Source organism: Microbacterium sp. M28 (assembly GCF_025836995.1).
GTDB lineage: Bacteria > Actinomycetota > Actinomycetes > Actinomycetales > Microbacteriaceae > Microbacterium.
In genome coordinates this window covers 509,922-565,397 of sequence record NZ_CP107546.1, presented here as the reverse complement: position 1 = coordinate 565,397, position 55,476 = coordinate 509,922, and the positions used below count along the sequence as shown (strand labels likewise).

The 55,476-nt window shown below is 68.2% G+C and carries 53 protein-coding genes, 1 tRNA gene and 5 pseudogenes (1 of these 59 cut by a window edge); 16 read left to right on the top strand and 43 right to left on the bottom strand.

What is annotated here, in order from left to right; translation table 11 throughout:
- From OED01_RS02675 to ilvD, 4 genes and pseudogenes are all read right to left on the bottom strand, one after another.
- Positions 1-1,424: pseudogene (locus OED01_RS02675) on the bottom strand (sodium-dependent transporter) (it extends 204 nt beyond the left edge of the window).
- A 146-nt stretch (positions 1,425-1,570) separates the two neighbouring features.
- Positions 1,571-2,516 (bottom strand): annotated as a pseudogene (locus OED01_RS02670) (pyridoxal-phosphate dependent enzyme); the annotation flags it as partial.
- 148 nt (positions 2,517-2,664) lie between these two features.
- Positions 2,665-3,642, bottom strand: a complete 978-nt coding sequence (locus OED01_RS02665) for an aldo/keto reductase (protein WP_264156865.1) — start codon at positions 3,640-3,642, stop codon at positions 2,665-2,667.
- A gap of 34 nt (positions 3,643-3,676) precedes the next feature.
- Positions 3,677-5,587, bottom strand: a pseudogene (gene ilvD / locus OED01_RS02660) (dihydroxy-acid dehydratase).
- Positions 5,588-5,766: 179 nt separating this feature from the next.
- On the opposite strand from ilvD, the gene OED01_RS02655 reads away from it, so the two are divergent.
- The 3 genes and pseudogenes from OED01_RS02655 (at position 5,767) to OED01_RS02645 (ending at position 7,417) form a co-directional block, all read left to right on the top strand.
- Positions 5,767-6,465, top strand: coding sequence for a helix-turn-helix transcriptional regulator (locus OED01_RS02655; RefSeq protein WP_264156864.1), 699 nt, complete (start codon positions 5,767-5,769; stop codon positions 6,463-6,465).
- Positions 6,466-6,536: 71 nt separating this feature from the next.
- Positions 6,537-7,205 (top strand): annotated as a pseudogene (locus tag OED01_RS02650) (NADPH-dependent FMN reductase).
- Positions 7,148-7,417: a hypothetical protein gene (locus OED01_RS02645; protein ID WP_264156863.1), complete on the top strand. Its 270-nt coding sequence runs from the start codon at positions 7,148-7,150 to the stop codon at positions 7,415-7,417. The pseudogene OED01_RS02650 and the gene OED01_RS02645 overlap by 58 nt, the downstream one beginning before the upstream one ends.
- Positions 7,418-7,731: 314 nt before the next feature.
- Here the strand turns inward: OED01_RS02645 and OED01_RS02640 are convergent, their stop codons facing one another.
- From OED01_RS02640 to OED01_RS02605, 9 genes are all read right to left on the bottom strand, one after another.
- Positions 7,732-8,187: a MarR family winged helix-turn-helix transcriptional regulator gene (locus OED01_RS02640; protein ID WP_264156862.1), complete on the bottom strand. Its 456-nt coding sequence runs from the start codon at positions 8,185-8,187 to the stop codon at positions 7,732-7,734.
- 1 nt (position 8,188) lies between these two features.
- The gene (locus OED01_RS02635; protein WP_264156860.1) at positions 8,189-8,506 is read right to left on the bottom strand and encodes a hypothetical protein; all 318 of its coding nucleotides are present in this window, start codon (positions 8,504-8,506) and stop codon (positions 8,189-8,191) included.
- Complete coding sequence (locus OED01_RS02630; protein ID WP_264156859.1) at positions 8,503-9,891, bottom strand: MDR family MFS transporter; 1,389 nt, start codon at positions 9,889-9,891, stop codon at positions 8,503-8,505. The genes OED01_RS02635 and OED01_RS02630 overlap by 4 nt, the downstream gene beginning before the upstream one ends.
- 78 nt (positions 9,892-9,969) lie before the next feature.
- Positions 9,970-10,467 carry a hypothetical protein gene (locus tag OED01_RS02625; RefSeq protein WP_264156858.1) on the bottom strand — a complete coding sequence of 166 codons (498 nt, stop codon included), beginning with the start codon at positions 10,465-10,467 and terminating at the stop codon, positions 9,970-9,972.
- A 463-nt stretch (positions 10,468-10,930) separates the two neighbouring features.
- Complete coding sequence (locus OED01_RS02620) at positions 10,931-12,307, bottom strand: sulfatase-like hydrolase/transferase (RefSeq protein ID WP_264156857.1); 1,377 nt, start codon at positions 12,305-12,307, stop codon at positions 10,931-10,933.
- Between the two features lie 36 nt (positions 12,308-12,343).
- Entirely contained in the window at positions 12,344-12,679 is a 336-nt protein-coding gene (locus OED01_RS02615) for an SHOCT domain-containing protein (RefSeq protein WP_264156856.1), read from the bottom strand.
- A gap of 46 nt (positions 12,680-12,725) precedes the next feature.
- A complete protein-coding gene (locus OED01_RS16455; RefSeq protein ID WP_413231621.1) occupies positions 12,726-12,914 on the bottom strand; it encodes a DUF6325 family protein in 189 nt (62 codons plus the stop codon).
- Complete coding sequence (locus tag OED01_RS02610) at positions 12,880-13,119, bottom strand: DUF6325 family protein (protein ID WP_264156855.1); 240 nt, start codon at positions 13,117-13,119, stop codon at positions 12,880-12,882. The genes OED01_RS16455 and OED01_RS02610 overlap by 35 nt, the downstream gene beginning before the upstream one ends.
- A gap of 19 nt (positions 13,120-13,138) precedes the next feature.
- Positions 13,139-13,522, bottom strand: coding sequence for a PLD nuclease N-terminal domain-containing protein (locus OED01_RS02605; RefSeq protein WP_264156854.1), 384 nt, complete (start codon positions 13,520-13,522; stop codon positions 13,139-13,141).
- Positions 13,523-13,739: 217 nt separating this feature from the next.
- On the opposite strand from OED01_RS02605, the gene OED01_RS02600 reads away from it, so the two are divergent.
- Positions 13,740-14,066 (top strand): carboxymuconolactone decarboxylase family protein, encoded by a 327-nt coding sequence (locus tag OED01_RS02600; RefSeq protein ID WP_264156853.1) that lies wholly within the window; start codon positions 13,740-13,742, stop codon positions 14,064-14,066.
- Between the two features lie 4 nt (positions 14,067-14,070).
- On the opposite strand, the gene OED01_RS02595 is transcribed toward OED01_RS02600, so the two are convergent.
- The 3 genes from OED01_RS02595 to OED01_RS02585 all read right to left on the bottom strand — a co-directional run bounded on the left by OED01_RS02595 (position 14,071) and on the right by OED01_RS02585 (position 17,506).
- A complete protein-coding gene (locus tag OED01_RS02595) occupies positions 14,071-14,268 on the bottom strand; it encodes a response regulator transcription factor (RefSeq protein ID WP_264156852.1) in 198 nt (65 codons plus the stop codon).
- 357 nt (positions 14,269-14,625) lie between these two features.
- Positions 14,626-16,110 carry a MalT transcriptional regulator family protein gene (locus OED01_RS02590; RefSeq protein ID WP_264156851.1) on the bottom strand — a complete coding sequence of 495 codons (1,485 nt, stop codon included), beginning with the start codon at positions 16,108-16,110 and terminating at the stop codon, positions 14,626-14,628.
- Between the two features lie 193 nt (positions 16,111-16,303).
- Entirely contained in the window at positions 16,304-17,506 is a 1,203-nt protein-coding gene (locus OED01_RS02585; protein WP_413231602.1) for a calcium:cation antiporter, read from the bottom strand.
- On the opposite strand from OED01_RS02585, the pseudogene OED01_RS16375 reads away from it, so the two are divergent.
- Positions 17,466-18,080 (top strand): annotated as a pseudogene (locus tag OED01_RS16375) (DNA/RNA non-specific endonuclease); the annotation flags it as partial. The gene OED01_RS02585 and the pseudogene OED01_RS16375 sit on opposite strands and share 41 nt — an antisense overlap.
- The gene (locus OED01_RS16370; protein ID WP_318841140.1) at positions 18,073-18,384 is read left to right on the top strand and encodes a hypothetical protein; all 312 of its coding nucleotides are present in this window, start codon (positions 18,073-18,075) and stop codon (positions 18,382-18,384) included. The pseudogene OED01_RS16375 and the gene OED01_RS16370, both read left to right, overlap by 8 nt.
- Before the next feature lie 31 nt (positions 18,385-18,415).
- Here OED01_RS16370 and OED01_RS02575 read toward each other — a convergent pair whose 3' ends face one another.
- The 6 genes from OED01_RS02575 to OED01_RS02550 all read right to left on the bottom strand — a co-directional run bounded on the left by OED01_RS02575 (position 18,416) and on the right by OED01_RS02550 (position 21,512).
- Positions 18,416-18,673, bottom strand: coding sequence for a hypothetical protein (locus tag OED01_RS02575; RefSeq protein WP_264156850.1), 258 nt, complete (start codon positions 18,671-18,673; stop codon positions 18,416-18,418).
- Complete coding sequence (locus OED01_RS02570; RefSeq protein ID WP_264156849.1) at positions 18,670-18,798, bottom strand: hypothetical protein; 129 nt, start codon at positions 18,796-18,798, stop codon at positions 18,670-18,672. The genes OED01_RS02575 and OED01_RS02570 overlap by 4 nt, the downstream gene beginning before the upstream one ends.
- A 116-nt stretch (positions 18,799-18,914) precedes the next feature.
- Positions 18,915-19,271 carry a hypothetical protein gene (locus OED01_RS02565; protein WP_264156848.1) on the bottom strand — a complete coding sequence of 119 codons (357 nt, stop codon included), beginning with the start codon at positions 19,269-19,271 and terminating at the stop codon, positions 18,915-18,917.
- Positions 19,272-19,283: 12 nt separating this feature from the next.
- Positions 19,284-20,141: an SDR family NAD(P)-dependent oxidoreductase gene (locus tag OED01_RS02560; protein ID WP_264156847.1), complete on the bottom strand. Its 858-nt coding sequence runs from the start codon at positions 20,139-20,141 to the stop codon at positions 19,284-19,286.
- Between the two features lie 156 nt (positions 20,142-20,297).
- Positions 20,298-20,765, bottom strand: a complete 468-nt coding sequence (locus OED01_RS02555) for a P-loop nucleotide/nucleoside kinase family protein (RefSeq protein ID WP_264156846.1) — start codon at positions 20,763-20,765, stop codon at positions 20,298-20,300.
- A gap of 42 nt (positions 20,766-20,807) precedes the next feature.
- Positions 20,808-21,512: a Type 1 glutamine amidotransferase-like domain-containing protein gene (locus tag OED01_RS02550; RefSeq protein ID WP_264156845.1), complete on the bottom strand. Its 705-nt coding sequence runs from the start codon at positions 21,510-21,512 to the stop codon at positions 20,808-20,810.
- A gap of 70 nt (positions 21,513-21,582) precedes the next feature.
- Between OED01_RS02550 and OED01_RS02545 the strand changes: the two genes are divergently transcribed.
- Positions 21,583-22,488, top strand: a complete 906-nt coding sequence (locus OED01_RS02545) for a phosphotransferase (RefSeq protein WP_264156844.1) — start codon at positions 21,583-21,585, stop codon at positions 22,486-22,488.
- 107 nt (positions 22,489-22,595) lie between these two features.
- On the opposite strand, the gene OED01_RS02540 is transcribed toward OED01_RS02545, so the two are convergent.
- From OED01_RS02540 to OED01_RS02530, 3 genes are all read right to left on the bottom strand, one after another.
- A tRNA-Ser gene (locus OED01_RS02540) sits at positions 22,596-22,686 on the bottom strand.
- A gap of 56 nt (positions 22,687-22,742) precedes the next feature.
- Entirely contained in the window at positions 22,743-24,857 is a 2,115-nt protein-coding gene (locus OED01_RS02535; protein ID WP_264156843.1) for an alpha-galactosidase, read from the bottom strand.
- An 85-nt stretch (positions 24,858-24,942) separates the two neighbouring features.
- Positions 24,943-26,058, bottom strand: coding sequence for an ROK family transcriptional regulator (locus OED01_RS02530; protein WP_264156842.1), 1,116 nt, complete (start codon positions 26,056-26,058; stop codon positions 24,943-24,945).
- A 92-nt stretch (positions 26,059-26,150) separates the two neighbouring features.
- On the opposite strand from OED01_RS02530, the gene OED01_RS02525 reads away from it, so the two are divergent.
- Positions 26,151-28,277, top strand: a complete 2,127-nt coding sequence (locus OED01_RS02525; RefSeq protein WP_264156841.1) for a glycoside hydrolase family 36 protein — start codon at positions 26,151-26,153, stop codon at positions 28,275-28,277.
- A 51-nt stretch (positions 28,278-28,328) separates the two neighbouring features.
- On the opposite strand, the gene OED01_RS02520 is transcribed toward OED01_RS02525, so the two are convergent.
- The 7 genes from OED01_RS02520 to OED01_RS02490 all read right to left on the bottom strand — a co-directional run bounded on the left by OED01_RS02520 (position 28,329) and on the right by OED01_RS02490 (position 37,692).
- Positions 28,329-29,219: an ABC transporter ATP-binding protein gene (locus OED01_RS02520; RefSeq protein WP_264156840.1), complete on the bottom strand. Its 891-nt coding sequence runs from the start codon at positions 29,217-29,219 to the stop codon at positions 28,329-28,331.
- Positions 29,216-30,103: an ABC transporter ATP-binding protein gene (locus OED01_RS02515; RefSeq protein WP_264156839.1), complete on the bottom strand. Its 888-nt coding sequence runs from the start codon at positions 30,101-30,103 to the stop codon at positions 29,216-29,218. The genes OED01_RS02520 and OED01_RS02515 overlap by 4 nt, the downstream gene beginning before the upstream one ends.
- Positions 30,103-31,104 (bottom strand): ABC transporter permease, encoded by a 1,002-nt coding sequence (locus tag OED01_RS02510; protein ID WP_264156838.1) that lies wholly within the window; start codon positions 31,102-31,104, stop codon positions 30,103-30,105. Before OED01_RS02510 ends, OED01_RS02515 begins: the two co-directional genes overlap by 1 nt.
- Positions 31,105-31,109: 5 nt before the next feature.
- Positions 31,110-32,099 (bottom strand): ABC transporter permease, encoded by a 990-nt coding sequence (locus OED01_RS02505; RefSeq protein WP_264156837.1) that lies wholly within the window; start codon positions 32,097-32,099, stop codon positions 31,110-31,112.
- Between the two features lie 43 nt (positions 32,100-32,142).
- Positions 32,143-33,846: an ABC transporter substrate-binding protein gene (locus OED01_RS02500; RefSeq protein WP_264156836.1), complete on the bottom strand. Its 1,704-nt coding sequence runs from the start codon at positions 33,844-33,846 to the stop codon at positions 32,143-32,145.
- A 227-nt stretch (positions 33,847-34,073) separates the two neighbouring features.
- Complete coding sequence (locus OED01_RS02495) at positions 34,074-36,527, bottom strand: glycoside hydrolase family 2 protein (RefSeq protein WP_264156835.1); 2,454 nt, start codon at positions 36,525-36,527, stop codon at positions 34,074-34,076.
- Between the two features lie 118 nt (positions 36,528-36,645).
- A complete protein-coding gene (locus OED01_RS02490; RefSeq protein WP_264156834.1) occupies positions 36,646-37,692 on the bottom strand; it encodes a hypothetical protein in 1,047 nt (348 codons plus the stop codon).
- Between the two features lie 105 nt (positions 37,693-37,797).
- Here OED01_RS02490 and OED01_RS02485 point away from each other — a divergent pair, with 105 nt between their 5' ends.
- Positions 37,798-38,574, top strand: coding sequence for a hypothetical protein (locus OED01_RS02485; RefSeq protein WP_264156833.1), 777 nt, complete (start codon positions 37,798-37,800; stop codon positions 38,572-38,574).
- Positions 38,575-38,595: 21 nt separating this feature from the next.
- On the opposite strand, the gene OED01_RS02480 is transcribed toward OED01_RS02485, so the two are convergent.
- Entirely contained in the window at positions 38,596-39,228 is a 633-nt protein-coding gene (locus OED01_RS02480) for a helix-turn-helix transcriptional regulator (protein WP_264156832.1), read from the bottom strand.
- A gap of 58 nt (positions 39,229-39,286) precedes the next feature.
- On the bottom strand, positions 39,287-39,808 hold the full coding sequence (locus tag OED01_RS02475) for a hypothetical protein (RefSeq protein WP_264156831.1): 522 nt from the start codon (positions 39,806-39,808) through the stop codon (positions 39,287-39,289).
- A gap of 72 nt (positions 39,809-39,880) precedes the next feature.
- On the opposite strand from OED01_RS02475, the gene radA reads away from it, so the two are divergent.
- Positions 39,881-41,251, top strand: a complete 1,371-nt coding sequence (gene radA / locus OED01_RS02470) for a DNA repair protein RadA (protein WP_264156830.1) — start codon at positions 39,881-39,883, stop codon at positions 41,249-41,251.
- A gap of 361 nt (positions 41,252-41,612) precedes the next feature.
- Here the strand turns inward: radA and OED01_RS02465 are convergent, their stop codons facing one another.
- From OED01_RS02465 to OED01_RS02450, 4 genes are all read right to left on the bottom strand, one after another.
- The gene (locus OED01_RS02465; RefSeq protein WP_264156829.1) at positions 41,613-42,020 is read right to left on the bottom strand and encodes a dehydrogenase; all 408 of its coding nucleotides are present in this window, start codon (positions 42,018-42,020) and stop codon (positions 41,613-41,615) included.
- A 227-nt stretch (positions 42,021-42,247) separates the two neighbouring features.
- Positions 42,248-42,883: a hypothetical protein gene (locus OED01_RS02460; RefSeq protein ID WP_264156828.1), complete on the bottom strand. Its 636-nt coding sequence runs from the start codon at positions 42,881-42,883 to the stop codon at positions 42,248-42,250.
- Positions 42,883-43,380: an amino-acid N-acetyltransferase gene (locus OED01_RS02455; RefSeq protein ID WP_264156827.1), complete on the bottom strand. Its 498-nt coding sequence runs from the start codon at positions 43,378-43,380 to the stop codon at positions 42,883-42,885. The genes OED01_RS02460 and OED01_RS02455 overlap by 1 nt, the downstream gene beginning before the upstream one ends.
- Positions 43,381-43,467: 87 nt before the next feature.
- The gene (locus OED01_RS02450) at positions 43,468-45,999 is read right to left on the bottom strand and encodes an ATP-dependent Clp protease ATP-binding subunit (RefSeq protein WP_264156826.1); all 2,532 of its coding nucleotides are present in this window, start codon (positions 45,997-45,999) and stop codon (positions 43,468-43,470) included.
- A 160-nt stretch (positions 46,000-46,159) separates the two neighbouring features.
- On the opposite strand from OED01_RS02450, the gene OED01_RS02445 reads away from it, so the two are divergent.
- The 4 genes from OED01_RS02445 to OED01_RS02430 are packed head-to-tail and all read left to right on the top strand — an operon-like array spanning position 46,160 to position 48,430.
- The gene (locus OED01_RS02445) at positions 46,160-46,834 is read left to right on the top strand and encodes a hypothetical protein (protein ID WP_264156825.1); all 675 of its coding nucleotides are present in this window, start codon (positions 46,160-46,162) and stop codon (positions 46,832-46,834) included.
- On the top strand, positions 46,834-47,439 hold the full coding sequence (locus OED01_RS02440; protein WP_264156824.1) for a hypothetical protein: 606 nt from the start codon (positions 46,834-46,836) through the stop codon (positions 47,437-47,439). Before OED01_RS02445 ends, OED01_RS02440 begins: the two co-directional genes overlap by 1 nt.
- The gene (locus OED01_RS02435) at positions 47,439-48,203 is read left to right on the top strand and encodes a hypothetical protein (RefSeq protein ID WP_264156823.1); all 765 of its coding nucleotides are present in this window, start codon (positions 47,439-47,441) and stop codon (positions 48,201-48,203) included. Before OED01_RS02440 ends, OED01_RS02435 begins: the two co-directional genes overlap by 1 nt.
- On the top strand, positions 48,200-48,430 hold the full coding sequence (locus OED01_RS02430; protein ID WP_264156822.1) for a helix-turn-helix domain-containing protein: 231 nt from the start codon (positions 48,200-48,202) through the stop codon (positions 48,428-48,430). The genes OED01_RS02435 and OED01_RS02430 overlap by 4 nt, the downstream gene beginning before the upstream one ends.
- 173 nt (positions 48,431-48,603) lie before the next feature.
- On the opposite strand, the gene OED01_RS02425 is transcribed toward OED01_RS02430, so the two are convergent.
- Both OED01_RS02425 and OED01_RS02420 read right to left on the bottom strand, forming a co-directional pair.
- Positions 48,604-50,082, bottom strand: coding sequence for an HNH endonuclease signature motif containing protein (locus OED01_RS02425; protein WP_264156821.1), 1,479 nt, complete (start codon positions 50,080-50,082; stop codon positions 48,604-48,606).
- A gap of 165 nt (positions 50,083-50,247) precedes the next feature.
- Complete coding sequence (locus OED01_RS02420) at positions 50,248-50,625, bottom strand: DUF3052 domain-containing protein (RefSeq protein WP_264156820.1); 378 nt, start codon at positions 50,623-50,625, stop codon at positions 50,248-50,250.
- Positions 50,626-50,814: 189 nt separating this feature from the next.
- On the opposite strand from OED01_RS02420, the gene OED01_RS02415 reads away from it, so the two are divergent.
- Positions 50,815-51,159, top strand: coding sequence for a hypothetical protein (locus OED01_RS02415; protein WP_264156819.1), 345 nt, complete (start codon positions 50,815-50,817; stop codon positions 51,157-51,159).
- A gap of 162 nt (positions 51,160-51,321) precedes the next feature.
- Positions 51,322-52,734, top strand: coding sequence for a dicarboxylate/amino acid:cation symporter (locus OED01_RS02410; RefSeq protein ID WP_264156818.1), 1,413 nt, complete (start codon positions 51,322-51,324; stop codon positions 52,732-52,734).
- A 121-nt stretch (positions 52,735-52,855) separates the two neighbouring features.
- Here the strand turns inward: OED01_RS02410 and OED01_RS02405 are convergent, their stop codons facing one another.
- The 3 genes from OED01_RS02405 to OED01_RS02395 form a co-directional block, all read right to left on the bottom strand.
- Positions 52,856-54,622 carry a cation:proton antiporter gene (locus tag OED01_RS02405; RefSeq protein ID WP_264156817.1) on the bottom strand — a complete coding sequence of 589 codons (1,767 nt, stop codon included), beginning with the start codon at positions 54,620-54,622 and terminating at the stop codon, positions 52,856-52,858.
- A 122-nt stretch (positions 54,623-54,744) separates the two neighbouring features.
- Positions 54,745-54,972 (bottom strand): DUF2795 domain-containing protein, encoded by a 228-nt coding sequence (locus OED01_RS02400; protein WP_264156816.1) that lies wholly within the window; start codon positions 54,970-54,972, stop codon positions 54,745-54,747.
- A 66-nt stretch (positions 54,973-55,038) separates the two neighbouring features.
- Positions 55,039-55,461 (bottom strand): Hsp20/alpha crystallin family protein, encoded by a 423-nt coding sequence (locus tag OED01_RS02395; RefSeq protein ID WP_264156815.1) that lies wholly within the window; start codon positions 55,459-55,461, stop codon positions 55,039-55,041.
- Positions 55,462-55,476 lie beyond the last annotated feature (15 nt).

The following is a 55,476-nucleotide window of genomic DNA, read 5'->3' as shown; positions in this document are numbered from 1 at the left end:
CCACACCGGGTATCCGCTGTAGGGCTCGGTGATCTTCTCGATGAGCCCCGTGATGAACAGGTAGCCGAGCACGAGCGGCGCTGCGGCCGCGACGAGGATCCGCCACAGGATGCCGACGCGGAAGCTTGAACGGCGGTTGAGGTGCTCCTGCAGCTGGGGCAGCTTGCGCAGCAGCCACGTGACCACCACGACGGCGACGAGCGCGACGGCCATGATCCCGAACGCGTTGACGAAGGCATCCGTCGTGTCGAGCACCGTGAGGGCGGTCGTCGTCGAGAACAGCGCCATCGAGATCAACGCCAGAGGGATCGCCACCGTCAGCGTCGTGCGCACGCGCCCCCAGCCGAGCTTGTCCTGCAGGGCCGCGACGATCACCTCGAGGATCGAGATCAGCGAGGTGATCCCGGCGAACACGAGGGCCCCGAAGAACAGCACGCCGATGATGGATCCGCCTGCGGCCTGCGACACGATCGTCGGGAAGGCGACGAAGGCCAGGCCGATCCCGGAGGCGGCCACGCCCGAGACCTCGGTGCCCTGCGCCTGGGCCATGAAACCGAGCGCTGCGAACACGCCGATGCGGCCAGGATCTCGAAGCCCGAGTTCGCGAACGCGACGACGAGCCCCGATCCGGTGAGGTCGGTCTTGCGCTTGAGGTACGACGAGTAGGTCACCATGATGCCGAACGCGACCGACAGGGAGAAGAAGATGTGCCCGTAGGCGGACGCCCACACGGCCGGGTCGGCGAGCGCCTCCCAGTTCGGCGTGAAGAACGCGTTGAGGCCGTCCATCGCGCCCGGCAGGAACAGCGACTGCACGACGAGTGCCGCGAACATCAGCGTCAGCAGCGGCATGAGCACGGTGTTCGCACGTCCGATCCCGCGCTTGACCCCGAGGGCCATGATCACGATCACGACGACCCACACGATGGCGAGCGGGATGCCGACCTGCGACACGAACGTCGTCGACAGGCCGACGTCGGCGACGTTCTCCGACTGGAGGAACTCGATGCCGAAGAACGCCTCCTCGTTGCCGGGGCCCCAGCTCAACTGCGCGGAGAACCACGTGTACATGGCCGCCCACGCGATGATCACGGCGTAGTAGACCGCGATCACGACGCAGATCAGCACCTGCCACCAGCCGAGCGGCTCGGCCGCGCGGTGCATCCGCCGGAAGGCCAGCGGCGCAGAGCCGCGGAAGCGGTGTCCGATCGCGTAGTCGAAGAAGAGCAGCGGGATGCCCGCGGTCAGCAGAGCGCACAGGTACGGGATCAGGAACGCTCCGCCGCCGCCCTCGTACGCGACGTACGGGAACCGCCAGATGTTGCCGAGCCCGACGGCCGACCCGATGGCCGAGAGGATGAACACGTTGCGCGAGCCGAAGGCTTCACGCTTCGGGCTCTGCGAGAGCGAGGTCGCGGCTGACATGCTCCCGACGATATCTCACCCGTTCCGGCTGCACATGGTCGGTTCGAATCGCTCGATTTGCTCGAATCCGGCCGACTTCGAGCAAATCGCGCGATTCGAACGGTCAGGGGACTCGACGGTCGGTGGGGTCAGTGGGGGATGTCGAGCCCGTGCGCCGACAGCCACGCGTCGTCGTACAGCTTGTCGAGATAGCCGCGGCCGTGGTCAGGGAGCAGCACCACGACGACGTCGTCCTCGCCGAGGATGCCGCGACCCGCAGCGCGGCGACGACCGCCATGCCACTGGATCCGCCGACGAGGAGGCCCTCCTCCGCGGCCAACCGTCTGGTCATCGTGAACGACTCGGCATCCGACACCCGCTCGTACGCGTCGACGACCGAGCCGTCGAACGTGGCGGGCAGGAAGTCCTCCCCGACTCCTTCCACCAGGTAACCGTGGATCGGTCCTCCCGAGTAGATCGACCCCTCGGGATCGGCGCCGATGATCCGCACCCGCCCGTCGCTGACCTGCTTGAGGTAGCGGCCGGTGCCGCTGATGGTTCCGCCGGTGCCGATGCTGCGGCGACGAAGTGCGTCACCCGCCCGTCGGTGTCTGCCCAGATCTCCGGGCCCGTCGTCTCGAAATGCCCCTGCGGTCCGTTCTGATTCGCGAACTGATTCGGGTTGAACGCGCCGGGGATCTCGGCGGCGAGCCGCGCTGCCACGCTGTAATAGGAACGCGGATCGCTCGGCTCGACGTTCGTCGGCGTCACGACCACCTCGGCGCCGTAGGCGCGCAGCGTCGCGACTTTGGGGCCGTCGAACTTGTCCGGCACGACGAACACCATCCGGTAGCCCCGCTGCAGTGCGATCAACGCGAGTCCGACACCGGTGTTGCCGCTGGTCGCCTCGACGACTGTCCCTCCGGGCTTCAGCTGCCCGTCGCGTTCGGCCGCGTCGATGATGGATGCCGCGATGCGATCCTTCGCGGATCCACCGGGGTTGAAGTACTCGACCTTCGCGAGGACGGTGGCGCTGATGCCCGCCGTCACGGCGTTGAGGCGGACGAGCGGGGTGTGTCCGACGAGGTCGGCGATGTGGTCGGCGTAGCGCACGGGTGGTTTCCTGACGGGATGCGCGCGCGATGGCGCGGGGTGATCTGGGGTCGTCCGAGGCGAGCGAGAACGCTCAGCGACGACAACGACAGGTCAGGGACACACCGTGAGAGTAACCCCGCGGACGCCCGCGCCACAACTCGGTGTGTCAGAACCCCTCGGGCAGACGGGGCGTGTACGGCGCCTCGAGCCGGGCGATCTCGTCCTCTGTGAGCTCGAGGTCGAGCGCGGCGATCGCGTCGGTGAGGTGGTGCGGCTTCGTCGCGCCGATGATCGGCGCTGTCACCACGGGCTGCTGCCGCACCCAGGCGAGTGCGACCTGCGCACGGCTGACGCCGCGCTCTTCCGCGACCGCACGGACCGCGTCCGCGATGGCCCGGTTCGAGGTCTCCTCGGCGTGGTACATGCCCTGGGTCACGAGGTCGGTGCCTGAGCGGTTCGTCTCGGCATCCCAGTCGCGCGTCAGCCGACCCCTGGCCAGCGGCGACCACGGCAGGACGCCGATGCCCTCGTCCGCACAGAGCGGATGCATCTCGCGCTCCTCCTCGCGCTGGAGGAGGTTGTACTGGTCCTGCATGGACACGAATCGCGTGAGGCCGTTCACCTCGGCTGCGCGCTGCGCCTTGGCGAACTGCCAGGCGTACATCGACGACGCGCCGATGTAGCGCGCCTTGCCCGCGCGCACCACGTCGTCGAGGGCCTGCATCGTCTCCTCGATCGGGGTCTCCGGGTCCCAGCGGTGGATCTGGTACAGATCCACATAGTCGGTGCCGAGGCGACGGAGACTGTCGTCGATCGCGGACAGGATGTGCGCGCGAGACAGGCCACGGCGGTTCGGGCTCTCGCCCATCTTCCCGTGCACCTTCGTCGCGATCACGACGTCGTCGCGACGGGCGAAGTCGTTGAGCGCACGGCCGACGATCTCCTCGCTGGTGCCGTCCGAGTACATGTCGGCGGTGTCGAACGTGGTGATGCCCGCCTCGATCGCCTGCCGGATGAACGGGCGGCTGGTCTGCTCATCGAGCGTCCACGCGTGCGGCCCTCGGTCCCAGACGCCGTAGCTCATGCATCCGAGGATGATCTCCGAGACCTTGATGCCTGTTCGACCGAGGTTGACGTACTTCATCGCCGTGTTCCTGTCCTTCGCTGTCGTCCGCGGGTCACAGTGCCAGGACCGCGTCGGCCTCGCGCGCCTCCTGCTCGCGCAGCGCCCGCTCGACGCGGTCGACGTCGCGGACGGCGCCCTTGTCGGCCGACAGCGCCATCGCAGCGTACGCGCGCAGCGCGGGCGACACGACGCGCTCACGGTCGCGCGGACGGTAGCCGCCGCCGTCGATGAGCCGCTGACGCCGCTCGGCGAGCACCTCGTCGGACACCTCCAGGGTCAGACCGCGGGTGGGGATGTCGATCGTGATGATGTCGCCGTCCTCGACGAGAGCGATGATCCCGCCGGACGCCGCCTCCGGCGAGACGTGCCCGATCGACAGCCCTGAGGTGCCACCAGAGAAGCGGCCGTCCGTGATCAGCGCACAGGTCTTGCCGAGGCCTCGCCCCTTCAGGAACGACGTCGGGTACAGCATCTCCTGCATGCCGGGGCCGCCCTTGGGACCTTCGTAGCGGATCACGACGACGTCGCCCTCCGTGACCTCCTTCGCGAGGATCTTGGCGACCGCCTCGTCCTGCGACTCGCACACCACGGCGGGGCCGGAGAAGGTCCAGATCGACGGGTCGACGCCCCGTCTTCACGACGGCGCCGTCGACGGCGATGTTGCCGCGGAGCACGGCGAGCCCGCCGTCCTGCGAATACGCGTGCTCGACCGAGCGGATGCAGCCGCGCGGCATCCAGATCCAGCGCCTCCCAGCGGGAGGACTGCGAGAACGCCTTCGACGAGCGGATGCCGGCCGGAGCCGCGTGCCACAGGTTGAACGCCTCCTCCGTGGCCGACCCGCCGCGCACGTCCCAGGCGTCCAGCCACTCGCCCATGGTCGCCGAGTGCACCGTGTGCACGTTCTCGTCCAGCAGACCGCCGCGACGCAGCTCGCCCAGGATCGCGGGGACACCGCCGGCGCGGTGGACGTCCTCCATGTAGTACGTCTTGCCGCCTCCTGCGACGTTCGGGGCGACCTTCGCGAGGCACGGCACCCGCCGCGAGACCGCGTCGATCTCATCGAGCCCGAACTGCCCGGCCTCGTGCGCGGCCGCCAGCAGGTGCAGGATCGTGTTGGTCGATCCGCCCATCGCGATGTCCAGCGCCATCGCGTTGCCGAAGGCCTCGGGAGTCGCGATGCTGCGCGGCAGGACGGACGCGTCGTCGGAGTCGTAGTACTTGCGGGTGATCTCGACGACCAGCGAACCGGCGTTCTCGTACAGCGCCTTGCGCGCGGTGTGCGTGGCGAGCACCGATCCGTTACCGGGCAGCGACAGCCCGATCGCCTCGGTGAGGCAGTTCATCGAGTTGGCGGTGAACATGCCGGAGCACGATCCGCACGTCGGGCAGGCCTCCTCCTCGATGCGCTGGATGTCGGCATCCGAGATGTTCTCGTTGACGGCGTCGGAGATCGCGTCGACCAGGTCGAGCGTGCGGATGGAGCCGTCCACCAGGGTCGCGCGGCCGGACTCCATCGGCCCACCGGAGACGAACACCGTCGGGATGTTCAGGCGCAGGGCCGCCATGAGCATGCCGGGAGTGATCTTGTCGCAGTTCGAGATGCAGACCAGGGCGTCGGCGCAGTGCGCGTTGACCATGTACTCGACCGAGTCGGCGATCAGGTCGCGCGAGGGCAGCGAGTACAGCATGCCGCCGTGGCCCATCGCGATGCCGTCGTCGACCGCGATCGTGTTGAACTCCCGTGGGATCCCGCCCGCCGCCGAGATCGCATCCGAGACGATCCGGCCAACGGGCTGGAGGTGCGTATGTCCTGGGACGAACTCGGTGAAGCTGTTGGCCACGGCGATGATCGGCTTGCGGCCGAGATCGGCGCCGTTCACGCTTGCGGCGGCGCGCAGCAGTGCGCGGGCGCCTAGCCATGTTGCGGCCGTGGGTGATGGTGCGAGAGCGGAGTGCGGGCATGACACCATTCGGCCAGAGAATCGCGTTTCTCACCAGACGGCGCTGATACTAGTAGTGGTACTACCACCCGACGCCGAAGGAGCACACGATGGATGCCGACCGTCGACGCCGCGAGGAGCTCGCCGCCTTCCTGCGCGACCGTCGGGCGCGCACCGACCGTACCGCCCTGGGGCTGCCCGATGCCCCACGGGGAAGGGTGCAGGGACTGCGCCGCGAGGAGGTCGCGACACTCTCGCCTGAGCGTCACCTGGTACACGTGGCTCGAGCAGGCCAGGGACATCCATCCGTCCCGGCAGGTGCTCGAAGCGCTCGGCCGACTGTTCGGGCTGCGACCCGTGGAGCGCACGTACCTGTTGACCCTCGGAGGGCACGGTGAGATCGCCACCCCCTCCGCTGCGACCGAGCACGCACCCGAGCGCCTGCGCCGCCTTCTGGAATCCTTTCCGTTCCCGGCGTTCCTGCTCGCCGCCGACTGGACGATCATCGGCTGGAACGTCGCGTATGCGCACCTGTATCCGCGCATCGAGAGTCTGGACGCCGAGGATCGCAACCTGCTGTGGCTGCTCTTCACGGATCAGGAGCTCCGGCGGCTCCTGCCCGACTGGGCGCAGCAGAGCCGCCGCTTCGTGGGCGAGTTCCGTGCGGACGCACGGCGCTGGCTGAGCGCCCCCCGCGAGGACGGGATCGTCGCACGGGTGAGCGCCGCGTCCGAGGAGTTCGCGCGGATCTGGCAGGAGAGGGATGTCGAGGGCTTCGTGTCGCGCGAACGGTCGTTCCGGCATCCGCTCGCCGGGCTCACCACCTACGAGCAGCACGGGGTGGTGCCCAGTGAGTTCCCCAACCTGGAACTCATCCTCTACGTCCCTGCGACCGGCTGACCCTTCCGTCCGCGCGCGATGGGGAGCAAGCTGGAACGGATCCGTTTCATCACATCGCAGGAGGGCGCGTCATGACTGGGTACAAGGTCGGCTACTTCGTCGGAAGCCTGTCGAAGGATTCCATCAACCGCACGCTGTCGAAGGCGCTCATCCGGCTGGCGCCCGACGACCTCGAGTTCTCCGAGATCCCGATCGGTGACCTTCCGCTGTACACACCGCGATCTCGACCAGGACTACCCGGGGTCGGCACTCGCGCTGAAGGATGCGATCGCCGCATCGGATGCCGTGCTCTTCGTCACGCCGGAGTACAACCGCTCGATCCCGGGGGCGCTCAAGAACGCGATCGACTGGGCGTCCCGGCCCTGGGGCCAGAACTCGTTCGACCACATCCCGGGTAAGCGTCATCGGCGCCTCGATCGGCACGATCGGAACGGCCCTGGCGCAGCAGAGCCTTCGGGCGGTGCTGAGCTTCTGCAACGCCCGACAGATGACCTCCCCGGAGGCCTACATCCACTTCGACGCCGACGTGTTCGCGCTACGACGGCGAGGTCCGTGTGGACAGCACCAGGGAGTTCCTGACGAACTACATGCAGGAGTTCCGCGACCACATCGAGCGCGTGCTGACGGTCCTCCCCGAGCGTGATCGCGCTCAGCCGCCGAGGGCGTTGAGCAGATCGGCGAAGTGGTCGAGGTCGGCGGCCGTCCAGGCGCGGAGGCGCTCGCCGATACGTCCTTCGTAGCGTGCCCGCGCGATCGCGATGCGCTCCTGCGCGAGATCCGTTGCGACGAGGACTCGGGCTCGCCGGTCGGTGGGAGACGGCACGCTCTCCACGAGACCGAGCTCCTCGAGCTGGCGCACCTGCTTACCACGGCCGACTTGTCGGTCTGCAACCGCTCGATGATCTCGCCGGCCGACGTGGCCTTGCCGCTCGCGATCGAGGTGAGCACCTGATAGCCGAGCGGCTGAAGGTCCGGGTGCACTGTCACCGCCGCCTCGCGCCAGCTGACGCGGATGCGAGCGAACAGCCGTCCCAGCTCATGCTCGACGCGGGCGACGGCCTCATCGAGTTCGGGCCCGGCGATCATGGAGGCCGCGGGCGACGACGCGGCGTCCGCTGGCGTCTCGGCGGGCTGGTCACTCATGCTGGCCAGTCTACGAGCGCAGCGCAGCGCCGCCGATCACACGAAAGGGCAGTGCGGCACAGTCGCGCGCGTGCGCACCGTGCCGTACTGCCCTTTCCAGCGATGCAGGGGTCGGCCACCCGGTCATGCCTCCGCGAGGAGGCGGAAGACCTTCGAAGCCGTCCGGAGCTCGGCCGGTGTGAGCCCGGTGATGCTCGCCCGCAGGCGCTGGGCGTGATCTCCGCGGACGTCCGCGAGTGCCGCGCAGGCCGCAGGGGTCGCGGTCAGCACTCGCAGACGTCCGTCGTTCTCGTCGGGGCGGGACTCGATGAGATCCAGCTCCTCCAGCATCCGCACCTGGCGGCTGACGACCGACTTGTCCATCTCGAAGAGCTCGGCGAGCTGATGCCCGTTCGTGCTTCCGGCCCGCGCGATGGACGCCAGCAGCTTGTACCCCGCTGGCTGCAGGTCGGGATGGATCCGCGCAGCGGACTCCTTCCAGAGCGAGCGCGCCTTCGTGAAGATCAGGTTCAGGTGCCCCTGGAACTCCGCGAGCGCGTCGTCGACATCTGCCGATGCCACGGTGCCGGCGGCGGCCATGTCAGCGTCCCCGCTCCTGATCCTCGCGCTCGATCACGGACACCGAACCGGTGGAGGGCTGCGTCCCGTCGATCCGGATGGCGCCGGTCGTGTTGAGGGATGCGGCCACCTCGGCCTCGGCGATCTCGATCACCGATTCCTCGGCCTGCTCACGGAGCTCCTCGGCCGCGGTTTTGGTGGACAGCGGCTTGTTCTTGATGAACGCGATCGCGATGACGCCGAGGATGGCGAGCGGGACGGCGATCATGAAGGCATCCGCGATCCCCAGGCCGTAGGCGGATTCGACGATCGTGCGGATGGTGTCCGGGAGCTCGTTCATCTTCGGGACGTCGCCCGAAGCGAGGTGCGTGAGCGCGTCGATCTCCTCCTGCGAGGTGGGGTGAAGCCCTTGAGGTCATCGGCGATGTAGTCGGCGACACTGGTCGAGAGGATCGAGCCCATGATCGTGACACCGATGGTGCCGGCGATCGTGCGGAAGAAGTTGACGTTGGAGGACGCGGCACCCAGCTGGGTGGGCGGGGTGTCGTTCTGGACGATCAGGGTGAGGTTCTGCATGACCATGCCGAGACCGGCACCCAGGACGAACATGTAGATCGCGACGAGCGTGAACGGGGTGTCGTAGCGCAGCGTCGCCATGAGGCTGACGCCGATGACGGCGAGGATGGAGCCTGCGACCATCCAGGCCTTCCACTTGCCGAAGCGGCTGACGAGCTGACCGATGATGATCGATGCACCCATCTGGCCGATGATCATCGGGATCGTCATGAGGCCGGATTCGGTCGGCGTCGCGCCACGCGCGAGCTGGAAGTACTGCGCCAGGAACACCGAGGTGGCGAACATCGAGACGCCGATCGCGATCGAGGCGATCACCGAGAGCGTGAACGTGCGGTTCCGGAACAGCGACATCGGCACGATCGGTTCCTTGACGAAGAACTCCACAGCGATGAAGGCGGCGAGCGCGACGGCACCGACGATCAGGACGATGCTCGTGACCGAGTCCCACTCGAACTGGCTGCCGCCCATCGAGACCCAGATCAGCAGGGTCGAGACGCCAACGGCCAGCAGGACGATGCCGAAGTAGTCGATCGAGACCTTGGCCTTCGCCGGCTTCGGCAGGTGCAGGGTGAACTGCAGCAGGATGAGCGCGATGATCGCGAACGGGACGCCGACGAAGAAGTTGGAACGCCATCCCCACGCGTCAGTGAGGAATCCGCCGAGCAGCGGGCCGCCGATCGTGCCGAGCGCCATGATGCCGCCGACGACGCCCATGTACTTGCCGCGTTCGCGCGGCGAGATGATGAGCGCGACGGCGATCATGACGAGCGACATCAGGCCGCCGACGCCGATGCCCTGGATGACGCGCACGGCGATGAGCATGTTCGTGTCGGTCGAGAATCCGGCGATGACGGTTCCGACCGTGAACAGGATGAGCGAGATCTGGACGAGGATCTTGCGGTCCATGAGGTCGGCGAGCTTACCCCAGATCGGGGTGGAGACCGCAGTGGCCAGCAGGCTCGCGGTGATGACCCAGGTGTACTGGGCCTGAGTGCCGCCGAGGTCGGCGATGATGACGGGCATCGAGGTCGACACGACCGTGCCCGAGAGCACGGCGACGAACATTCCGACGACGAGGCCGGAGATCGCGGTGAAGACCTCGCGGGCCGAGCGCACGGGCTCGGCAGCGGAGGAAGGTGTGGAGGTCAAGGTGTCTGCTCCTGCATAGAAAGTTGATCTGGATCAACCATACACCTTTAGTTGCCAAAGGGCAACCATTGCTCTCGGTCAACCGATATAGGCGATGTGCACCTTCCCGATCGCACCGTCGAACGCGAACGGCATCCGCTCCGCATAGGTCCGCGAGACCGCGCCGCCGTATGCGCGCCCGATGTCGAGGCAGTCGTTCGCCGAGAACAGCAGGGGCGCGCTGACCGGGACGACGCCAGAGCCCACCTCGACGCCTTCGACGCGCAATGTGACCGACAGCGGCCCGCCGGGTCGCGGCTCGACGTACGTCGTCTCAACCTCGATCGTCGTCGTCGCCGTCGGCAACGGCTCGGACGACACGATCGTCGTGCGCTGCACGAGGAACAGGTTGTACTCGTAGGTGAGCACGCCATCGACGAGGAAGCAGGTGAGCCCGCCGCCCGCGCCGCCGAGCTTGTACAGCACGCCGTTGGCCCTCTCGGGAAGCGTCGCCTGCAACGCGACCGAATTCGGCTTGTTGCCGAGCGCGCGGCGCGCAGAACTCGGGAACGCGCACGGTCCCCTGTCATGTCCCACTCGGTATACGGCACGGCGATGCGGTATTCGGGGTGGTACACCGGCACCCACAGACCGGCGCCGACCGGGAGGACCTCGTTCCTGGCGGCCTCGATCGCGAAGAGCTCCTTCAGCTCGGCGAGCTTCTCGGGCTTCTCGTCCGCGAGATCGTGAGCCTGACTCCAGTCCGCGTCGAGGTGGTACAGCTCCCAGGAGTCACGATCCGGCGTCCACGTGGCGATGCCGGGAGGAGCTCCGGGCAACCACGGCAGCCGCGGTCCCGTGGACGACGCCATCCAGCCGTCCGAGTAGATCGCGCGACTGGCCATGATCTCGAAGTACTGAGTCCGGTGCCTCCCCGGCGCCGAGCCGTCGTCGACCGCGTAGACGAAGCTGGTCCCGTCGATGGGATCCTGATGGATGCCGTTCACGGACTCCGGCGCGGAGATGCCGAGGATCTCGTAGACGGTCGGCACGAGATCGATCACGTGGTGGAATTGCGTGCGCGGCTCCGGGTCGTGGGCGATCCGGTCCGGCCAGCGCAGGAACAGGGGTTGCGGGTTCCGCCGAGGTGGGACGCCATGAGCTTCATGCCCTGATACGGCGTCGACCCCGCCCACGCCCATCCCGCGTGGTACTGGTTGTCGGTCGCAGGTGTGCCCAGCGCACCGAGACCGCCGAGCTCCTCGAGAGCAGCGATGTGCTGGTCGATCGTCGTGGGGATCATGTTCTGCGCGAGCAGTTCGCTGATGGTGCCGTTCTGGCCTTCACCCGACGAGCCGTTGTCGCCCCAGATGTAGACGACGAGCGTGTTGTCGGCATAGCCGAGCTCGTCGAGCGCGTCCACGAGTCGCCCGGCCTGGACATCGGCGTGTTCCGCGAACCCGGCGCACACCTCCATGAGGCGGGCCTGGAACGGCTTCTGCTCCTCCGGGATCTCGTCCCAACCCTGCAGGTTGTCCGGACGCGGTGTGAGCACGGCATCCCGCGGCACCCATCCGGCCGCCTTCGCGCCTTCCAGCGCCTGCTCGCGGTACACGTCCCAGCCGTCGTCGAAGGCGCCCTTGTACTTGTCCGCCCACTCCTTCATGATGTGGTGCGGTCCGTGGATGGCCCCGGTCGCCCAATACATGAAGAACGGCTTGTCCGGAGCTGTGGCCTTGTGGTCTCGCAGCCAGCCGATCGCGTCATCCGCGATGTCCTCGCTGAGGTGATACCCCTCCTCCGGCGTCTTTGGGGGAAGGACCGTCGAAGTGTTGCGCACCAGGTTGGGCTCGTACTGCGATGCTTCCCCAGCGAGGAAGCCGTAGAAGTACTCGAACCCGTATCCGGTCGGCCAGCGGTCGAACGGCCCGGTCGCAGTGGTCTCCTCGGCAGGTGTGTTGTGCCATTTTCCCCACGCGCCTGTCGAGTATCCGTAGTTGCGCAGCACCTCTGCCATGGTCGCGCTGGATTTCGGGATGTGCCCCGAGTAGCCGTCCCAGTCGTTGGCGAGTTCCGCGATCTGGCCGGAGCCGACGCGGTGATGGTTGCGGCCGGTCAGCAGGGACGCCCTGGTCGGCGAGCACATCGCGGTGGTGTGGAACCTGTTGAATCCGAGGCCTTCGCCTCGGATGCGCTCCAGCGTCGGCGTGTTGATCGCGCCGCCCAGCGGAGCGGGCAGCGCGGGCCCCGCATCGTCGATCAGGATGACGACGATGTTCGGGGCGTCGTCGCCGAGGTGACGCTGCGGCGGAAGCGGCGCATAGTCCGAATCGGCGAGGGTGCGGCCTACGAAGCTGCCCGATGCCTTCGGCGGGAACGGCAGCGTCCTACTGGGCGGCAGCGGGGTCCCCGCGATGGTGCTGGGGTCGTTCGTCATGTCGTCTCCTTGCCTTGCGTCGTCGAGCTGCGGCAGTCAGCCGAGCAGCTTGCCCTTGGCGGACTCGAACTCGGCGTCGCTGAGCACGCCCTGTGCCTTCAGTGTCGCCAGCTGCTGGAGCTGAGCGACGACGTCGGTGCTGCCGGTTTCCGGCGCAGCCGGTGCCGGTGCGGTGTACGGCGGCGCGGGTGGAGCCATCGCCGCCGCCTCCTGCTGCAGCTCGTACTGGTGCTGCTCGTACTTCTCCTCGGCACGGTGCTGCTGTCGTCTGGCGACGTTCCCGCTGACGGCAGTCGCCGTCCCGGCGACCACGGCGGTGCGCGCCGCCATTCCGATCAGACCCGGTCGACCCATTCGTCCCATGAGAGGCATGTGCTCGTCCTTTCTCAGACGCCGACGGCTTCGGCGACGACAGCGTTCACAATCGGTGCAGGGATGCGGACCGAGTCGATGACCCGTCCGCCCCCCCCGCCGCCAGGGCCGAGGCCAGATGCTTCGCCCACAGCAGCTCGACAGCCAGCAGCAGTGCCGAGCTTCCGGGCGTCAGACCGTCGGCCAGCGCCTCGACGTCTTCATGCGCGACGAGGCCCGACGCGACGAGCTCGATGCTGCCGAGTTCGATCTGCGGCGTCGTCCACTTCGACCCAGCGGACGACTCCGTCCAGGTCTCGTGAGACGTGGAGCAGATCGATGAGGCGCACCGTGCCTGCGTCGACGAGTTGAGCGATCGCTTCGATCACGACGGGGTCGGGCTCTTCCCCGATGAAGCCCGCGAGTACGAACTCGACGGGCCCGAATTCCAGATCAGCCATGATGTGTCCCGCTTTCCGATCAGGCGGCGAGCGCCTTGGCCTTCAATGCTTCGTACTCGGCCTGCGAGATCGCTCCCGAGGACAGCAGACCCTGTGCGCGTTCGATCTCGGCGGCAGGCGACGCCGAGGCGCCTGCCACGCTGCGGATGTAGTCCGCATTGGCCTGCGCCGCGGCATTCATCTCGGCTGACTGACGGTGCGCCATCGACCCGCCGCGGGCGATCAGATAGATGAGCGCACCCAGGAACGGCAGCACGATGAGCAGGATCACCCATCCGGCCTTGCCCCATCCGCTCAGCGTGCTGTCGCGGAAAATGTCCATGAAGATCCAGATGAAGGTCCAAACGCAGAGGATGACGAGATAGATCCACAGCATCCACAGCAGGAAGTCGAAGAAACCCATGACAGTGCCCTTTCCGAGCGAGCGATCAGCGGGACGCCGAGCAGCGACCCCTGCGCCAAGGTAGCCACGCGGTCCGAGCGGTCGCATCATGCGAATCGCGTGAACAGCCCGCACTCGAGCCGGATCACGCGATTCGCATGGTGCGCCCGACGTCCGGCCGCGGTGCACTGGATGCGGACGGTTCGCCTCACAGCACGCGAACCCGGAGGAGGAACCCGTGGATGCTGTCGACCGGCTGAGGCGCCTCTGCGTCGACAACCCCGCCGCCGCGGACGACGCGGAGGACGGATGGTCTGATGCGCTCGACGCGCACACGATCTCGCTGGTGCGCATCTCGGCGCTGATCGCGGCGGATGCACCTGCCGCATCGATGCGCTCGGCGATCGACGGAGCCGTCACCGCCGGTGTGACGGTGTCCGAGATCGTCGCGGTACTGGAGGGTCTGATCAGCGATGTCGGGCCGCCGCGGGCCGTGGCGGCGGCCCCGAGGATAGCCGCCGCTCTCGGCTATGACGACGACCTCGTCGCCGACTCCGAGATCTGATCGGTCAGCCGCCGAGCAATCCGATCTCGTGGGCACGATCCACCGCGGCTCCGCGAGTCGTGACTCCGAGCTTGCGGTAGATCGACCCCACTTCGGAGCTCACCGTGTTGCGCGAGATGAATAGCCGTCGGCCGATGTCGGCGATCGTCAGGTGCGTCTGCAAGTAGGGAAGCAGGCGCAGCTCGGCCGGGGTCAAAGGCACTCCCGCCTGCCGTGGGTTCGGCCGCGAGCGAAAGACGCAGCTGCTCCACCTGTGTCGACACCACGCCGATATCAGGACGCCGACGGAGCAGGTCGTCGATCTCGCGCATGAGATGCCGCGCTCCCGCTCGATCGCCGAGCGCGACGTGCGCTCGGATCAGCTGCATTCTGGCCCTGACGGAAAGGTACGGCAGCAGATGCGTGCACCCGATCCGAGCGCGCATCGCACGAGCGAGCAACCGCGCGCCCGCTTCGCGGTCACCGTCGCGCACGGCGACCCTGGCGGCGACGGCGAGCGCGAGCGCGGTGGTGGGGTAGCCGTCCATGTGACTCGCGTCGATGGCCTCGACCGCGCGCCTCACGTGGTCGCGGGCACTATCCCACCGTCCGTCGTCGATCGCGAGGAGCGCGAGCTCCGGGGCGCTGAGGATGACGGTGTCAGTGTTCCCGCAGCCACCGCGACATCCACAGCCTCCTCGAACGCCGCCTTCGCCCCCGCCGAGTCGTCGATGAGCAGGCGGGCCGAACCCCACAGATGCAGTGCCTGATCGCGCCACGGACTCGAGGTCGGTTCGTGCGCCATCGCGAACGCGGCCTCCTGGAGGACGCGCTCGTGTCCGCGTTCGCACAGCGCCGCGCGGATCATGGCGCGTGCCGAGGCGAACAGAACCCGATCCTCGTCGGACAGAACCGCGTCGTCGAACGCCTCCAGAATGATCGACCAGCGCTCTCCGGCTGCGACGTCGCCGAGCAGGATGCCCGTCCAGGCCATCGACACGATCAGCGGCGGATGATTGCGGACCACATCGTCGCCGAGTTCCGCCAGCCAGCGCTTGACGGTGGACACCTCACCGCGTTGGTACATCGGCAGGCTGAGTTCCGCGATGCGCTCGGCCGCGCGTTCGGCGTCCCCTGCCTGGAGGAGGTGCTCGACCGCCTCGGCGGCCGCGCCGTCGCGCTCGTGCCAGTCGGCGGCGCGTGCATGCAACTCGACCACTTTCGCCGCGCCTTCCGCGCGTTCGAGTTCGGTGATCAGGAACTCGCGGAACAACGGGTGGAAGCGGAACCGTCCGCGGTGCCGATCGAGGCCGATCAGGAAGAGATTGGCCCCCTCGAGGTCCCGGAGTCGAGCGCTGGAGTCCTCGATCTCCAGCACGGCGTTGCAGGATGCCGCCGATAGGCGCTCGAGCACCGAGCTGCGGCGCAGGAACGCCTGCGTGTCCTCGGGCAGACGCGCGATGCATTCGCGGTAGAGGTAGTCCGCGACGAACCGGTCCTCGCCCGTGACAGCAGCTGGGTCGCCGCCGCCCTTCGCGACCAGGGCGCAGAGGAAGAGCCCTGTCGGCCACCCCTCGCAGTGCTCGACGATGACGTCCAGGCGTTCGTCGGCGATGGGCCCGGCCCCGGCGCCCTCGAAGATCGCTCGCGCTCCGTCCTGGCCGAGCGCCAGGTCGTCGACCCCGATCTCCCACGCGTCCCCGATCGCACGCAGGCGCGAGACGAGAGCGGACTCGCGTCGACCGGCGATGACCACCTGAGAACCGACCGGCACACGCGCGATGAGGATCTCCAGGGCATCCTGGCATTCGTCGGACTCGGCCCAGTGCGTGTCGTCGACGAACAGGACGAACTCCTCGGGCGCCGCGGCGAGCGCGCCGGCGAGCAGCGGGGCGGACCGTCCGAGCGCGGCCGTCCCGATGCCGCGCAGATCGTCGACGACCCCCGCGACGGCGGGCGAGATCCCGACGGATGCCGCGGCGATCACCGAGAGCAATGCGGCCGGGTCGACATCGGTGCGGTCGAGGAAGCCCAGGCCACGCGGCGGCGCTCCTCGGCCGCCCACTCCGCGAGCAGCGTGGACTTGCCGTACCCCGCCGGAGCGGCGACCGAAACGACGCGGGCTCCGCTCTGCCTCGCCCGTTCTATGAGGAGCCTGCGGCTCACCGCCCCCTCACGAGCGTTCGGCACCTGGATCTTGCTGTCGAGCAGCGTCGTCAACACGTCAGCGTCTCCCCGCACTGGATCGCGATATTCCCCTAGGCGAATAGTACGGGGCGCGAATGTCGCGTCGCCATATGCGCGGATTCGTGCATATACGGCGGCGGGCCGCCTCTCAGCTGAACAAGACGACCGCGTACGCCGCGAACATCACCAGGTGCGCCGCGCCGTGCATCGCGGTCGTCCTCTTCGACGCGAACGTCGCGACCGACAGTACGAGGGTCGCACCGAGCAGCAGCATGTCCCGCCGGCGTCTCAGCCAGGACGACGGCCTGCCCGGTGAACAGGCCGATCACGAGCACGGCTGGGATCGTGAGTCCCACCGTGGACACCAGGGCGCCGTGGCACAGATTGCTGACGCGCTGCGCCTCTCCACCCAGGGCCGCGCGCACCGAAGTGATGGATTCGGGCAGGAACACGATGGCGGCGATGAGCACTCCGGCGAGCGCTGGCGGCGCTCCCAGGCGCCCGAGGCCGTCGTCGAGGAGCGCGGCCATGTCATGCGAGAGCAGCACGATGGGCACGACGGTGAGCACCAGCAGCACCAGTCGTGTGAGGATCTCGCGTCGATGTTCGCGCAGGACCTCGCCGATCGGCGTGTACGCACCTGCCTCGGTGCGGGATGCCGCGGCATCCGGCTCGGTGAAGTCGACCGCGCGAGGTCCCATCTGCTGAACGAGGAAGAAGGCGTAGACGCCGAGCGTCAGGACGATGATCGGGATCTCCTGACCCGCGGTGTACGCACCGTTCGTTCCGATCGCGGCCGGGAGGCCGAAGGCGAGCACGCTCAGGACGATCAGCATCGTCAGGTAGGCCGAGGTTCCGACGCGGTTGTGCCGGAGGCCGCCGTGACGGAGGCCGCCGACCAGCAGGCACAGGCCGATCACGAGGTTCAGGATGATCATGGACACGGCCATCACCGAGTCGCGCGCGATGGTCGTGTGCTCGCCCGGCCCCAGCATGACCGCGGCGATGAGGACCACTTCGATGAGGACGATCGAGAGCGTGAGCACGAGCGATCCGTACGGATCGCCGAGGCGGTGCGCGAGAGCTTCGGCCTGCTTGACCACGCCGAACGCGCAGAGCAGGATGACCGCGACGATCCCGGTCAGTGCCAGGATCAGGGTGATCGCGGGAGCGGGCGCCTCCAGGATCGGGTGGATCAGAAGCAGGACGACGAAGGCGCCCCATCCGAGTGCGATGCGGGTGATCTCCGCGGGGCCGACGAGTCGCGTGAGCATGGCTGTCTCCTTCGGGCGGGGCCGTCCCCGGAAGAATGCCACGAACCGGGTCGTCCCGGTCGCGATGTCGTACTCGGATTCTACGCTGGGTGGCATGACAGACGGCTACTCCCCCGCTTTCCTGGATGCCGAGGTGCCGCTGCCCCGGCCGGACAGCACCGTGATCGACCTCTGCTACCCGCGGTTCTCCGTGCTGCTGGATCCCGAGCGGCGGCTCGCGTCCGTCACCGGGGTCAACATCGACGGCGCGCGGCTGCGCGAGGTGCCCCGCTCCGGCGACTGGCGGCTCGATCCGAGGGTGGATGCCGACCAGCAGGCCGGTCCGGAGGTGTACTCGCGCAATGATCTCGATCGCGGCCACCTCGTCCGCCGGCGCGACCCCGGCTGGGGCGATGTCGACGAGGCCCACAACGCGACCGAGGCGACGTTCTTCTACCCCAACGCCGCGCCGCAGGCGTCGGGATTCAACCAGTCCAAGGAGCTCTGGCTCGGACTCGAGGACCACGTGCTGTCGTACGCCGAGGCGACGGATCAGCGCGTGTCGGTGTTCACCGCGCCGGTCCTGGATGCCGAGGATCCGTCGTATCGCGGCATCCGGATTCCGCTGCGGTTCTGGAAGGTGGCCGCGGAGCACGTCGACCGGCCTGTCCTCAGCCGGTTTCCTGCTCGATCAGTCCGAGCTCGTCGACGTGCGCGAAGGCGTCCTGGCGGCACCGCCTCTGGGCTCGTTCCGGACCTTCCAGGTGCCGGTCGGCGACATCGCGCGGACGGCGGCCGTGGATCTCGGCCCACTGGTGGACGCGGACGTGCTGCCGGAGCAGACGGTGCAGGCGGGCGTGTGGCGGGAACTCGAGACGTACGAGGACGTCGTTCTGTAGCCGACGACGGCCGCTCGGTAGACAGGAGAGCTCAGCGCGTCCGCGCTCGGTCACTTGCGTGGCGACGACGGCGCCACGCGAGGAACAGGAGGCCGAGCCCGAGGACACCGAGGCCCGCGTTGACGACCAGATACGGCGCGCCGTCAGGACCGCCCGCGTGCACGACGGACCACGAGGTCACCGAACCGACGGCGGACAGACAGATCGAGAGGATCCCGCCGACGACGAGCGTGCCACGCTCGCCGCTCGACTCTTCGTCTGCGGAATCCGGCGTCCCGCGCCGGATCATCGGGACGATCGGTTGTCGTGATCGGCGCGCAGCTTCGCGCGCACGGCCTGCACGGTGGCGAGGACGGCTCCGACGACCCCGCACCCCAGCAGGACGTATCCGATCATCAAGCTCTCGCCGACCATTGTCGCTCCGTTCGTGGATGTCCTTCCAGCCTCCCCGACGGATGCCGAGTTGTCTGTAGGCCGAAAGGGGGACGAATGCCAGGCCGCGCGACCGTCGAAGGATCAGTGCCCGTCCGTCACCGCACCCACTTGATGCACAGATCGTCGGTCGTCTCCACTCTCAGATTCGACTCGATGTCCGGGTAGTCCGAGTAGATCTCCGTCACGATGACGTTGAATTCGCCGTCGCCCACGGCCTCGACCTCGATGGTCCGGGCTTCGACATCGGGGCCGTCACCGTTCACGCCTCCGAGCATGGCCCCGGAACACGCGAGGCCCTGAGCGGAGTCATCATCGCCTCGTTCGCTGGCCGCCGCCCATTTCTCGATCTCTCGCGCTGAAGCCTCCGGCGTCCGGGGCACGCAGGCGGTCAGGCTCATCGCGAGCAATCCCGCCGCGATGAGAGCGATGACAGCGGCGGCAACCTTGGGCATCGTTCTCCTGACCTAACCCTGCTGGGACTGGCCGATCAGCTCGGCCGATCGATCCCAGAGCTCGCGCGCGAGATCGCGGTCGAGCGCCTGCGGATTGTTCCGGCGTGCCGGCCTCCGCTTCTCGTAGTAGACGCCGGATTGCCATTCGAAGCCTGGTGTCGTCGTCGCCAGCCACACCAGCTGGTCCGCACCCTTCTCGGGGGTCGACATCACCGCTCTGCCGAGGCGGCTGCCGTAGAAGCGCTTCATGAAGCTGTCGCTATCGGCGGCGAACCCGGTCGCGACGAGGCCGGGATGGAATGCGGCAGCGGACAGTCCCTGCACGTGATACCTGCGATGGAGCTCGGTCGTGAAGAGGATGTTCTCCAGCTTCGCGCTGCCGTAGGCGAGCTGGGGCGAGAAGTCCCGGTCATGGTCGAGATCGTCCATGTTCACCCGGCCGAAGAGGCGCGCACCCACGCTGGCGGTCTGGATGACGCTGGCGCCGCTCGCGATCAGCGTGTCCATCAGCAGCGTGGTGAGCAGGAACGGGGCGAGGTGGTTGACCTGGAAGGTCTTCTCGAACCCGTCGACGGTCTTGACGCGGTCGCCGAAGATGCCGCCCGCGTTGTTGGCGAGGACGTCGATGCGCGGATATCTCTCTGCGAGTTCGGCCGCGAGCGTCCGCACCTCCGCCAGGCGTGCGAAGTCCGCGACCAAGTGATCCGCGCCCAGCTCGGCGGCGACCGCCTCGGTCTTCTGCGCCGACCTGCCCACGATGACGATCCGATGCCCGTCCCGATGAAGCCGACGAGCAGCAGCGGCGCCGATGCCGTCGCTCGCTCCGGTGATGACGATCGTCTTCGACTGGGCCGTTCCGGACACGCTCATCGGAGCACCGAGATCATCGGCGCGAGGGCTGCGGCTGTGAGGAGTGATGCCCCCACGATAGCGACCGCGGCGATCTCCGTCGTCACGCACTACTGCTCATACTCTCGGAGCGCGCACCCGGGGGTACGCAGACGACCGGTTGCCCGACGGAGCCGATCATGATCGGTCGATGACCGTCAGCGGGCCTTCGTCCTCGGTGGGCGGTTCGAAATGGTCGAAGTATGCCGCGGCGACATCCGGATCGAGTGCGAAATCGTCGCCGTGGGATGTCGCTCGATCGCGCACGCGCTGGAGTGCAATGCCACGGGGCGTCGCCAGATAGATCGTCTCCGGTTCGAGCCCGAAGGGTCTGAGCAGTTCGCGATAGGCATCCCGCTGTAGGCGCGACCAGAACGAGAAGTCGAGGACGACGTCGATGCCGGCCTGCACCAGCGCGATCAGCCTGTCGCGGAGCTCGGCCTCGATAGCCCGATGCATTTCGGCCGGCAAGGGCATCGTCCGGATGCCGCGACGCCACGCTTCCTGATCGAAGGACAATCGCGTCATGCCGTCGGCCTCGAGCCGACGCGCGAAGGTGGATTTGCCGGCCCCGGCAGGGCCGCACATGAAGATGACCCTGCTCACGCGGCCCAGCCTACGGCCCTGCACGCCACGCGCTCGTACCTGTCAGGCGATCAGTCGCCTGACCCCGAGCTCTGATTCCAGCGCGCCGTCGCCGTCGCGGCTGACATGGAATGCGCGGCCCTCCGGACGCTCCGACACGGCCTCGGCCAATTCGCCGTCGCGGAAGACAAGAGCAACGTGGTCGTCGACCGCGTACCCCTCCTGCAGCACGCCTTCGGCCACCCACCCCAGGTACTTGTCGCGCCGCCCCGGCTCTCCCCGGTAGTGCGGACACGCACTGCCGGGGAGAAAGCTGAGTCCGTCCGACAACGGCGCGAGAGGTCCGAAGGAATCGGTGGAGGACTCCTCGAACCAGCAGTTCATCCCGGCGCTGATCCCCGCGAGGATGGTTCCGCCCGCTGCCGCCGAGCGCAGGGAGCTGTGCAGACCGTGCAGCCGCCAGAGCGCGAGCAGGTTCGCCGTGGACCCTCCACCGACGTAGATGAGGTCCTGTTCGCCCACGGACATGGGATCGCCGTAGTCCCGAAGGCCTCCGAACAACGAAAGCACGGATGTGACTGCCCGCCCGTCGAAGGCCGCCTCGAACCTCGACGCGTAGGACTCCGAGTCGCCACTGGCCGTCGGAATGAAGCAGACGCGGGGCAGATCCTTACCGCACAGCTCGAGCAGGAAGTCGTCTATCGCGGAGGAGCCGTCCTCGGACATCGAGAAACCGCCTCCCCCGAGAGTCACGATCGTTCCTCGCATGACAGCGATGCTATCGGTCGAGCCCACCTGGATCAGGTGGTCCCCAGCCGACCTCAATAGGTTGCTCTCCATGGCCGAGCTGCACGACGACACCGAAATCACCGCGAACCTCATCCGCGATCTGCTGCGAGACCAGCATGCGGACCTGGCAGATCTACCGCTTCGTGAGGTGGAGGGCGGCTGGGGCAACCAGATGTGGCGTCTCGGAGACGAGCTGGCCGTGCGGATCCAGCGCATGGATACCGATTTCGAACACCAGCTCAAGGAGCGTCGGTGGCTGCCGCTGCTCGCCCCGCGACTGCCTTTGCCCATCCCGGTCCCCGTGCGCAATGGTGCACCTTCCGAACGATTCCCGAAGATCTGGACGGTCATGACGTGGGTGCCTGGCGTTCCGCTGGACCACGCATCGATCACTCGCGATGATCACGCCGCTGACGCCTTGGCGGCGTTCCTCCGGGCGCTGCATGTGGCCGCGCCGGCGGATGCACCGGCGGACGCTGTTCGTGGTGGGCACCCGAGTGACCTCGCGGACGGCTTCGACGACTTTCTCCGTTCCGTCGATGCGGACGCGATCGGCCTTGACGCTTCCGCGGTTCGAGCGGTCTGGGACGACGCCGTCGCGGCCCCCGCATGGACAGGGCCGGCTGTGTGGGTGCACGGTGACCTGCATCCGGCGAACGTCGTGGTCGCAGACGGGACGCTGGCGGGCGTCGTGGACTTCGGCGACCTGTCCGCCGGTGACCCGGCCGTGGATCTCGCCGCTGCCTGGCTTCTGCTGCCGGCGGGTACGACAACCCGCTTCTTCGCCGGCTACGCCGAGGCTGACGACGCGACGATTCGGCGTGCCCGCGGGCTTGCCGCACTGAAGTGCCTCTTCCTGATGCTGATGGGCCAGAACGGCGATCGCGGACTGCCTGGAGGCAAGGCCGCGTGGGGGCCCCTGGGCCGGGCGGCTCTCGACCGCGTCCTCACGTGACGCGTCCGTCCGGGCGCCGCGAGCAGGCCGATCCTGCGCTGGGCCCGAACGGGGTATGACGAAGGCCCCGCATCCCAGTGTTTCCAAGGGATTCGGGGCCTTCGTGGTGGCGGTGACGGTGGGATTTGAACCCACGGTAGGGGGTTACCCTACACAACTTTTCGAGAGTTGCACCTTCGGCCGCTCGGACACGTCACCGCGGATCAGTTTACGTGAGACACGGCATCTGCGCGAATCGAGCGTTCGGCACTGTGTCAGAGCGCCACGACCTCGAGCACGAGCGCGGATGCCGGTGCCAGCAGCGGCACCCGCACACCGACCGCGCCGAGCAGCGATCCGGGAAGCTCGCAGCTCCCCTCCGCGATCCACGGCACCGGCTTCGCGTCCAGGAACTTCCTCGCCGACAGCGCAGGGACCACCCGCACGCAGTAGTCCACCCGGGGGTCGAGTCCGGGCAGACGCAGTGCCGGCGGCACCGCCCACTCTCCCGTCACCTCGCGCGTCAGCCGGAACAGTCCGTGACGGCGGTCCGACGACACCACGCCCGTCAGCACCTGTCCGTCATCATCCCCGTCGCCGTGCACGAGCTCACCCGAGCGCATGAGACCGCGCAGGCGCTTGTACTCGCCGATCCACGCTTTCACGTCCGCTCGTTCGTCTGCGCTCAGATGGGTGATGTCGGTCTCGATACCCCCGTGCGCGAACAGCGTCGTCGCGATCCGGAACCGGAGCTCGGTCGCCCGCTGCGTCGTGTGGGCCGTCGCCGGACCGATGTGGCTGCCGATCAGCTCGGGTGGCAGCAGCAGCTCGGTCCAGCGCTGGATGCGCGAGCGCTCGAGGGGGTCGTTCGTGTCGGATGCCCAGATCCGATCGGCGTGCTCCAGGATGCCGAGGTCGACACGAGCTCCTCCGGAGGAGCAGGATTCGATCTCGACACCCGGGTGCCGGCGGCGCAGCTCATCCAGCAGCGCGTACACGGCCCGGGTCTGCGCATCGATCCCCGCGCGCCCGGCGTGCACCGCTTCCAGCACGTCCCGGTTCTGATCCCACTTCAGGAACTCGATCGGGTACTCGGTCAGCAGCGCCCCCAGCCGCTCCAGCAGGTAGTCCGCGACCGCGGGCTGGGCGACGTCCAGCACGTACTGGTTGCGCCACGACCGGGTGGTCCGCCCCGGCATCCGGAGCAGCCATTCCGGATGCTCAGCCGCGAGAGCCGAGTCCGGGCTGACCATCTCCGGCTCGACCCACAGGCCGAATCCCATCCCGAGCGCGCGCACGTGCTCGACGATCGGGTGGAGTCCATCCGGCCAGACCGTCCCGTCGACGTGCCAATCGCCGAGCCCCGCAGTGTCGCTGCGGCGTCCGAGGAACCAGCCGTCATCGAGCACGAATCGTTCGACACCGACCTCGGCGGCCACGTCGGCGAGCGCGGTCAGCGGTTCGAGCGTGTGATCGAAGTAGACCGCTTCCCAGGTGTTCAGCACCACCGGACGCGGAGCCGAAGGATGCGCGGACCGCGCCCGCAGCGACCGATGCAGTCGCGCGGAGAGCCCGTCGAGTCCGGCGTCGCTCCACACGAACACCGCCGTCGGCGCCGCGAATGCCTCACCGCGCGCGAGCACGATCTCGTCCGGTCGCAGCAGCTCGCCCGCGCCCAGCACGCTGCGCCCTTCCGGCAGCCGATCGGTGCGGTAGACGGCATCCGCGCTCCACGCGAGATGCACGGCCCAGACCTCACCGGAGCGGTCACCGAAGCCCGGCGTCCCCGCCACAGCGAGCGTCGGGGCGTCGTGCCCCGTCCGGCCGCGCCGCGACTCGCGCAGATGCGTGCCCATCGCGATCGGACGACGCTGCGGCGAGCGCTCCCGCGTCCACCGTCCGGTGAAGTCGAGCAGCTCCCGCGCGCGGGCCGCGACCGGCAGCGTCGCGTCGAGCGCGGCGATGGTCAGTGGCACGTCATCGTCGTTGATCACGCGGTGATCGATGCGCAGCACACCCGCGTCGTCGAACCGCAGCGAGCTGTGCAGCGTCATGCCTTCCGCCGAAGCCATGATCGAGAACCCGTGCTCGTCGGCATCCACGTCCGTGACCGACCAGTCCGGGTGCAGCGGCGCGCCGGAGGCCGCGCCCGACAGTGCCGGACGCCCTTCCCATCCATCCCGCTCCGTCGGCAGGATCGTCAGCGGCCACGCCACGTCGAGCGCGCTGGCCGAGATCTGCCGTGCGTTCGTGGCGTCGAGTGCGCTGAGCGCCTCGGCGGATGCGTCGCCGACGTCCTCTCCCCAGTGCAGCACTTCGGGCAGTCCGTGGTCGCGGAACGCGACGAGCAGGGCAGTGCCGGCGGCGTGGAAGCGGCGAATGGTGGGCATGAAGAAACCTCCGTCGTGACGGTCGAGCCGTCCAGACAAGATTCCCGCGAATCAGCCCACTTTGTCAATATATGAAACAAAGCGGCTAGGTGAGCATCCCTCGAATCGCGATTCCGGCACCCGCCCGAGCCCACTTCGAGAAGTCCCACGCCCGCACGTCGAGATCCACTTCAGCGGCGTCCTTGTCGAGTCGCTCGGCGAGCGCCGCGCGCATCGCATCTCCACCCAGCTCGTGCACCGCGATGCCGTCGCCGGTGAGCACGACCTTCTTCGGGTCGACGAGATTGACGACCATGGCGATGAGCGCGCCGAGCGCCCGCCCGGCATCGGCGAACGCCGCCAGTGCGATCGGATCGCCGCCCCTGGCGTCCTCGACGGACTGCTCGTACTCATCCTCGGCCCGACGCACGGCCTTGCTGATCGCCGCATTCACGAGCAGACTCGACACGCACCCCCGGTGTCCGAGCCCGCAGTAGGGCCCTGCCTCGTCGACGATCATGTGGCTCATCTGACCGGCCCGCGCGTGCGCGCCTTCGACGACCTCGCCGTTGACGACCAGACCGCACCCGATGCCGACGCCCACGGTGATCAGCGCCATGTCGTCGATGCCCGCCCCCGCCCCGAACCAGTGCTCGGTCGCCGTCAGCGCCTGGACGTCGTTCTCGACGGAGCACGGCAGCCCTGTGGCCTCCGCCACGAGGGGCCCCAGGGCGACATCGGTCCAGTCCAGGAACGCCGAGCGCTCCACGACGGCACCGCCCTGCCCCTGACGAGCGCGACCTGCCAGCGCGATGCCGACGGCGGAAAGCTCATGCCCCGCCTCGGCGAACTCGCGTGCGACGGCGGCGATCTGAGCCACCACATCCACGGGCTCCCGGGACTCGATCGACTGTTCCGCGGCCGCGACGATGCGCGCGGACAGATCGGTGACGACGGCGTAGAGCCGGTCACCGGTGAGCTTGATCCCGAGGAAGTGCAGCGCCTCGGCGCGCACCGAGAGCATCTCCGACGGGCGGCCGGTCTGGCCGACCAGCCGGGTCTCCCCCTCGGTCAGGAATCCCCCGTCGACGAGCTGTCTCGTGATGCGGGTCAGGCTCGCCCTGGACAGCAGGAGCCGCCGTGCGATCTCGGCGCGCGGCAGCTCGCCGTGGATGAGAACCTCCAGCAGAGCCGCGCGCATCGGTGCCGACATTTCGGCCATGTTTGTCACCTCAATAAACATAGTATGTTGCACGGATCCCGCCGCTCTTGAAAGGATCTCATCACATCCGCCGCGAAGGAGCGCCGATTTCCATGACAGCCGACCACCGCAGCATCCGCTGGGATACACCCGGCCTCTCCGTGAGCTTCGCCACCCCCGAGGACGGCCCGGTGTCGGTGCTCGCCCTGCGGCCGGCGGGATCGCCGTCGCCCGCACCCGTCCTTCCCGGCGGTCACGGCGAACAGCCCCTCGTGGAGCTCTCCGCCTTCGGCCACGGCCGGTTCCCGGGAAGCTACCGCCACGTGGACACGGTCATCGGGCGCGACCTCCGCTTCGCATCCGAGACGCGCACCGAGCACGACGGCCGTCACGAACTGCGCCTCACCCAGGTCGACGCCGACCGCGGCATCCGCGTGACCAGCGTCTTCGAGGCCTACGGGGCGACCGCAGCCCTGCGCACGTGGACCGAGGTGACGGTCGCCACCGACCTCGTGATCGATGTCGTGTCGAGCTTCGCGACCGGGTCCTTCCTCGCCGACGCGCGCGCCGAATCCGTCGACGCCCTCGTCCTCGCGCACGCCGACAACGACTGGATCGCCGAGAGCCGGTGGCACGTGGAGCCGCTCCGCGCCGCCGGCCTCGTCGACGTCCTCCGACAGGCGCACCACCACCAGCCGCCGCGCACCCGCATCGCGCTCGGGAACCGCGGCTCGTGGTCCAGCGGCGAGAAGGTCCCCGTCGCCGCGGTGGCCGCGGCGGATACCGGATACGCGCTGGCGTGGCAGATCGAGCACAACGGTCCCTGGCTGGCCGAGCTCGGCGAGAACGGCCACGGCGCCTACCTGCTGCTGTCCGGCCCGACCGACCAGGAGCACCAGTGGAGCGTGCGGCTGCGAGACGGTGAGACCTTCGTCTCGGTGGCCGTGTCGATCGCCGTCGCGCTGGGCGATGCGACGGACGCCCTGCGCGCCCTCACCGATCACCGCCGCGCGATCCGGCATCCCCGCGCCGCGGACGATGCGCTCCCGGTCGTGTTCAACGATTACATGAACACCCTCATGGGTGACCCGACCACCGAGCGGCTGCTCCCGCTCGTCGACGCCGCCGCCGAGGCGGGCGCCGACTACTTCTGCATCGACGCCGGCTGGTACGCCGACGGGCATTGGTGGGACGGCGTCGGCGCCTGGGAGCCGTCGACGGCGCGCTTCCCCGGCGGCATCGCCGAGGTCACCGAGCACATCCGCTCGCGCGGCATGACGCCGGGGCTGTGGCTGGAGCCGGAGGTCATCGGTGTGCGCTCCCCGCTGGCCGAGACCCTGCCGGACGACGCGTTCTTCCAGCGCCGCGGGGTGCGCATCGCCGAGCACGGTCGGCACCTCCTCGACCTGCGCCATCCGGCCGCCCGTGCGCATCTGGATGCCGTGGTCGACCGCCTCGTGGACGACTACGGCATCGGCTTCATCAAGATGGACGAGAACACGATGACCGGCCCGGGGAGCGACCTCGGCGGGCTCGCACCTGGCCACGGGCACCTCGAGCACGCCAGGGCGCTGCTGGACTGGATCGACGCCGTCCAGGACCGGCATCCGGACCTCCTCATCGAGAACTGCTCCTCCGGGGCGATGCGCATGGACTACGCCCTGCTGTCGCGTCTGCACATGCAGTCGACCTCGGATCAGCAGGACCCCGTCGCGTACGCGTCGATCGCCGCCGCCGCCCCGGCTGCCATCCTGCCCGAGCAGGCCGGCAACTGGGCCTACCCGCAGACCGGCATGAGCGCGGAGGCGCGCACCTTCGCCCTCGTGAACGGCGTGCTCGGCCGCATGTACCTGTCCGGATACCTCAATCGGATGACGCCCGTCGAGGTCGACGCCGTGCGGGCCGCGGTGGCCGCGCAGAAGACGGTGCTCGCCGACATTCGCGACCGCCATCCCGTCTGGCCCCTCGGCCTGCCCGCCTGGGACGCGGACTGGGTCTCGCTCGGCCTGCACGACGCGACAGCCGCGCAGGCCTACGTCTCCGTGTGGCGTCGTGCGGGCGACGCCACGGCATCCCTGCACCTGCCGTGGGCGCGAGGACGAGAGCTCGAGGCGACCCCGTTCTTCCCGGCGGATGCCGCCGGCTGGACCTGGACCTGGGATGCCGAGGCCGGTGTCCTCGAGACGACAGCGCCGACGGCGGAGCCGAGCGCCCGCACGTTCGACGTGCGGGCGCTGTGACGCAGTGCGCACGGGGAGGGCGGCTCCCCGGGAGCCGCCCTCCCCGTCGCGTCAGCTCACGCCGGCCGGCGTCCGCGCGCCCTCCCACTCACCGGTGAAGTGGTTGTAGCACGTCGAGTTGTCCAGTTTCGAGCGGTCCGGCGCCTTCTCGCCGCTCACGATCTTGCCGATGCGCTCCGGGTCGGGAGCGGCCATCGCGAGCAGCCTGGTGTAGTCGTGGTGCGGGTCGAGGATCACGGCATCGGCCGGTCCCCGCTCGACGACGCGGCCCTTGTAGAGCACGAGGATCTCGTCCGAGAAGTGCCGCGCGGTCGCGAGGTCGTGCGTGATGTACAGCACCGCCAGGTCGTCCTCGCGCTGCAGCCGGCCGAGCAGGTTCAGCACGCCGAGTCGGATCGAGACGTCGAGCATCGACACCGGCTCGTCGGCCAGCACCACCTGCGCACCCGGTGCGAGGGCCCGCGCGATCGCGACGCGCTGGCGCTGGCCTCCGGAGAGCTCATGCGGTCGCCGTTGCGCGAACGACTCGTCCAGGTTCACCCGCTCCAGCATCTCGATGACGCGCTCGTAGGTCTCGTGCGCCCCCCGCGTGCGCTTGTGGATCCGCAACGGCCGCGCGATGTGGTGCTCGATCGAATGGAACGGGTTGAGGGACGCGAAGGGATCCTGGAAGACCATCTGCACGTGGCTGCGGTACTCGCGCCCCGATACGGCACGCCCGTCCGCCTGTGTGACCTCGATGCTGCCTGAGGTGGGCCGTTCGAGCTTGGAGAGGATGCGGGCGATGGTCGATTTGCCCGATCCTGACTCTCCGACCAGCGCGACCGTCCGGCCGGGGACGAGGTCGAACGAGACGCCGTCGACGGCACGGAACCGCTGATGGCGCAGCCCCTTGCGGATGCTGAACTCCTTGACCAGGTCTGTGACCTTCACATCGGTCATGCGGGCGTCTCCTCGGTGTCGGCACCGGCATCGACGTCGATTCCGGTGCGGATGAACGATCCCCTCGAGCCGCTGAGACTCGGGAACGAGCCCAGGAGCTTCCTGGTGTACTCGTGATGCGGATCCCGGTACATCTCGTCGGCGGAACGCAGCTCGACGATCTCGCCCTTGAGCATCACCGCGATGCGGTCGCTGATCTCGAGCAGCAGTGGCAGGTCGTGGGTGATGAAGATCACGGCGAAGCCGAGCTCGTCGCGCAGACGCACGATCTCCCGGAGGATGTCGCGCTGCACGACCACGTCGAGCGCGGTGGTCGGCTCGTCCATGATCATGACCTGCGGTTCGAGGATCATCGCCATCGCGATCATGACGCGCTGCCGCATGCCGCCGGACAGCTCGTGCGGATAGGACGTCAGCCGGGCCGGATCCACGCCGACGCGGGAGAGCACATCCGCCGCACGCGCGCGTCGCTCGGCGCGCGACATCTGCGGGCGATGGGCCTGCAGGACATCCTCCAGCTGCACGCGGATGCTGGTGACGGGGTTGAGCGCGTTCATCGCGCCCTGGAACACCATGGACAGCTCGGACCAGCGGAACGCCCGCAGTTTCTCGTCGCCGAGCTCGAGCAGATCGACGTCACCGCCTCGGCCGTGGAAGACGATGCTGCCGGTCGTGATCCGAGCCGGCGGCTTGTGCAGCCGATTGATCGCGTAGGCGAGCGTCGTCTTGCCGCATCCGGATTCACCGGCGAGGCCGAGGATCTCCCCGGCGGCGAGGTCGAACGACGCGTTGCGCACCGCGGTGACGGGAGTGTCGACCTCGTAGACCACTGTGAGGTCCGAGACGGACAGCACTGGACGGCGTTCTTCGATGACAGCACTCATCAGGCACGCTCCTTCTTGTGCGATGCGCGGCGTTCACGACGCTCGGTGCGCGCGTGCAGGCGCACGTTCTTGAGCTTGGGGTTGATGATCTCGTCGATGGAGAAGTTCACCAGCGACAGGCCCATGCCGAACAGGGCGATGATGAGCCCTGGCGGGATGAACCACCACCAGGCTCCGAGCGGCAGGGCGAAGCCGTTCTGCGCGTAGAACAGCATCGTGCCCAGAGTCGAGGCGTTGGACGCCCCGAGTCCGAGGAACGACAGTCCGGCCTCGCCGAGGATCGCGGCGATGACCGCGAAGACGAACTGCGAGGCCAGCACGGGCAGCAGGTTCGGCAGGATCTCGACGACGATGACGCGCCACGCGCGTTCGCCCGCGACGCGGTTGGCTGCGACGTAGTCACGGCTGCGGATGGACAGCGTCTGCGCTCGCAGCACTCTGGCCGATCCGGCCCAGCTCGTGATCGCGAGGACCACGGCGATCGTCCACAGCCCGCGCGCTTCGGCTGGTACGAAACCCGAGATGACGATGACGAGCGGGAGGCCGGGGATCACGAGGAAGACATTCGACAGCAGCGAGAACGCCTCGTCGGCGAAGCCCCCGATGTAGGCGCCCAGGATGCCGAAGAAGGCCGAGAGCACGGTTGCGAGGATGCCGACGATGATGCCGATCTCGAGCGAGCCGCGCGTGGCGTATGCGAGCTGCGCGAAGACGTCCTGGCCGGTCTGGGTGGTTCCCATCAGGTGCTCGGCCGAGGGCGGGGTCAGACCGATGTTGCTGATGGCCGCCGGATCGCCCACGAACATCGGGCCGATCAGTCCGAACAGGGCGATGGCGCCGATGAGGATGAGTCCGGTGGCGAGCCACGGGGTCATCGTCGGAAGCATCTGCCGTAGGGCCGAACGCGATCGCCGGCGTGCGCCGTCGCGCTGCTGGCGGGTGATGATGAGCTCGGTGCCGTCGGCGACCGAGGTTTCCGTTTCCGGTGCGATGTTGGTCATGGCGATCAGCTCCGTGCCCGCGTGCGGGGATCGATGAGGCCGTAGAAGAGGTCGACGATGAAGTTCGCTCCGAGCACCGCCAGCGTGATGAACAGGAACAGGCCCTGCATAAGCGCGTAATCGTTGTTGGTCACCGCGGAGAGCAGCTTCGAGCCGATGCCCGGGTAGGAGAACACCTGCTCGGTCACGACGGAGCCCGAGACGACGAAGCCGAGCGAGATGGCGAAGCCCGCGATCGAGGGGAGCACGGCGTTGCGTGCCGCGTAGCCGCGCAGGATCGTCCCGTTCGCCAGCCCCTTGGCGTGCGCGGTGAGGATGTAGTCCTCGGACAGGGTCGAGACCATCATGTTGCGCATCCCGAGCAGCCAGCCGCCGAGCGAGGCGATGACGATCGTCAGCGCCGGCAGGAACCCGTAGTAGATGGCGGACTGGATGAACTCCCAGTTCCAACCGGGGTCGAGGATCACGTCGTAGCCGCCCTGCGAGGGGAACCAGCCCAGTTGCGTGGAAAGGAAGTAGACGAGGATCAGCGCCAGCCAGAAGTACGGCACCGCGGCCAGCAGGGTCGTCGCCGGCACCAGCGAATCCAGCCAGGTGCCCGGCTTCCATCCGACGAGCGCGCCGAGTGTGATGCCGATGATGAACGACAGCACCGTCGCGACCCCGATGAGCATGATCGTCCAGGGCAGTGAAGTCGCGATCACCTCCGACACGGGTGCCGGGAAGTACGTCACGGACACCCCGAGATCGCCCTTGAAGACGTTCACGAGGTAGTTCCAGTACTGCGCGATGAGGGGTTGCGACGAGTCGCCCCCGAGGAGGAGTTCGTAGGCCTGCCTGGTCTCGGCAGACACCTGGCCGCCGCGCTGCTGGAGCTTGGCGAGCAGGATGTCGACCGGGTTGCCCGGCAGCAGCCGCGGAATCAGGAAGTTGAGCGTCAGCGCCGCCCAGAGGGCGACGATGTAGAAGCCCACCTTTCTCAGGTAATAGTTCACCGATCCGCGCCTTCCATCTGTACGAACTCCTCCTCGGTCACGGTCACTCGCCCGTGGGCTTCAGCGCCTTGAAGATCTGGGCGTTGTCCGGGGACGCCCAGATCGCCGGGAAGGCGTAGAGGTTGTCCAACGTCGGCCACCCGGTGAACTTCGCCGCGTTGAACTCGCTCGTGGTTCCGCCCGTGAGGATCGGGATGTACGGCATCTCCTCGACGATCGCCGCCTGGATGATGTCGAACTGCGCCTGACGCGCGGCGGTGTCCTCCGGGCTCGTGCGCTTGAGCACCGCGAGCGCCTCATCGACCGCGGGGTCGCTGAATCGCGACACATTGACGGGGGCGGTCTCGCCGACCTTCGCGGTGTTCGCGGTGGAGAAGTTGTTGTTGTACAGGTAGTACGGGTCGCTGGCCGCGCCCTGGCCGAGCGAGTCGATCGCGAGCTGGTAGTTGCCCTTGGTCTTCTTGTCGGTCCATTCGTTCCACGACGACTGCGCCGCGGTGACATCGATGCCGGCGGCCTTCAGCTGCTGCGCCATGGTGTCGATGGCCGTGATGTAGTCGGTCCAGCCGGTGACGACCTCGATGGTGAGCTTGAGCGGCTCGCCGTCCTTGGCGTAAATGCCGTCGGCGCCCTTCGCATAGCCCGCGCCCGTGAGCAGCTCCTCCACCTTGTCGAGGTCCGGCTCGCTCGGCACCGTCGGTTCTTCGATCGCGGCGGAGATGTACTCCTCCTGCGCGGGGAGAAGCGCGAAGGTCGGCGACATGTCGCTCGCGGTGTCCTGGAAGGCGAGCGAGTTCACCTGCGGGCGGTCGATCGCGTAGTAGATGGCCTTGCGCACGGCCGGGTCGGTCTGCGGACCGGTGCAGCCGAGGTCGGCGTTCGAGCAGGTCAGCAGCGCCATCTGGTTCATGCCGATGGTGATCGCCTCGTACCCGGGGTAGTTCTTCGAGACGTTCTCGATGTCGGGCACGGGGCCGGTCTGCCAGTCGATCGTTCCGGCCGCGAGGGCGTCCACACCGGCGGTGTTGCCGGACAGCGACAGGTAGCGGATGTTCTCGACCGCCGGGGCGCCGTCCCAGTAATCCTCGTTTGCCGTGAGGGTGAAGGCCTGCGCCTTGAAGTTGTCCAGCACGTACGGGCCTGTCCCGACGGGCTCGGCCAGCACGTCTGCCACCGGGTCGATGTCCTTCCAGATGTGCTCGGGAACGATGAAGGTCTTGCCGAGGATCTCGGGTCCGGTCACGAACGCCGGCTCCGGGAACGCGATGCTCACATGCGTGTCGTCGATCTTGGTGACTTCACCCTTGAACCCGCCGGTGTTGATCGCCGGGGTGTCCTTGATGAGCTGGAACGTGAAGACGACGTCGTCGGCGGTGAACGGCTCGCCGTCGGACCAGGTGACGCCCTCGCGCAGCGTGATGTCCAGCTGGGTGCCGTCCGCGTTCCACGTGTACTCGGTGCCCAGCAGCGGCGTGAAGTCCTCGGTGTTGACGTTCGTGACGAAGAACAGTGATTCGTAGATCGTGCCCAGGCCGCCGATCTTGGTCGGCGAGTACGGGTTGAAGTTGATCTGGTAGTCGCCGGCCTGGCCGGTGAAGCCGACCAGTGTGTTGGCGTCGCCCGAGGCGCCGCTCGAGCCGCCCGCACTGCCTGCCGGACTGCAACCGGTCAGTGCCAGCCCGAGCGCAAGCGCCCCGGCACCGAGGGCGAGCGTCGCGCGGCGTGCGCGCTGTGAGCCAAGAAGCATCGGTGATCCTTTCCTCACGCCACGGCATCGTGACCGTCGGCGTCGACGAGCCCTGCGCAGTTGCAGGGGCGGAAGGTCGGCCTCCCGCCTGGTCATTGTTACGCAATGAAACGAACCCTGTCAAGGATCTTTGTCACAAATGAAACTAAGTGTCGTGTTGTGACGTCGGAAATGCACGAGTGCGCCCCGCGACCGAGGTCACGGGGCGCACTCGTCGGCGGCAGCCGTCAGGCCCGCAGGTCTCCCGCGTGACGCAGCACCAACGACCCGAGGAACAGATCCGCTTCGGTATCCACCGGCGCACCGGTGACGACGAACTCGTGGCTCTCGCCGGCCAGCAGCGTCACGAGTCCGCTGTCGACGGCGGCGTCCACGTGACCGCGGTCGGCCAGGATGAAGGCATCTCGGACATACGATCGCGCCGTGATCCGCACGCGGATGTCTTCCCCGACGCGGCTCGCCTCGGAGCCGAACGCGTCCTTCTCCAGGCGCTGCTCCACCACCTCGGCGAAGTCATGGATGCCGCGCGCGAAGCCCACTGCATCCACCACCAGCACCTCGCCGCCCGCTTCCTGCGGAGTGCTCAGACCTTCGGGGATCGTGAGCGTCTGCACGCCGCGCGCCGGCAGCTCCGCGGCGATCGAGGTCTCCGCCAGGACCGTGCCGTCGAACGCCTGACGGCGCACCACGACCTCGCCCGACCAGGGCTCCGCGTGGTCGTTCAGCAGTACGGCCGCCAGGCCGCCGTCGCGCGGCTGGACCGTGATGAAACGCGGTTCATAGACCGCCTTGATCGCGTACCAGAGGGGCTTGCGGCGCTCCTCGAAATCGACGGCGGCCCACGAGATCACCGGCCAGTCGTCGTTGAGCTGCCACACGATCGAGCCGGTGTTGTACGGCGCGAGCGAGCGGAAGTGCGAGATGCCGAACCGCACCGCCGCCGCCTGGTTCAACTGCGTCGCCCAGTGCCAGTCGTCGATCGTCGCCGGCTTCGGCAGGTGCGGCAGGTATCCGCGCTCGAGCTTGAGGTTGCCCTCGTGCGCCTTCTGGTGCACGAGCATCTGCTCGCCGTACGGCTCGAGCGGGCTGTCGTGCACGGCATCCACGAGCGTGGTCCAGGCCGGCGGCCCCTGGAAGCCGAACTCCGCGACGAAACGGGGCGTCCACTCGGCGTATGCGGTGTAGTCCTTCTGGTTCCACACGTCCCAGATGTGCACGGTCCCGTGCGTGTCCAGGTTGGGACTCACATAGGACGAGAAGGAATAGGGGCTGCCTGCGGAGTAGAAGCGGGTCGGGTCGAGTTCGGCGATCAGGCGGGGGAACAGTCGCCTGTAGTAGCCCTCGCCCCACGTCTTGCCCTCCAGACGCGGGCGCCAGCCCCAGTCCGTGTATCCGACGATGTTCTCGTTGTTGCCGTTCCAGATCGCCAGCGACGCGTGCCCGGAGAGGCGGGTGATGGCTTCGCGGGCCTCGGCTTCGACCTCGACGGCCAGCCATTCCTCCTCCGCATACGCGGCGCATGCGAACAGGAAGTCCTGCTGCACCAGCACACCCTGCTCATCGCAGATCTCGTAGAAGTCGTCGGCCTCGTAGATCCCGCCGCCCCACACGCGCAGCAGGTTCATGTTCGCCTCCGTGGCGTCCGCGATGCGACGTGCGTAGCGATCGCGATCGACCTCGGTCGTGAACGCGTGGTCGGGGATCCAGTTGGCGCCCCGAATCTGCACGAGCTGGTCGTTCACATGCACCGCGTAGGGGCTGCCGTGCTCATCCGGGGCGATGTCGACGCGGATCGTGCGGAAGCCGACCCGCCCCGTCCAGAGCTGGGCCGTCGACGCGTCTTCCGCACTCACGCGCACGACGACGTCGTACAGCGGCTGGTCGCCGTGGCTGCGCGGCCACCACAGCTGCGCGTCCGGCACCTCGACACGCACGGATGCCGCGGACTCGCGGTCGGCGAGGTGGGCAGTGGCGATGCGGCCGTCGACCTCGACCTGGACCGTGAGCAGACCGGCCTTGAGGGCATCCGCGCGCTCGATGTCGACGTGCGCGTTCAGGATGCCGGTGGTGCCGTCGACATCGACCAGCGGACGCACGGAGGCGATCCGCAGCGTCGACCAGCTCTCGATGCGGATCGGCTTCCAGATTCCGGATGCCGCGACGTCGATCCCCCAGTCCCACCCGAAGCTGCTCGCCATCTTGCGCACCGCGTTGTACGCGTGGTGGTTGGTATGCGGGCGCGGACCGTGCTGCTCCGACCGCGCGAGGGCCGCGGGGACGGGAGCGGCGAAGTCGATGCGCAGCTCGTTGCGTCCGGCGACCAGCGCAGCTCCGATGTCGAATCGGTAGGAGCGGTGCTGATTCTGGGTGCGGCCGATCTCGACGCCGTTCAGCGTCAGGGTCGCGATCGTGTCGAGCCCCTCGGCGACCAGGTCACGGCGCTCGGTGCCGTCCTCGACCCAGTCGAAGCTCGTTCGGAACGACCAGTCGACATCGCCGATCCACTGCTGCTCCGTCTCGTTGGCACCGTCGAAGGGCTCTGCGATGAGACCAGCGCGATGCAGGTCGACGTGCACGGATCCCGGAACGCGGGCCGGCACGGCGACACCGGCGATCCCCTCGGGCGCCGGCCCAGCGACGGCGGTGACGGTCCAGTTCTCGGACAGTTCGATGACGGCCATACGGCTCCTTCGCCTTGAGGCACCCACCAGTCAGGTGCGCTACTTAGTTCCACAATCTAACAAAGCAGGAGGCGTGCGCGAAACCCCCGACACGATTCATGTCGGTAGCGCGCCGACCTCACCAGGCGGCGGCGACCTCGGCATGCGTGCGGAGGATGCCCTCGGTCGAGCCGGCCGGTGCGCGTCCGATGCCGCACTCGGTCGCGACTCCGAACTCGGTGGTGAAGCGGGATGCCGCGGCGATGCGCCGCCGCGCTCCCTCCGCTCCGTCCTCGCGGTGCACGAGACCGAGGTACAGCTCTCCGACCGGCTCCAGCGTCGCGAGCGGAGCGAAGAACGCCTCATCGTCTCGATCGATCGGCACCGGCAGGTGCAGCCATGTCACGGGCCGGGACGCCGCAGCCATCACAGCGTTCGCGTAGCGCACGAGGTTGCCGGCATCCGCCGGCTCGATGAAGTGCTTCTCCCCCGCATCGCCGTAGCAGAGGTGGACGCCGACCTCGGCATCCGCGGGCACCGCATCCACCAGTGCCGCGAGTCGCGCGACCAGGCCGTCGAAGGGATCGCCCGGCCACCACGCCGTCATGGTCCTGCCGTAGCCGGCCGCGCGCTCGATGATGCCCATCTCGCTGGCGACATCCCACTGCACCGCGAGGTCCTCGTGCGGGATCGCCGCCGCGATGCGCGACAGTTCGCGCCGCATCGCCGCATCGTAGACGGGCTCGATCGCGGCGCGATCGTCGCCGGCGAAGAACGATGAGACGACCGCGACCGGCGTCGGCAGCGACACCTGGAACCGGATGCCGGTGGGCACCGCTCCCTCCGCACGCAGCCGCGTGAAGATCGCGTAGGAGTCGATCGCGGCATCCGCATAGCCGAGCGGCGGCAGTTCGATCAACGCCGCTTCGACGCCGTCCGCGATGCGCAGCGGGCGCGCGTCCAACCCGGCGGGGAACGGGATCGGCTGATCTCCGACGCGCTCGATGCCGACGGCCTGCCCGAGCACGTCGGGCTGGAACATGATCCAGTGGAACCTCTTGCCGACCTCGCCGTCCGGAATCCGCTTGAGGCGGCCGCCGAGCATCTCGGCGGCCACGCGCATCGTCTTCTCGGCATCGTCGAAGTTCACACTGCCCACGAGGAGGGCACCCTGCGGTGTCGTCATCCCTCCAGGCTATCGGCGCGATATCTCCGGCCCTGACGGCTCTGCCACCCCCAGCCCGGCTGGTTAGGATGGCCTGAACGGATGCCGCTGAGCAGGAGGCGCACCATGGGCTTCATCACCTCACCCGCTCTCGACGAGACCGGGTATGTGATCCTCGACCGCGACGACCGGCCCATCGACGAGGCCGAGTGGCAGAGCCTCGAGTACATCGGCTGGCGTTCGTCCGGCATCACCCGGTTCGCCCCGCTCACGAGCTACGCCGGCGACATCGACTGCAACGGCTTCTGGAACCGCACACCGCCGCGCACCGACAAGGACGGCGTGTGGATCGAGTCGCAGGTCGAGATCGCGCCGACCATCGTCGCCCGCGCGAAGGAGCCGGGCGCGGACATCGGGCGCTGCCGGGTCATCGAGCTGCAGCCCAACACCTACGCCGACGCGATCTACAACCTCCACCAGGACGACAACAACCGCCTCAACGAGGACGGCACCGGCTGGGTGGTCCGCGGTTCCCTCAACCTCACGGACGATCCTGACTCGCTGATGATCCTGCGCGCCGACCGCTTCGACCCGGCGACCGAGGTGCGTCTGCCGCTGCCGGCCGGATCGCGCGTGATCGTCGACACGCAGCGCTTCTGGCACGCCGTCTGGCACCGCGGCACATCGCCGCGCTACTCGCTCATCACGTCCTGGACCTCCGGTCCGGAGCTGGACGACTACATCGCCGCCGGCCACGGCGATGCGCGCGCGCCCGACGTGGCCCTGGACCCGCACCTCGTCGACGATGCGCAGGTCGAACTGCACCGTCGCATCGAGGAACGTCGCAGGGCGTTCGAGGCGGCAGGGATCACGATGGAGCCGCCGGCGTCGCTGTACGGCTGACCGGATGCCGCAGGCCCCGGCTCAGCCCGCTGTCACGGTGAGAGGGGCGAGGGTGAGCCGCACTGTGCACTCCTCCGGGCGTTCGGCCGCGAGCACGCAGTCGGCGGCGAGCGGACCACCCGCCTCCGTCAGGACGCCCTGCATCAGCCCCAGGTGCACCGCGCACAGCACGGGACGGTGCTCGGGGCGACCTGCCGCGTGCGGACAAGGCGTGAGGTCGACCGTGAGCGCCGCGTCGTCGACGACGGGTTCGAATCCGCTCTCCTCGAGATGTTCGACGAGGGCATCGAGCTGGTGGGTCGCATCGGGTGAGAGGTCCGGTGCGGTCGACGGCAGCATCCTTCGCAGCAGGTCCCCGCGCCGCGCGGCGGCCGAGACCTTGTCTCGGGCGACGGGACTGGACGCCTCCGGCGTTCCGGTCGCGGCGCTGTACAGTGTGCGGGGTCGGCCGCGCGTCGTGCGGTGCTCGGTGGAGGCGATGACGTAGCCGCCTTCGATCAGCCGCTGGAGGTGCTCGCGGATCGTGTTCGCGTGCAGTCCCGTCGCCTCGCGCAGCTCCTGGATCGAGCGCTCCGAGCGCGCCTGCACCAGGTGCAGGATCTGCACCCGGGAGTAGCTCGAGATCGGTCCGTACGCGGGTCTGGCGGTGGCCATTGGTCCATTGTGTCCGAGCCGCCTGACAGCGAGCCGCACCATGGGCCGTGAATAACCCTCAGGCGCGGGGCCAGACCAGTGATCGCGCCGACCTGCTCACCAGCGGGAGGACTCCGATCATCCCGAACAGCAGCACGGGGCCGCCCGCGCCGAAGTCGCCGCCGACCGTCCCCATGGCCTGGACGCTGAGCACGAGGACGAGGACCGCGCCGATGATGCCGAGGATCGCCAGTACCCGTCCCATGATCCGAAGCCCGTCCGACAGGATGCCGAGAGCCGCGGGGATGAGTGTGCCGACGAGGATCACCACGGTCAGCACGATCAGAATGATGAACCCGACGACGACGGCGAGGCCGACGCCGAACGATTCGGTCTCGGGCGCGGGGATGGGGGTGAAGACCGTGCTGAGCACGCTCCACGCCTTCTCGTCGCCCTCGCCGGAACGCTGGGTCGCGTAGGGGAGGACGAGCCCGAGCACGAGCGCCAACGCGATGACCAGGGCGTAGGTGCCGACCAGCATCCGCTCGAGCTGATCCACCCTCGCCTGCAGGGTGCGGATCTCTGCATTCGGATCGGACATCTCCGGCCTCCCGCTCTCTCGCGGTCCACCATAGCGGTCTGCGGTGTCGGATGCCGCGGCTACCCTGAATCCATGGCAAAGACCCGTCCCGCTCCCCCGGCCTTCGTCTGCACCGAGTGCGGGTGGACGGCGTCGAAGTGGGTGGGTCGCTGCGGCGAGTGCCAGCAGTGGGGGACGGTCGTGGAGCAGGCCGCTTCGGTGGGGATCGCGCGCCCGCAGGTCACCGCCCTGGCGCCGTCGGCCGACCGCGTCGCGCGCCCGATCACCCAGATCACGACGGCGGAGTCCCCTCGTCGCACGAGCGGGGTCGGCGAGTTCGACCGCGTGCTCGGCGGGGGCATCGTGCCCGGTGCCGCGATCCTGCTGAGCGGCGAACCGGGGGTCGGAAAGTCGACGCTGCTGCTCGAGGTCGCGGCGCAGTCCGCGCGGTCTGGACGACGGGTGCTGTACGCGAGCGCCGAGGAGTCTCCCGCGCAGGTGCGCCTGCGCGCCGAGCGCACCGGTGCACTGCACGACGAGCTGTATCTGGCCAGCGAGACCGACCTGGCCACGATCCTCGGCCATATCGACGAGGTGCGCCCCGAGCTCGTGATCGTCGACTCGGTCCAGACCGTCGCATCGTCCTTGATCGACGGGGCGGCAGGGCAGCCGAGTCAGGTCCGTGAGGTCGCTGCGACGCTGATCCGCGTGGCGAAGGAGCGCAGCCTGCCGATCATCATCGTCGGCCACGTGACCAAGGACGGTCAGATCGCCGGCCCTCGGCTGCTCGAGCATCTGGTCGACGTCGTGTGCCATTTCGAGGGCGACCGGCAGACCTCGCTGCGCTTCGTGCGCGCTCTCAAGAACCGCTTCGGCCCGACCGACGAGGTGGGTTGCTTCGAGATGGCCGGTGACGGCATCGTCGAGGTGCCAGACCCCTCGGGGCTGTTCCTGTCGCAGGGTGCCGCCGAACCGGGGACCTGCGTCGCCATCGCTCTCGAGGGGCGGCGCGCGATGCCGGTCGAGGTGCAGGCGCTGACGATCAAGGCGTCCGGCCCGAACCCGCGTCGCGTGGTGCACGGCCTCGACGGCTCTCGCGTGGCGATGGTGCTCGCGATCCTCGAGCGCCGCGCCGGCATCCCCACCGGCAGCCTGGACGTCTACGTCTCGACGGTCGGCGGCGTGCGATTCACCGAGCCGGCAGCCGATCTCGCGATCGCGCTGGCCGTGGCCGGTTCCATCCAGCAGATCTCCGTACCGCGTTCGGTCGCGGCGGTCGGCGAGCTCAGCCTCGCCGGTGAGGTCCGCCCCGTGACCCAGGCCGCTCAGCGGCGCAGCGAGGCGGCCCGGTTGGGCTACACGCGCGTCGTGGACGAGCGGTCCCAGACGCTGCGCGCCGCGATCGGCGACGTCCGCGCGCACGGCGGACGTCAGCGTCCCGTCGACGACGTCCCGCCGTTCTGACCGCCGGACGCCGCGAACGGTCGCGCTTCGGGTGGCTTCGTCCGCTCCGATCCCGCCACTGCCGTGACCGTCCTCGCGATCGGTCACGGTTCGGGTGGCATCTCGCTCCCGCATCCCGCCCCAGGCGTGACCGCCCGGAGGTTCAGGCGCGCACGGGAGAACTCCGGCGGTTCCGCCCCATCACCCCCCATCACCGGCGTGGCCACCGAACGAACGGTCGCGCTTCGGGTGACCTCGTCCGCCCCGATCCCGCCACGAGCGTGACCGTCCTGCCGGTCGGTCGCGCTTCGGGTGGCTTCCCGCTCCCGCATCCCGCCGCAGGCGTGACCGAAGCCCACGCGCGAGCGTGGCACGCGAAGCTCTACGAGAGCGCTTTGAGGAGCTCCTGCGGCTCCGCCTGCATCGGATGCGGCCCCGCGATGTCGAGGAACACCGTCGTCACCGTGTCGGCGTGCTTGGTGAGGAACGCCCGAAGCCAGTCGGCCGAGTAGATCCCCACGCCGGGCGGCAGGTTCGCCGGCTTGTTCTTCGCATCGCTGAACAGCAGCAGCGCGACATCGCCGCTCTTCGGGTCGCGGTACGTCCAGACCTCGCCACTGTCGAGCGGATTGTCCCTGGCACCAGGCTTGATGAGCGGGACGACCGTGGTGCCGTGACGCAGCGCGAGCGCGACGGCCGCGACATCCTGCTTCTCGAGCGCCTGCGCCAGTGCCTCGGAGCGGAAGTCCTCGGGGGCGGGCTTGCTCTTCGCGCTCTTCTTTCGGGCCATGGACCCAGTCTAAAGAAGTGGGGCCCTCTCGAGTCGTCCATTGGGGACTGGAGTACTCGAAAGGGCCCTCGGACTCTCGTTCGGTGAATGTCGAAGCGCTGGGGACGCTGAATACGACGCCACTGGGGATGGCATGCACACCGAATCAGTTCCGAGAGTCACCTCAATGGTATCCCAAACCACCTGAGAAAACAGCTGCACCCCGACCGGACGCACCGCCGCGCGTGTCACTGCAGGATGATCTGCCGGCTCGCCGTGCTGTCGAAGCCACCGATGGAGACCGACACGTGGTAGGACGCGCCTCCCCCCGGCGCACGCTGACGGTTCGGGTCGTCGCAGGTCGTCGTGTTGGAGCGCGTGCGATCCCAGACCAGCGGGGTCGCACTGGGCACCGTCTGCCCCGCCGTGAGCGTCACGATCATGCTGCTCGGGTTCTGCTGGCAGTCCGTCGAGCGCCACCAGAGATCCTCGCCACTGGTGATCTCGAAGCGCTGGGTCGCCGTTCCGACATCGAGGGTGCAATCCGTCGCCCCCTTGTTGGTCAGCGAGATCGACAACTGCGGCTGCTGATCCGGGGCATAGCTCTCGGCATCCGTCACGGCGGCCACCTCGATGTCCGCCGCTTTGCAGGCGGCCACGCCCGGCGTCTCGGATGCGGATGGCGTCGGGGTCTCCGCTGAAGTCGGCGACGGCGTCTCGACGACGGGAGTCGGCGACTTCGTGGGCTCCGCCTCGCCGGATCCGTCCCACGGGCGCGCGATCAGGGCCCAGACTCCGGCCGCGACGATCGCGAACACGAGCACGAGGACGAGGAGGACGGCCAACCGCCTGCGGCGGTAGACGGCGGCGGTGCGCCTGGCCATCAGAGCTCCTTCAGCATGCGCGTGTTGCCCAGCGTGTTCGGTTTGACGTGGGCGAGGTCGAGGAACTCCGCGACTCCCTCATCCGGGCTGCGCAGCAGCTGAGAGTACACGTCGGGGTCGACGACCTGCTCTCCGATCGGCGCGAATCCGCGGCGGGTGAAGAAGTCGACCTCGAACGTCAGGCAGAAGAGTCGGCTCAACCCGAGTTGGACGGCGCGTTCCTCGAGAGCCCCGACGATCGCCCCGCCGACGCCGTGGTGCAACCAGTCCTCGCGCACGAGCAGCGTGCGGATCTCTCCGAGGTCCTCCCACATGACGTGCAGGGCACCGCAGCCGATCAGCTCTCCGTCGCGCTCCGCGACGACGAACTCCTGCGTCGCGCCGTACAGCACCGCGAGGTCCTTGCCGAGCAGGATCCGTCGGTCCACCATCGGCTCCAGCAGGCGATGGATGCCGAGGATGTCGGCGCTGCGCGCGGGGCGGACGGTGTAGCTCACGGCATCCAGCCTAGAACGCCCCTCATGCACGAACCTGTGGACACGACGAAGGGCGGATGCCTCGGCATCCGCCCTTCGTCGTTCAGATCACTCGCCGCTGGCGATCGCCAGGTCCGGCGTGCCGGGGATCGCTCCCCCGCCGGTGTTGATCCCGACCGAGACCTTCTCGCCGCGAGGCTTCGTCTCGAACAGGAACTTGCCCTCGGCGGAATCCACCTTGACGTGGTCTCCGGCGTTGAGCTCGCCGTGCAGGATCTTCTCGGACAGCTGGTCCTCGATCTCCCGCTGCATCGCGCGGCGCAGGGGCCGCGCACCGAGAGCCGGGTCGAATCCGACCTCGATGAGGCGCTCCTTGGCGGCCTGCGTGAGCTCCACGGTCATGTCGCGGTCCAGCAGGCGGTCGCTGAGACGCTTGGTGAACAGATCGACGATCTGCACCAGCTCCTCCTTCGACAGCTGCGGGAAGACGATGACGTCGTCGACGCGGTTGAGGAACTCGGGCTTGAAGTGGCGCTTGAGCTCCTCGTCGACCTTGCCCTTCATCCGCTCGTAACTGGTCTGCGCGTTGCCCTCGATCTGGAAGCCGACGGGGCCACCGGCGATCGCGGACGATCCGAGGTTGGTCGTCATGATGATGACCGTGTTCTTGAAGTCCACGACCCGACCCTGGCCGTCGGTGAGACGGCCTTCCTCGAGGATCTGCAGCAGCGAGTTGAAGATGTCGGGGTGGGCCTTCTCGATCTCGTCGAAGAGCACCACGCTGAACGGCTTGCGGCGCACCTTCTCGGTGAGCTGGCCGCCCTCTTCGAAGCCGACGAACCCTGGAGGGGCACCGAACAGCCGCGAGACGGTGTGCTTCTCGCCGAACTCGCTCATGTCGAGCGAGATGAGGGCACCTTCGTCGTCGAACAGGAACTCCGCGAGCGCCTTGGCGAGCTCGGTCTTTCCGACGCCGGTCGGGCCGGCGAAGATGAACGAGCCGGAGGGACGCTTCGGATCCTTGAGGCCGGCGCGCTGGCGACGGATCGTGCGGGACAGGGCCGCAATGGCCTCCTCCTGCCCGATGACGCGCTGGTGCAGCGCCTTCTCCATGAAGACGAGTCGGCTGGACTCCTCCTCCGTCAGCTTGAACACCGGGATACCGGTGGCCTGCGCGAGCACCTCGGCGATCAGGCCCTCGTCGACGACCGCCTGGGTCGCGACGTCACCGGAGCGCCACTGCTTCTCGAGGCGGAGCCGCTCGGCGAGCAGGCTCTTCTCCTCGTCGCGCAGGGACGCGGCCTTCTCGAAGTCCTGTTCCTCGGAGGCGGCTTCCTTCTGCTCGCGGACCTTCGCGATCTTGTCGTCGAACTCGCGCAGCTCCGGCGGCGAGGACAGGATGCTGAGTCGCAGGCGTGCGCCGGCCTCGTCGATCAGGTCGATGGCCTTGTCCGGCAGGAAGCGGTCGGAGACGTAGCGGTCGGCGAGGTTCGCCGCCGCGACGAGCGCGCCGTCAGTGATCTGCACCTTGTGGTGCGCCTCGTAGCGGTCGCGGAGACCCTTGAGGATGTTGATCGCGTGCGGCAGGCTCGGCTCGTTCACCTGCACCGGCTGGAAGCGGCGCTCGAGCGCGGCATCCTTCTCGAAGTGCTTGCGGTACTCGTCCAGCGTGGTCGCACCGATCGTCTGGAGCTCACCACGGGCGAGCAGCGGCTTGAGGATGCTGGCCGCATCGATCGCGCCCTCGGCGGCACCCGCACCCACGAGGGTGTGGATCTCGTCGATGAAGACGATGATGTCGCCGCGGGTGCGGATCTCCTTGGTGACCTTCTTCAGCCGCTCCTCGAAGTCACCGCGGTAGCGGGAACCGGCGATGAGCGAGCCGAGGTCGAGCGAGTACAGCTGCTTGTCCTTCAGCGTCTCGGGGACATCGCCCTTGACGATGGCCTGCGCGAGGCCCTCGACGACGGCGGTCTTGCCGACGCCAGGCTCGCCGATCAGGACGGGGTTGTTCTTGGAGCGGCGGGAGAGGATCTGCATGACCCGCTCCGCCTCCTTCTCGCGCCCGATGACCGGGTCGAGCTTGTTGTCGCGCGCGGCCTGCGTCAGGTTGCGACCGAACTGGTCGAGGACCTGCGAGCCGCCCTGCGCACCCGACTGGGTCTCGTGCGCCTGCGCGCCCACGGCTGCCGGCTCGCGTCCGGGCGCTCCGGAGAGCAGCTGGATGACCTGCTGGCGGACCTTGTTCAGGTCAGCGCCGAGCTTGACCAGCACCTGGGCTGCGACGCCCTCACCCTCGCGGATGAGGCCGAGCAGGATGTGCTCGGTGCCGATGTAGTTGTGGCCGAGCTGCAGCGCTTCGCGCAGGCTCAGCTCGAGCACCTTCTTGGCGCGCGGGGTGAAGGGGATGTGACCGGTGGGCTGCTGCTGGCCCTGGCCGATGATGTCCTGCACCTGCTCGCGCACGGCGTCGAGGGAGATGCCGAGCGACTCCAGCGCCTTGGCTGCGACGCCCTCGCCCTCGTGGATGAGGCCGAGCAGGATGTGCTCGGTGCCGATGTAATTGTGGTTGAGCATCTTCGCCTCTTCTTGGGCGAGGACGACCACTCGACGGGCTCGGTCCGTGAATCTCTCGAACATTGTCAACTCCTTGGTTCGCACGGGGCGAATGCACTGACGCCAGACGGCTCTTCAGCGCCTGTACATCGAGAGTAACGACCACCGGGACGAGGTATGCCCGTGTTCGCCGTGGGCATAGCCCCTGGCGCCGGGGTCTTGACACTGCTTATCGACTATCGTTATGTTAACGACCATCGATAACAACGACTATCGATATAGGGGGGGAATCATGTCGAACGCCGTACAGTCTGGACGAGCAGCGAGCCTTACCGAGAAGACGATCCTCGGCTTCATCGCCGGAAGTGCAGCGGCGATCGCGCTGGTCGATCTCGTTCTCCTCATCAGCCACACGATCGCACTCATGACGGCGGACGAAGTCGTCGTACCGCGGATGGCCCTGGACCAGGATGCCGCGGAGCGGATCGCAGCTGCGCCAGGCGTCGCCGATGCCACGTTCGACAGCGTGACGATCACGGCCGATGGGCTCTCCGCGTCGCCACGAGCACTCCTGGCCGCTGCAGACGTCCTCGGTTCGATCGGCGTCATCGGCCTGTGCATCGTGGTCGCCTGGATCTGCGTGCGGCTGTTCATCGGCCGGCCGTTCTCCGCCGCGGTGACCTGGGGTATCGGTACCGCGGCGATCCTCGTCATGGCCGGCGGACTCCTCGGTCAGACAGTGCGCGCGAATGCGCATACCGAGATCACGTCCGAACTCGGGCTCACCGCTGTGGGTCTGCCGAGTTTCGAGATGTCGATCGATCTCGCGCCCATCGGCTGGGGGCTCGCTCTGGCGGTGATCGCCGGTGCGTTCGAGATCGGGCAGCGCATGCAGCGCGAGACGGAGGGGCTGGTCTGATGGACGCCACACGATCAGAACGCACCGATGCGTTCACCGTTCTCCTCTACGGCCTCGGCGCCGCCGTCGTCGTGGGGATCGGCACCTGGCTCCGCGCGGACGCTGTGTTCCGTGATGACGGCGTCGCCTGGACGATTCCGATCGACGAGCAACCGATCGCGGCGACCATCGACTCCGGTGAGGTCGCCGTCGAGGGAATCGCGCGGGAGGCGACCATCCTCGCCTCTGATGTGAGCGCGGGCGCTGTCGCCGCGATCGTCGGTGGGATCGCGCTGTGGGCGCTGACGGCGCTCGTGGTCATCGGCGCGGTCATGCTCGTGGCATCGAACTTCCTGCGCGGCCGCGTCTTCGTCCGCGGGAACGCGCTCGCCTTCACGATCATGGGCTGGATGCTGTCCATCGCGCCGCTGGTGATCGTCGGCCTGGACAACGTCGCGCGCAACGGCGTGCTGGCTGCGGCGGGAGTCGGCGCGGGCGAGACCGTGCATCCGATCGAGTTCTGGGCGGCGATCCCGGTCGTCGCCGGTGGCATCGCGGTCGGACTGATCGCGGTCGCGTTCCGGCGCGGCATCCGGTTGCAGAAGGAAACGGAAGGGCTCGTCTGATGATCTTCGGTTCTGCGGCCGAACTCGGCACGTCGCTGTGGTTCATCGCCGTCGCGCTGCTCGTACTCGCCGTCGTCGTCGGCCTCGTCGTGTGGCGTGCACGACGGCGCGGCAGCAGGACAGCCGTCCTCGACGTCGCGCTCACGTTGAGCGGATGGTGGGTCATGATGTCGGCCGTCGGCCTGATCGCCATCGTGGGCAAGCTGTTCAGTGCGGACTGGGTCGAGCTCATGGGGGTGGATGTGATCGTCGCCCTTCCGCCGGATCTGCCGTGTGTCGATTCCGGTGCCGCGGACGGCGCTTCCACGGAGGGTGCTGCTCTGGCGTGCCGTTCCGCGGCCGTGAACTCTCCCACGGTGTACGACGCGAGCGTGGGCGTCCGGGTGCTTTCCGCCTTGGCCGAGCTGTGTCAGCTGATCGTGTCGACGCTGCCGGCTGCGATGATCGCGGTGATCTGCTTCCAGACTCTGCGCGGGCGCGCGTTCCATCGCACCGTGGTCCGCGCGCTGACGATCGGCGCCGTCGTGCTGCTGGTCGTGGGCATCGCCGGCGACCTGCTGGCCGAGATCTCGGGAACGCTCGCGCTGCGCGAGGTGTTCTCCCCCGACAGCGAATGGTATCCGCCGACCTTCATGCTGTCGATCTCGCTGCCGGCGGTCGGCGGCGCGATCGCGCTGGCCGCGCTGGCCGCGGTCTTCAGCCAGGGCACCCGACTGCAGGCCGAACGGGACCGGCTCGAGCGCGAGACGGAGGGGCTGGTATGACGCCGGCTGACTCCGACGACGAGGTCACCGGCATCCACTGCCGGCTCGACGAGCTGCTCGCCGAGCGCGGAATGACGCTGACGGAGCTGAGCGCGCGCGTCGGGATCTCGATCGTGAATCTGTCGGTACTGAAGAACGACCGAGCCAGGGCGATCCGCTACTCGACGCTGCGGGCGATCTGCGACGCGTTGGAGTGCGAAGTGGGCGAGCTGCTCGTGTTGGCGTGACACCCGTCGGGCTGGCCGCCGACAGTGAGGAGCCACCGCGCCGTGGTCAGTGAGATCCAATGGACTCTCAACGTCGAGACACAGGGTGCGGTGGCTCACCCTCAGTGTCCACCTCTGGCCACCCCGACACAAGGCGTTCATCATGCGCCCGCCGAGTCCCACTCCGGCAGGTGTCACGCCGCCGGACGGAACCGTTTCGGAGGCGGATCGACTCCGCCGGCACCCCAGTTGTAGAGGAGCACGGCTCTCGGTTTCAGAATGCGCGCCTCTCCACCCGGATCATGGAGCACGAAGTCGTCCTTGCCGTTGCGCGTGATCCTCCATCCGCCGTGGTGGAGGTTCATGTGGTGGAAGCGACAGAGCAGAATCCCGCGATCGATGTCGGTGCGCCCGCCGGACGACCACCCGTCGATGTGATGCGCCTCGCAATACGATGCGGGCCGATCACAGCCGGGGATTCGGCACCCGCCGTCTCTGATGGCCAGCGCGATGCGCTGCGCGGGAGTGAACAACCGATGCTCTCGTCCGACGTCGAGCGGATTGCCCGAGGAATCGACGGTCACGGCGACAACCCCACCCTCACAGATGCGCTGAGCCGCAGTCGATGCCGGAAGAGCGGTGAGCCCGTCTTCGGTGTGGACGATCGATCCCGGCGCGCCATTCGCGTCGACCACCTGCACGAGTCGGACGCCGGCCTGTCGCGTGCCGAACACGTCCTGCGGCTCGGCGAGTGCGCCCGCGCGCACGACGTCCATGAAGAGATCGAAGGCGAGCTGGTCGTTCGTGCGCGGGTCGGCGACGAGCGCCTCGGCCCGGGCCTTCTCGTTAGTGTCTACGAACCGCGGACCTCCGCGCCGCGGGCGCAGACCGGCGGCGACGATGCTGTCGAAGAATGCTCCGCTCTCCTCGTCGAACACGATGTCGCCGCGGCGGCGCCCGAATGAATCCCGATAGACGCGCAACGATCGGGCCGCATACTGCGCATCGAACCGCGCCAAGGCTCCTTCGGGGTCGAGCACGTCGCGCAGGGCGCGTGCGGCGCTGCGCAGTTCTTCGACGGACCTCACCGGAGCCTCGGCGATCAGTTGCTCCGCGGCGCATGCCCACACGTCTCTTGCTTCGCGCGCGCCGTCGTCATCCTCCGTGTCCGGCGGTTCGCCGAGCCCGTTGCGGATCACGTCGAACTGCGCGGTCGTGATCGCTCCAGCCTGGAGCGCCGACCGCAGCGGTTCGTACCACGGCATGACGGAAGCGACCACGGGCTGAGGAGAAAGGGTGTTGCCGGCATCCGTCAGCGTCTCGCGCGTTCCATCGTCCAGCATCGCGAGCGCCACCCTGACTTCGCGCGCCGCCTCACCTTTGGTGGATCCGGTGATGTTCTGAACGAGATCGACCGCTGAACGGCGTCCCTGCGACTGAGCGAGCCCCGAGTGCCCCTGCGCTCGCGTCGACCGCGCAGCCGCGACGCCCACCGCCGCGAGCTTGATCTGCTCGACCTGACCGGCGAGCTCCACCGTCTCCTCGAGGATCGCGAGGATCTCGGCATCCGACATTTCAGACAGCGTCGCAGGAAGATCGTCAGCGCTCGCGACCGGGATCCGATGCCCACGCAACGTGGGGATCAGGGCCGCGACCTCGCTGAAAACTGCCATACTTCATGATCACATTGGCCTCCGACATTAGGGGATTTATTCGACGTCTTCAGCGTCACAGAACGGAGATCGCGGTGAACAGCGCCCAGCACTCCGTGTCGGCGAGGAGCGATGGCGAGCGAGCGGCGGTCCGGATCGCGAAGCGCAGAGCGCCTCTCCCTTTTCTCAGGCGACGCGTTTGAGGCGCACCGACGACCACACGTCGGAGAGCGAGATGTTGGCGTTGAGCGTCCAGCCGAACTCCTCCACCCGTTGCCAGATGCTGTCGCGGTTGATGTCGGACTTGTTGCCCTTGGGATATCCGATCCACACGGCAAGCGGTGACGAGAGCAGCGGGAGCACGTCGCTCAGCAGCGCGTCGAGCCCGTCGCGATCGCTCGCGAACATGACCGCCACATCGGTGGTGTCGCCGTCGATCCCGTTGACGACCGTGACACCCTCGGGCAGGGGGTCGAGCAGCGCACGCTGCTCCGCCGACGACGGGCCGAACAGCAGCTCGGTGCCGGGCTTGATCTGAAGCTTCTCTGCGGTGGTGCGTGGCATCGTCACTGCTTTCTGTTCTCAGAATCTGCCGCCGTGCATTACTGATACTGGCCCATCGCGCGATCACGCGCGTTCGCATTCGCCGCGATGAGCGTTGAGGCGAGTGTGAACTCCATCTCAGGGACGATGGGTAGTTCTCCCCCGCATCCGCACCTATCAATCCGCTGGGAAGGCGATACCGTTGGTCCCATGAACAGCGACCGGAAACTGCGTACTCGTCTTCTCACCGCTGTGCCGATCGCGGCACTGGCGTTCTCCCTGGCAGCCTGCGGCGGCAGCGCTGCTGAGCGCCCCTCCACCGGTGAGCTCAGCGACGGCATCACCAAGATCCTCGAGGACTCCGGCCAGGCCGACATCCTGACCGAGGGCCAGGTCGACTGCGTGTCCGAGGCGCTCCTCGAGTCGGAGATCTCCGACCAGGATCTCGCCAACATCGCCGAAGGCGAAGACGTCCAGACCTCGCAGGAGGCGAAGGACCTCGTCGAGTCGACCATGGCTGAGGCCGTCTCGACCTGCATCACCAGCACGGAGTGACCGCTCTCCGCTGACAAGCGGAACGCTCACCATCCTCCTCGAACGGTGACGGATGCCTCGGCATCCGTCACCGTTCGTCATATCGATTCCTGGGAATACACCTGGGGGCTTAGCGTTGAGTCCCATCGGCGTGCGCCTCGGCACGCCCGGACCAGGAGTCTCATGAGCACCACCGCCCGCGCCAAGAAGGCGCCAGATACCCGTGGCCCTGTGCGGAAGCTGCTGACGTCGTTCGGCTTCCAGATCATCGCGGCCCTCGTTCTCGGCATCGTCGCCGGACTCATCGGCCGCCAGCTCGGCGCCTCCGCGGAGAACCCGACCGTTCTCTCGGACACGCTCGACAGGATCGGCAGCTCATACGTCACGATCCTGCGCGCAGCCGTCGTCCCGCTGATCTTCACCGCGATCGTCGCCAGCATCTCGAACCTGCGTCGCGTCCAGAACGCCGCGCGCCTGGCAGGACAGACCATCCTGTGGTTCTGCATCACCGCGTTCATCGCCGTGATCATCGGCATCGTCCTGGGACTCGTCATCCAGCCCGGCGCCCGCGCGGGTGAGGGCCTCGAGCCCGGCGACCCGTACACGGTCGGCACCTGGTGGAACTTCCTCCTCGGGATCATCCCGCAGAACTTCCTCGGCCTGACCGTGTCGACCTCGGCCGACGAGGCCGGCGCCCTGAGCTCCAGCGTCGGCTTCAACATCCTGCAGGTCATCGTCGTCGCCGCCGTCATCGGCATAGCCGCTCTGAAGGCGGGCAAGAAGGCGGAGCCGTTCCTCGTCTTCACCGAGTCGCTGCTCAAGGTCATCCAGCGCGTGCTGTGGTGGATCATCCGCATCGCCCCGATCGGCACCTTCGGCCTCATCGGCTCGGCCGTCATCAAGTACGGCTGGGACAAGCTCGTCGGTCTCGGCTGGTTCGCCGGCGCGATCTACATCGGTCTCGCCCTCGTCCTGTTCGTCGTCTACCCGGTGCTGATCCGCACCAACGGCCTGTCGATCAAGCAGTATTTCTCGGGTGTCTGGCCCGCGGTGCAGCTGGCCTTCGTCAGCCGCTCGTCGATCGGGACGCTGCCGCTCACCGAGCGCGTGACCGAGCGCAACCTCGGCGTGCCCTCCTCGTACGCGTCGTTCGCCGTACCGCTGGGTGCGACCACCAAGATGGACGGCTGCGCCGCGATCTACCCCGCGATCGCCGCCATCTTCGTCGCGCAGTTCTTCGGCATCCAGCTCGACTTCTTCCAGTACGTGCTGATCGTGCTCGTGTCGGTGCTGGGTTCGGCCGCGACCGCAGGAACCACCGGTGCCGTCGTCATGCTGACGCTCACCCTGTCGACCCTGGGCCTGCCCCTGGAGGGCGTCGGTCTGCTCCTCGCGATCGACCCGATCCTCGACATGGGCCGTACGGCGGTCAACGTCGCAGGGCAGGCGCTGGTTCCGACGATCGTCGCCAAGCGCGAGGGCATCCTCGACGAGGACCTCTACAACGCATCCCGCGAGGGCCTTCCGTTCGCCGACGACTCCGGTGACGACACCCCCGAGAAGGATGCCGAAGTGGAGACCGTCGGCAGCCGCTGACGCCGCCGCCGCGAGACCTCTCGCTCGTTGCGAAACCCCGTCGTGTTCATGCAGATACGACGGGGTTTCGTCATTACGGAGAGGTCTCGATGAGGGATGCCGGGACGCCGGGAGCTGAGTACTAGGCCCTGGACTGCGGACGCGTCGCACCTCGCGTGTCCAGCGCCAGCTCCTCGGCATCCATCGCCGTGATCAGCTCGCGCATGAGCTCTTCATCGAGGTTCCCCGCGTCGCGCTCCTCCAGGAGGATCTCCCTGCGCACCTGCAGCCATCCCCTCGACAGCGCGACGAGGTCGTCATAGGTCGGGCGGGTGGCGGCCTCCTCGGCCTCCTGTGCCCGGTCCGTCTCCTTCTCAACCGTCGTCATGCGCTTCGTGAACGCGTCGAAGACCGCCAGGTCGCGCTCGCCGTGCTCGGCGACCCACTCGTCGCGCCTGCGCGCCAAGAACTCGGCGCCCGCCGCCCTGGTCCGTGCGCGAACCGCGGCGAGCTCAGCGGCGTCCTGCTCCTCATCGACGTCGCTCGCCACACCAAGTCCCCTGATGAGCACCGGCAGCGTCAGCCCCTGCAGCAGCAGCGTGCCGACCGTCACGACGAACGCGACCACGACGATCGCGTGGGATGCCTCGGCATCCAACTCGGCGAGATCCGCCGCGGCGAGCGCCGTCGCCAGCGTCACCACGCCGCGCATGCCCGCCCAGGAGATGACGGCGTTGTCCTTCCAGCTCAGCGCGGGCTCCGTCAGACGCGCACGGATCTCCTCGTACGTCGGCCGCCGTCGCCGCGTTCCCCCCGCACGCTCGGGATGCTTCGCCTCGAACCGATCCCGCCGCTCGTCGTCGAGACGCTCCCTGCGTTCCCATTCACCCGAGGCCACCGCTCGCTCCCAGCGCCGCAGCCGAAGACGCTGCATCCACACCGCCCACGCGTGCGCCGGGTAGATGTATGCGGGACGCACCACCAGGACGACCAGGAGCACCACGGCGGCGAGGACCAGGATCTCCCCCACCGATTCGCGGCCGAGATCACTGATCACACGCGGCAGTTGCAGCCCGATGTACGCGAACACGAAGCTCTCCAGCAGGAAGTCGGCCGACAGCCACAGCGGCGTCTCCTGCTGCCGGGTGGTGTAGTCCGTCCGCGGCGCGTTGTACCCGACATACAGCCCCATGGCGACGACCGCCAGCACGCCCGAGCCGCCCAGGTGCTCTGCGATCGCATACGCCCCGAACGGCACCAGTAGACCGAAGGTGCCGATCACCACGGGGTCCGACAGACGAACGCGCAGCTGGTGCAGCAGGATGCCGAAGACCAGACCGATCGCGACGCCGACGACGACGGCGACCACGAACTGCCAGATTCCGTCCTGCACGCTGACCGTCGCACCGAGCACGATCGCCGCGAACACCCGATAGAGCGTGAGCGATGTCGCATCGTTGATGAGGCTCTCGCCGGAGAGCACGGTCATCACCCGCCGCGGCAGCCCGAGCTTGCGGCCGATCGCGGCGGCGGAGACGGCATCCGGCGGTGCGACGATCGCGCCCAGCAGCAGCGCGCCGGGCAGAGTGAGCGAGGGGAAGATCAGCCAGGCCACCAGTCCGACGACCAGGGCGGTGACGAGCACGAGCCAGATGCCCAGTCGGCGGATCTGCGGCAGGCTTCGTTTGAACCCGACGAAGGAGACGTCCAGGGCCGCGGAGTACAGCAGCGGCGGCAGCACGAGGTTCAGCAGCAGGTGGCCGTCGATCTCGAGGTCCGGAACGAACGGCAGGAAGGATGCCGCGAGCGCGACCACCGTGACCAGCAGCGGTGCCGGCCACCCGCGCCATCGCGCGACGGCCGCCACGGAGAGGGCTCCGACGAGGACGTAGAAGAGCTCGGCATCCATGCGGTCAGGCTATCGCCCGGCGCGTGCCAGACCGGAGGCAGGCGGCCGGACATGTCCGCACGCACGAGACCCCGTCGGTGCCGCGTGGGCACGACGGGGTCTGTTCGAGGCCTCGCGAGCAGTCAGGCGCTGACGAGCGAGCGGGGCGCCGTCGCATCTGCCAGGGCGCGCTGCGCGACGTGATAGCGGATGTGCCATCGGGCGCTGAAGCTCTGCTCGGGCAGGTCGTCCAGCACCGCGCGGTCACGCGGGTCGAGGCCTTCGCGGACGGCTTCCCGGAGCAGATCGTCCTTGGTCGCGGGGTACTCCATGTTCTTGAGGAAGGTGTCGAGTGCGGGGGAAACGGCCATGATGTTGCTCCTCTCTGATCGGGGTGGATGCCGGGGCAGACGCCCCGGCATCCGGACGGCGGCGGATCAGGCTGTGACGGCCTGACGCTCGTCGCGGGATTCGATCGCGATCTTGCGCGGCTTGGCCCGCTCGCTGACGGGGATGATGACGGACAGCACGCCGCTCTCATACGACGCGCTGATCCCGTCGATGTCGACGCCGTCGCCCAGCGTGAACTGACGCAGGTAGTTGCCCGTGTTGCGTTCACGCGCCAGCCAGCGGACGCCCTCCCGCGTGTCTCCGGTGCGCTGCGCGCGGATCGACAGCTGACCGCCGTCGACGTCCACGTCGATCGTGCCGGGGTCCACCCCCGGCAGGTCGGCGCAGAGGACGTACCGGTCACCGTCCCGGAAGAGATCGACCGGCATCACGCGCGGCGATCGGGCGGAGTCGAGCACGGCCGCTGCGAACCGGTCGAGCTGGCTGAGGGGATCGATTGTCATTGCCATGAGCGTTCTCCTTTC

Bases quoted from the DNA above. Each gene is read 5' to 3' on its own strand.
- OED01_RS02665 (WP_264156865.1), bottom strand. From the start codon at position 3,642: ATGAAGTACGTCAACCTCGGTCGAACAGGCATCAAGGTCTCGGAGATC.
- OED01_RS02655 (WP_264156864.1), top strand. From the start codon at position 5,767: ATGCCCCACGGGGAAGGGTGCAGGGACTGCGCCGCGAGGAGGTCGCGA.
- OED01_RS02640 (WP_264156862.1), bottom strand. From the start codon at position 8,187: ATGGCCGCCGCCGGCACCGTGGCATCGGCAGATGTCGACGACGCGCTC.
- OED01_RS02635 (WP_264156860.1), bottom strand. From the start codon at position 8,506: ATGAACGAGCTCCCGGACACCATCCGCACGATCGTCGAATCCGCCTAC.
- OED01_RS02620 (WP_264156857.1), bottom strand. From the start codon at position 12,307: ATGACGAACGACCCCAGCACCATCGCGGGGACCCCGCTGCCGCCCAGT.
- OED01_RS02615 (WP_264156856.1), bottom strand. From the start codon at position 12,679: ATGCCTCTCATGGGACGAATGGGTCGACCGGGTCTGATCGGAATGGCG.
- OED01_RS02610 (WP_264156855.1), bottom strand. From the start codon at position 13,119: ATGGCTGATCTGGAATTCGGGCCCGTCGAGTTCGTACTCGCGGGCTTC.
- OED01_RS02605 (WP_264156854.1), bottom strand. From the start codon at position 13,522: ATGGGTTTCTTCGACTTCCTGCTGTGGATGCTGTGGATCTATCTCGTC.
- OED01_RS02585 (WP_413231602.1), bottom strand. From the start codon at position 17,506: ATGCTCACGCGACTCGTCGGCCCCGCGGAGATCACCCGCATCGCACTC.
- OED01_RS16370 (WP_318841140.1), top strand. From the start codon at position 18,073: ATGCCGAGGATCCGTCGTATCGCGGCATCCGGATTCCGCTGCGGTTCT.
- OED01_RS02575 (WP_264156850.1), bottom strand. From the start codon at position 18,673: ATGATCCGGCGCGGGACGCCGGATTCCGCAGACGAAGAGTCGAGCGGC.
- OED01_RS02570 (WP_264156849.1), bottom strand. From the start codon at position 18,798: ATGGTCGGCGAGAGCTTGATGATCGGATACGTCCTGCTGGGGTGCGGG.
- OED01_RS02565 (WP_264156848.1), bottom strand. From the start codon at position 19,271: ATGCCCAAGGTTGCCGCCGCTGTCATCGCTCTCATCGCGGCGGGATTG.
- OED01_RS02560 (WP_264156847.1), bottom strand. From the start codon at position 20,141: ATGAGCGTGTCCGGAACGGCCCAGTCGAAGACGATCGTCATCACCGGA.
- OED01_RS02550 (WP_264156845.1), bottom strand. From the start codon at position 21,512: ATGCGAGGAACGATCGTGACTCTCGGGGGAGGCGGTTTCTCGATGTCC.
- OED01_RS02545 (WP_264156844.1), top strand. From the start codon at position 21,583: ATGGCCGAGCTGCACGACGACACCGAAATCACCGCGAACCTCATCCGC.
- OED01_RS02535 (WP_264156843.1), bottom strand. From the start codon at position 24,857: ATGCCCACCATTCGCCGCTTCCACGCCGCCGGCACTGCCCTGCTCGTC.
- OED01_RS02530 (WP_264156842.1), bottom strand. From the start codon at position 26,058: ATGGCCGAAATGTCGGCACCGATGCGCGCGGCTCTGCTGGAGGTTCTC.
- OED01_RS02525 (WP_264156841.1), top strand. From the start codon at position 26,151: ATGACAGCCGACCACCGCAGCATCCGCTGGGATACACCCGGCCTCTCC.
- OED01_RS02520 (WP_264156840.1), bottom strand. From the start codon at position 29,219: ATGACCGATGTGAAGGTCACAGACCTGGTCAAGGAGTTCAGCATCCGC.
- OED01_RS02515 (WP_264156839.1), bottom strand. From the start codon at position 30,103: ATGAGTGCTGTCATCGAAGAACGCCGTCCAGTGCTGTCCGTCTCGGAC.
- OED01_RS02510 (WP_264156838.1), bottom strand. From the start codon at position 31,104: ATGACCAACATCGCACCGGAAACGGAAACCTCGGTCGCCGACGGCACC.
- OED01_RS02500 (WP_264156836.1), bottom strand. From the start codon at position 33,846: ATGCTTCTTGGCTCACAGCGCGCACGCCGCGCGACGCTCGCCCTCGGT.
- OED01_RS02495 (WP_264156835.1), bottom strand. From the start codon at position 36,527: ATGGCCGTCATCGAACTGTCCGAGAACTGGACCGTCACCGCCGTCGCT.
- OED01_RS02490 (WP_264156834.1), bottom strand. From the start codon at position 37,692: ATGACGACACCGCAGGGTGCCCTCCTCGTGGGCAGTGTGAACTTCGAC.
- OED01_RS02485 (WP_264156833.1), top strand. From the start codon at position 37,798: ATGGGCTTCATCACCTCACCCGCTCTCGACGAGACCGGGTATGTGATC.
- OED01_RS02480 (WP_264156832.1), bottom strand. From the start codon at position 39,228: ATGGCCACCGCCAGACCCGCGTACGGACCGATCTCGAGCTACTCCCGG.
- OED01_RS02475 (WP_264156831.1), bottom strand. From the start codon at position 39,808: ATGTCCGATCCGAATGCAGAGATCCGCACCCTGCAGGCGAGGGTGGAT.
- radA (WP_264156830.1), top strand. From the start codon at position 39,881: ATGGCAAAGACCCGTCCCGCTCCCCCGGCCTTCGTCTGCACCGAGTGC.
- OED01_RS02465 (WP_264156829.1), bottom strand. From the start codon at position 42,020: ATGGCCCGAAAGAAGAGCGCGAAGAGCAAGCCCGCCCCCGAGGACTTC.
- OED01_RS02460 (WP_264156828.1), bottom strand. From the start codon at position 42,883: ATGGCCAGGCGCACCGCCGCCGTCTACCGCCGCAGGCGGTTGGCCGTC.
- OED01_RS02450 (WP_264156826.1), bottom strand. From the start codon at position 45,999: ATGTTCGAGAGATTCACGGACCGAGCCCGTCGAGTGGTCGTCCTCGCC.
- OED01_RS02445 (WP_264156825.1), top strand. From the start codon at position 46,160: ATGTTAACGACCATCGATAACAACGACTATCGATATAGGGGGGGAATC.
- OED01_RS02440 (WP_264156824.1), top strand. From the start codon at position 46,834: ATGGACGCCACACGATCAGAACGCACCGATGCGTTCACCGTTCTCCTC.
- OED01_RS02435 (WP_264156823.1), top strand. From the start codon at position 47,439: ATGATCTTCGGTTCTGCGGCCGAACTCGGCACGTCGCTGTGGTTCATC.
- OED01_RS02430 (WP_264156822.1), top strand. From the start codon at position 48,200: ATGACGCCGGCTGACTCCGACGACGAGGTCACCGGCATCCACTGCCGG.
- OED01_RS02425 (WP_264156821.1), bottom strand. From the start codon at position 50,082: ATGGCAGTTTTCAGCGAGGTCGCGGCCCTGATCCCCACGTTGCGTGGG.
- OED01_RS02420 (WP_264156820.1), bottom strand. From the start codon at position 50,625: ATGCCACGCACCACCGCAGAGAAGCTTCAGATCAAGCCCGGCACCGAG.
- OED01_RS02415 (WP_264156819.1), top strand. From the start codon at position 50,815: ATGAACAGCGACCGGAAACTGCGTACTCGTCTTCTCACCGCTGTGCCG.
- OED01_RS02410 (WP_264156818.1), top strand. From the start codon at position 51,322: ATGAGCACCACCGCCCGCGCCAAGAAGGCGCCAGATACCCGTGGCCCT.
- OED01_RS02405 (WP_264156817.1), bottom strand. From the start codon at position 54,622: ATGGATGCCGAGCTCTTCTACGTCCTCGTCGGAGCCCTCTCCGTGGCG.
- OED01_RS02400 (WP_264156816.1), bottom strand. From the start codon at position 54,972: ATGGCCGTTTCCCCCGCACTCGACACCTTCCTCAAGAACATGGAGTAC.
- OED01_RS02395 (WP_264156815.1), bottom strand. From the start codon at position 55,461: ATGGCAATGACAATCGATCCCCTCAGCCAGCTCGACCGGTTCGCAGCG.